We start from the raw sequence: 56867 nt of genomic DNA on the forward strand, positions 1-56867 counted from the left end.
GAGACAAGGACGCCCTCGTTGACGCCACGCTGCGCCGCTGCGTCCAGATCGGGCACGAGGCGTTGGAGCGCGTCGAGCACGAGGCGAGCCCGGCGCACCGTCAGTCGACGGCAGCTCGCGTCATGCTCGATGCCGCTCTGGATTGGCCCGGCTTCATCGCGCTCGCGCTGGCCTCCATCACCGTGCGTGAGCATGATGAGTTCGGCGGACGGCTCGACGAGCTCGGCGACGCGCTTCTGCGCATGTTCGATCTGCCGCCCCTGGATGAGATCGACGACGTCGCACCGCTGTTCCGCGCGCTCGCCGCACTGAGCTCCATCTCCGTGCTTAGCCTGTTCCACCGCGACATCACCGACACCGCCACCGCCAAGAAGGTGATTCTCGAGACTGCCGAGGCCGTCCTGCAAGCACACCCGGACGCTGCGACGGAGTGACCGACCGGGCAATGCCCACGCCGATCGCGTGGCCAGAGTGACGCCGTGAAGCCGACACCGATGACCCCCACCGCCGCGATCCGTCGCCCTTGCCTCCGCCGCCCTCCTAGTGCACCTCCTCCACGTCACGCGAGTCGGTGAGCGTCAGCGCCCCGAAGCCTGCGATCACGCCGACCACCACTGCGAGCACGGCGAAGACAACCGCCGCACCGTGCACGAACGTGGCGACGAGCGCGGCGCTCCACGCCCCGTCGGGCAGGACGGTGCCCACCAGGACTGCAAGCAGTGTTCCCACCAAGGCAGTTCCGACGCTGGAGCCGACCTCTTGGGCGGTGTCGTTGAGCGCAGCGCCGAGCGATGTCCGGTTCTGTGGCATGGCCCCGACGAGCGCGACAGCCCCGATGGTCATGACAGTGCGCAACCCGATCGCGAACACCATGAGAGACGCCGCGATCGCCGGGTAGCCGTGCTCCACTCCCCACGCGAGCGAGGCGAGCCCCGCCGTGAGCGCGCCCGCGCCGACGGCGCATGCGATCCGATGACCGAAGCGTCGGGCGAGGCCTTCTGACAGCGGCGACGCAAGCAGCATGGTCACGATGGCTGGCAGGTTCGCGAGTCCAGCCTTCATGGGGCTCCACCCGTAGGCGTACTGGAAGAGCAGGATCAGCCCGAACATGGAGCCGGCCATCGCGATCGACGTGCCTGCCTGGGCGATGGTGGCGCCGCGCACGGTGCGGTCGCGGAACACTGTGAGGTCGAGCATCGGCGAGGAGGCCCGACGCTCGTGGCGAACGAAGGCGACGACGGAGAGTGCTGCGCCCGCGACGCAGACCAGGGTGAGGATGTCCGTCCAGCCGCGCTCGACGCCGCTCGTGAAGGTGTAGCACGCGAGGCCGATCGCGGCGATGCTGAGCAGAGAGCCTCCGAGGTCGAGTCGGCCATGCGTGAGCCCGGTCGCGTCGTCGGCTGGCACTCCCGCGCGAACGCCGAGCCACGCGAGGAGCGCGATGGGCGCGTTGACGAGCAGCAGCCAGTGCCAGCTGGCGTGGGCGAGGGCTGTGCCGCCCAGCACGGGGCCGAGGATGAAGCCGCTCATACCGACGGTGATCATCAGCGCCATGGCCTTACGCCGCAGTTCCTCGGTCTCGAAGAGCCGGAAGACCAGGGAGTTCGTGATCGGCGCCATGGCGGCGGCTGCCACTCCGAGTGCAGCCCGTAGTGCGATCAGGCCGGTGGCGGTTTCGACAAGGAGTGCGCCGAGGCTCACGAGGCCGAAGGCGGCGAGACCGATCTCGAGCACGCGCCGTCGGCCGAAGCGGTCGGCGATGGACCCGGCGGTGAGCAGCAGTCCACCGAAGGTGAGCGAGTAGGCGCCGTTCACCCATTGGAGTGCGGTGGTGCTTGCCCCGAGGTCACGTCCGATGGTGGGGAGCGCGATCGAGAGGAGCGTGTTGTCGGTCATCTCGACGAAGAACGCGAGGCACAGCGCAGTGAGGGGGACGGCCGCCGCGCGTAGGGATGTGTAGGTGCGGGGACCTGAGGTCTGGATCGTGGTGGTGGAGCTCATGGGCACCTCCTAGTATCGAACGCCGTTCGTTTATCGAACAACGTTCGAGAGAATAGAACAGTGTTCGACTCACCGCAAGATGTGATGGAATGACGCCATGGCCGCCACCGACAAGCGCACCCGCACACGCGCCACGCACTCGATGGAGGCCGTCGTGACAGAGGCCGTCGCACTGCTCGACGCAGCAGGCGAATCCGCGCTCACCTTCCGCGCCCTCGCCGCACGACTCGGCGGCGGCGTCGGGAGCATCTACTGGTACGTCTCCAACAAGGACGAGCTTCTTGACCGCGCGAGCGACCACGTCCTCGCCGACGTGCTCGCGGCCACGGAGGACCTGCACGGCCCCGACCCCCTCGACGACGCGAGAACGATCGCCGTCACCCTCTTCGACACGATCGTCCAACGCTCGTGGCTCGCCGCCTACTTCATGCGCGATGGGGAGCAGCAACCGAACGCGCTGCGCCTCTACGACCGCCTTGGCAGACAGGTCATGCGACTCGGGTTGAGCGCGCGCGACACATTCAACGCAGTCTCAGCGATCGTCGGGTTCGTCATCGGTACGGCGGCCGACCTCAGCCAGCAGCACTCAGCGTCGGCGCCAGATGCCGGCGCCTCGGGCCAGGACCTCGAGGGCGCGGTCGCGCAGTGGCGCGCGCTCGACGGCGAGGCGTTCCCCTACCTCCACTTCATCCTGGACGAGTTCGCGGCACACGACGACGGCGTGCAGTTCCGCGCCGGGCTCGACCTCCTGCTCGCGGGAATCCGCCTCCAGGCTGCCGACAGCCACAAGCCCTGACGCCCCCTGTGTCGCACCCTTCAGCGGACCGTTAGCCCGCTCCCAGCGCCCTCTCAGCCTCGGCTGATGAACTGTCCACCATGAAGCGCCGTCCGCTGATCGTCACGTCTGCCGCCCTCATCGGGGTTCTCGCTCTCGCCGTCGCGGCCGAGTTCGTGGTCCGCCACAGCATCGACGCACGGCTGGCCGCCGCGCCAGTGCCGTTCTCGCTGAGACTCTCCAGCCCCTCCGCGTTGGTCGCTCTTGTCACAGGCCACGTCAGCGTCACCGCTTCGCTGACTCCCGACGATGCGTCCTCCCTGCTATCCGCGCGCCTTCCAGGCGCCGGGGACGTGGAGCTGGCGGAGGGAGCGGTAGGTATGGGCATGATGATCGGCGGACAGGAAGCGACAGCGTGGGTGTCGCTGACAGCCGTCGACGGCGCGATCACGGCTGACGTCGACACGTTGGAGGTTGCAGGCCTCAGAATCGATCCGGCGATGCTACTCGGGGAGGACGTCACTACGCTGACCCTGGCGAACCCTGTGAGCGAATGCCCCGGCGCAGCCGTGTCCGACATCCGCGTCACGCCGCCCCACGTGAACATCACGGTGGAGGCCAGCCGCGATGCGCTTGCCTGCCTCAGCCAGAGCACGTGACCCCCTTGGAACTTCATCGGGCGACGCACGACCCGAGTCGGCGAAGCATCGGCCTGGCTCTGTGCGCGCGTACGTCAGCCGCGCGAGCCAGCCGCCCTGGCACGCGCGACGGCGTCGGGAACGGCTGCAAGCGCCGCGTCCACGTCGGCATCGGTCGACGACCACCCCAGGCTGAACCGCACCGCCGACCGCGACTCTTCGGGCGTGTGCCCCATCGCCAGCAACACGTGGCTGCGTTCCACCACCCCTGCAGTGCAGGCCGACCCTGAGGACACGGCGACTCCAGCGGCGTCGAACAGCATCAGCATCGCCTCAGAGGAAGCGCCTGGGATCACGGCGTGGACGATGTGGGCGGCATAGCCGTCCTCTGAGCCGCGCACCACCGCATCGGGCACGGCCGCGCGAACGCCGACGACGAGGCGCGAGGCGAGCCTTGCGATTCGCTCACGCTCGGAGGCCCGTGCGGCCACCGCGTCCTCGAGAGCGGCTGCGAACGCTGCCGCACCGGCCGCATCGACGGTGCCTGAGCGCACCTTGCGTTCCTGACCGCCGCCGTGGAGGAGCGGGCTCAGTGGAGCGGCACGCCGCGCGAGCAGCGCACCGACACCCACCGGTCCGCCGATCTTGTGGGCACTGACCGCCATCGTCGTCACGCCAGACGCAGCGAAGTCCACGTTCTCGTAGCCGACGGCCTGCACCGCGTCGCAGTGGATCGGCACCCCCGCTGCGGTTGCAGCAGCGGCGAGCTCGCGCACCGGCTGGATCGCACCTACCTCGTTGTTGACCCACATCGCCGACGCGAGCGTCGCCCCTGGCAGGGACGCAGCGAACTCGTCGACGTCGACGCGACCCCACGCATCCACGCCTCTCTCGACCACCTCCGCGCCCTCGCGGTCGACAAGCCATCGCGCGGGATCCAGTGCTGCGTGATGCTCCACTGAGGTCGTCACGATCCGTCCGGTACCGCCGCGACCCCACCACAGGCCCTTGAGTGCCATGTTGTCCGCCTCCGTGCCGCCGCTCAGCAGGATCACTTCGGCGGCGTCGGCGCCGAGCGCGGCGGCGATTCGCTCGCGTGAGTCCTCCACGAGCGCACGGCGGCGACGCCCGTCGCCGTGCAAGGCGGACGGATTGCCTACCGCATCCGCAGCCGCGAGCCACGCCTCGCGTGCGGCGGGACGCAGCGGCGATGTGGCGGCGTGGTCGAGGTAGTGCACGGTTGCACCCTACGACCCCGCCCCCTGCGATGCCGCCGCAGGCCTCGCGTTCGCACGAGTCCTGGACCGTCAGCGAATCGTCAGGTTCATGAGCGGGGCGCGCTCAGGTGGGCGGGGTGAACTGGACGCCGTCACCCGCCCTCCACGGAACGGAATGCCCACCCATGTCGCTCGCACTGCACCGGCTCGGCCACCTCGTCGGCCGCCACCGCGGCACCTTCATCGCCGCCTGGATGCTGCTCCTGCTGCTCGTTGGCGGCGCCTCGCAGCTGCTCGGCTCGTCGTTCGCCGACGACTACACCATCTCGGGTACGGAGTCGCAGGAGGGCCAGGACGTGCTCGCGGCGCGCTTCGGCGACGCCGCCGCCGGGGCGACCGGGCAGGTGCTGTATCGCGTCGAGGCGGGATCGGACGTCACCAGCGATGAAACGATGGCGGTGATCGAGGAGAGCCTGGCCGCCATCTCCGGGATCGACGGTGTCGCGGGGGTTCCCGACGCCGAGGACCTGGGTATCGACGAGGCTGGCGATGCCGCGCTCGGCACAGTCCAGTTCGAGGACGCGAAGCCGAGCGCGGAGACGCTTGACGCGGTCACGGAGGCCGCGACGGTCGCTGCCTCGGGCGTGAGCTCCACGATCGGAGGTTCCGCATTCTCCGAGACGCCCGAGCCCGAGGGCCACACGTCGGAGATCATCGGCATCGTCGTGGCACTGCTGGTCATGGTCCTCACGTTCGGATCGCTGCTCGCCGCAGGAATGCCAATCCTGACTGCACTGCTGGGCGTCGGGACCACGCTGTCGGCGATCACGCTGCTCACCCACGTCACCTCGGTCTCGAACGCGTCACCCGCATTCGCCTCGATGCTCGGGCTCGCGGTCGCGATCGACTACTCGCTGTTCATCCTCTCCCGCCACCGCGCCGAGCTCGCGACGGGCGCCACGCCCCGCGAGGCCATGGCCCGCGCACTGGCCACGTCCGGCTCGGCCGTCGTCTTCGCGGGCCTCACGGTCATCGTGTCGCTCGTGGGCCTCGTGGTGGTGAACATTCCTCTGCTCACGGTGATGGCGCTCGCTGGCGCGATGGCCGTTGCGATGGCCGTGCTCGCCGCGCTCACGCTGCTTCCGGCGGTGGCGCTGCTCGCGGGCGCCCGTCTCACCCCGCGCACGCGCCGGGGGCCGAGCACGGGCGAGCGCGTCTCGTCACGTTGGATCGACACGGTCACCCGCAGGCCGCGCATCACGATCGCGGCCGTGGTGGCAGTCCTGGGGATCGTCGCGGTGCCAGCGTTCTCGCTGCAGCTCGCACTGCCCGACGCCGGCCACGAGCCCGAGGGGACCGCCGCGCGCGAGCACTTCGACGCGGTCGCGGAGACGTTCGGCCCCGGCTGGAACGCGCCGCTGCTCATCACCGCCGACATCCTCGCTTCCGACAACCCGCTGCGCGCGGTTGAGGACCTCGAGGAGGCGGTGGCGGCGCTTCCCGGGGTGGCGGCGGTGGACATGGCGACCCCGAATGCCGCGGCAGACACGGCGCTGCTGCGCGTCATCCCCGAAGGGGGGCAGTCGGATCCCGCCACGGAGGACCTGGTTCACACGATCCGCGAGCACGCGGACCAGGTGGAGACCGATCTCGGCATCGACGACATCCGCGTGACCGGCACCACTGCGATCAACATCGACGTCTCCGAGCGGCTTGAGGCGGCGCTGCTGCCGTTCGGGCTCACCGTCGTGGGCCTGTCGCTCGTGCTGCTGCTGATCGTGTTCCGCTCTGTCGCCGTCCCCGTCAAGGCCACGGCGGGCTACGTGCTTTCCGTCGGCGCGGCTTTCGGCGCGATCGTGGCAGTCTTCCAGTGGGGTTGGCTTCCCTTCATCCTGGGGGATACGGTCCCCGGCCCGCTCGTGAGCTTCCTGCCGATCCTCGTGATGGGCGTGCTGTTCGGGCTCGCGATGGACTACGAGATGTTCCTGGTGAGCCGCATGCGCGAGGAGTACGCCCACACCGGCGACCCGCACCGCGCGATCCGCGCAGGCTTCGCGCATTCAGCCCCGGTCGTGACTGCCGCCGCGATCATCATGGTCAGCGTCTTCGTGGCCTTCCTTCCCGGCGGCTCGGCGACTATCAAGCCCATCGCCTTCGGACTCGCCGTGGGCGTCGCGGTGGACGCATTCCTCATCCGCATGACTCTCGTGCCGGCCGTGCTCACCTTGCTCGAGGACCGCGCATGGTGGATCCCCGACTGGCTCGATCGACGCCTGCCGGTCGTCGACGTCGAGGGCGATGCGCTCGTGCGCCAGACGGCCGTCGACGGCTCCCCCGAGGCATCGTGTGCGGTCGCAGCCCGTGGCCTCGTGGCGCGGCGAGGAGACGTGCCGCTCGACATCGACGCCGCTCCTGGGGACATCGTGACGCTCCCAGTGCCCGACGCCGACGCCCAGATCGCCATCGCCGCAGTCCTCACGGGGCGCTCGCGATCGTATGCGGGCGAGCTCGTCGTGGACGGCATGATCCTGCCCGAGCGATCCGAGGAAGTGCGCTCCCGGTCCGCCGTCGCGTTGCCGGACGCCGCCGATGAACGGGTCTGCGCGATCGCGATGGTCGACGCCGAGCTGGGCCTCGCGGGCGTGCGAGGCCAGCGCCGTCGCGAGAACTTGGACCACGCCGCCGGTCTGCTCTCGGCGCTCGGCATCGCGCACGACGCCCCGGTGGCGACGCTCGGCGCAGCGGACCGGCGCGCGCTCGTCGCGGTGACCTCTCTCGCTGCCGGCGCACGCGTCATCGTGCTGCCCGGCGCCCCGGATGAGCGGCTGTGCGCACTGCTCACCGGTCATGGCGCCGCCGTCGTCGCGTTCCCCCCGTCCCGCGCCACCCTCGCACGAGCCGGCGCCACGCCGCTCGAGATCGGAGCCTGAGATGCGCATGCGCCTCACCCGCAGCACTGTCCTCGTCGCTCTCGCCGCCGTCGCACTGCCCGCCATCGGCGCGGCCGTCCTGTCGTGGAGCGTGTCTGACCGCACCGAGTCCCTCGCATCGGTCCCGGTCGCGATCGTCAACGACGATCAGATCGTCACCGGCGAGACTCCGATGGCGGCCGGCCGTGCGCTGAGCGACGCGCTCGTACACCCGGATGACGGCGAGGAGACGCTCGATTGGACCGTCACCAGTGCGTCCGCCGCCGAGCAGGGACTCGAGGATGGCACGTACCTCGCGGTGCTCACGATCCCCGAGGACTTCTCGGCCTCCGTGCTGTCGATCAGCTCGGAGGACCCGGAGCAGGCCGCGCTCACGCTCGAGACCGATCCCGCCGCCTCCGCCAGCACCGCGCTGATCTCGACGGCGTTGAGCACGGCCGCGGCGGACACGCTCGGCACGCAGATCGCCGAGACCGTGCTCACCGCCACGTACACGGGGCTTGGGGATCTCTCCCTCGCACTCACCCAGGCTGCTGACGGAGCGGACCAGCTCGCCGACGGAGCCGATGAGCTCGCCGAGGGCACCGCGCAGGTGGCCGATGGTGCCGACGCGCTTGCGGATGGCATCGCGACGCTCGCCGACGGAGCGGACCAGGTCTACGGCGGCGCCGCAGCTCTTGCGGACGGAGCCGCACAGGCGGCGACGGGAGTCGAGCAGCTCTCCGATGGCGCCGAGGCGCTGGCCACCGGGGCGACGTCGCTCGCGTCCGGATCGCGCGGCGTCTCGACGGGCGTCGCCGGTTCCGCCGACGGCGCCGGCACACTGGCACAGTCACTTGTGGACCTCGCAGCGACCTGCACCGCCTCGGGCGCTTCCGCCCAGTACTGCGCCTCCATCGCCGGTGTCGCGGCAGGGGCCTCCGAGCTCGCGGACGGCCTCGGCACGCTAGCGGGCGCGGCCGACGCGACGGCCAGCGGAGCCTCGGCGCTCGCCGCCTCGACGGTTCAGTACGCTGACGGTGCCGACGCAGCGGCGAGCGGTCTCGACGGTCTCGCCGACGGCGCGAGCCAGGTGGCGCAGGGCACCGCCAGCATCGCCGACGGCCTGGCAGCCTCGGCCGATGGCGCACGGCAGCTCACCGATGGCACTGCGGGGATCGCCGAAGGTGCGTCGTCGCTCGCCGAGGGAAGCGTCGCTCTGGCCGACGGGCTCGCGCAGGGCGCTTCCCAGGCGCCCTCGTACACCGAGGACCAGGCTGCCGAACTCGCGTCGGTGGTGGCCTCCCCGGTCGCGCTGAGCGCCTCGGCGGAGAGCAGCGGCTCGGGCTGGGCAGCCGCCGCCATCCTCGCCATCGTGCTGTGGCTCGCACCGCTCACCGTGTGGGCTCCGGGCCGCCGCGCGGATGGGGCCGCACTGCTCGCAGCGCCCGCCACGTCGCGCCGGGTGGCACGCGCCCTGGCACGACCCGTCGTGCTCCTGGCAGCAGGACAGGCCGTCGCGACGGTGCTCGTGCTCGCGCTGATGGGGATCTCGATGGACGCGATCGTGGGAGTCACCCTGCTGTCCGTCCTCGCGGGAGTGACGTTCGCGCTCTTCGCCGCCGGGCTGCGGGCGGCCCTCGGCCGATTCGCACTCGCGGCGTACGCGCTGCTGACGCTCGTGCAGGTGGGCACGCTCACCGGCGTGCTGCCGCTCGAGTCCGCTCCGGCGCCGTTGGCTGCCGTCTCGGGCCTCATGCCCGCGACCGCCTTCATGAACGCTGCCGCAACGTTGGCTGGCGATCCGACCGGCGCGTCCGTCGCGGGCGCCGCGGTGTGCCTTCTCGGCTGGGCGGTGGTGGGCATGGCACTCATCCGCCGCCGTGTGGCGCTGGTCCGGATGCCCCGCGCGCTCACGGCGCGCGGCCCCTTCACCGCGTTGACCTCCGATGGCAGGATGACGGCATGACCGCGCGCGTGCTCGTCGTCGATGACGACGAGGAGATCCGCACCATGCTCGCCTCGACCCTCACGTTCGCGGGTTTCGAGGTTGGCCTCGCCGACGGCGCGGCCGCCGCCCTCGATGCGATCGCCTCGGACCGCCCCGACGTCGTCGTGCTCGACGTGTCGATGCCGGGCGCGGACGGCTTCGAGGTGGTCCAGCTCATCCGTGGCCGCGACTCGGCGCTGCCCGTGCTGTTCCTGTCCGCACGCGACTCGGTCGAGGACCGCGTACGAGGGCTTCGGCTCGGCGGCGACGACTACGTCACGAAGCCGTTCAGCGCGGTCGAGGTGGCGGCTCGCATCGAGGCGCTGCTGCGTCGGGGGGCGCCCGCGACTGCGTCCGACGCCCATGAGGTGCTCCGATACGAGGACCTCACGATGGACCTCGCGGCGCACCGGGTGGAACGCGCAGGCAGCGAGGTCGCCCTCTCTCCCACCGAGTACCGTCTGCTCGAACTCCTGCTGATCAACGCGGGCCGCGTGCTCTCCAAGGGACAGATCCTGGAGAACATCTGGGTATACGACTTCGGCGGCGACACCAACGTCGTCGAGCGCTTCATCTCGAATATCCGCCGCAAGGTCGACGACGGCAGACCGCCGCTGATCCACACGGTCCGCGGCTTCGGCTACACCCTGCGCTCGGGCGATGGTTCCTGAATGAGGTCCATCCGTGCGCGGCTCACTCTTGCCCTGTCGGCCATCACCCTCGTGATCGTGCTCGGGGCCGCGGGCATCGGGTCCATCGCGATCCCTCGCGTGCTCGAACAGCGCGATACCGACAGGCTCACCACTGCAGCGGCGAGGTCCATCGCCAGCCTCGAGGCCACCGGGGGTGCGGTGCTGATCGAGGGGTCGCTCACCGGGGTGGCGGGCGATGCGCTCGGGGTGGTGCTCGTGGCCGACGATATGCCGATCGCGGCGGCTGGAGTTGCGAGCGAGGACAGCCCAGCACTGTCGAGCGTCACGTCGAGCGACCCGGTGAAGGTCGCCGAGCACTACCTCGCCGTCGGCATCGATGTCGCCGACCTCAACCTGGTGTTCAGCGACGGCGACGGCTCGGTGACCGTCGACCGCGCCGTTCTCGCTGTCCGCACCGCCGACCGTGAGGCGGCAGTGAGCGAGATCGCCACATGGCTGCTCCTCGGCGCTGTGGCGGTCACGTCGCTGCTGATCGGCGTCGCCACGGTGGTGGTCGCGCGCGGACTGCGGCCCCTGGATGACATGGCCGACCGCGCGCAGCGCATCGCGGACGGCGACCGGACCCTGCGCCTCGCCTCAGACGATGCAGCGGACCCGTCGATCGCGCGCACCGCGCGCACCGTCAATGCGGCGCTCGATGCTCAAGAACTCGCGGAGCGAAGACTGCGGTCGTTCCTCGCCGATGCCTCGCATGAGCTGCGCACACCGCTCACGACCGCGAGCGGCTGGGTCGATCTGTACCTGCGCGGCGGCCTCGACGACCGTGCGAGGCTCGACGACGCGATGACCCGGGTCGACGCCCAGCTCACACGGATGCGGCTCATGACCGACGAGATGCTTCAACTCGCGCGCACGGACGCAGGCCGCCCGCTCGAGCGCGAGGCCGTCGACCTTGCGCAGGTGGCGCGAGACGTCGTCGAGGACGCGCGCGTGGCGTCCCCAGAGCGTCGCATCGACATCGAGGCACGGGAACCTGCGATCGTGAGCGGGGATGAGCCTCGCCTCGCGCAGGTACTGCGCAACCTCGTCGGCAACGCGGCACAGCACACGGCTGCCGACGCGCGCATCGCCGTCATCGTCACTCCGGGCGCCGACCACCACACGGTGACGGTGGTCGACACCGGTGCAGGGATCCCCGCGACTGACCTCCCGCACCTCTTCGACCGCTTCTGGCGCGGCGGCAGCGCTCGCTCCGCGAAGGGCGGAGCCGGTCTGGGGCTCGCGATCGTGCGCTCGCTCGTCGAGGCGCATGAGGGGTCGGTCGTCGTCTCGAGCATCGTGGGCACCGGCACCGAGTTCACGGTGACCCTGCCCGCAGCACGCTAGAGCGCGAGCAGCCGCTGCTTGAGCGACGTCACGACGGCCGCATCGCCACCCGCCGAGACGAACCAGGCCTCCACGCCACCCGGATGCGCGTCCCACGTGTCGAGCACGAGCTCGATCGCGTGTGCAGGCGCCTCGAGGACCTCACGCGGGATGTCGGCGAGGTTGGCGGCACCGTCGCCGATGCCGAACTGACGCGCCATGCGCGCGAGCACCCCAGGCATCGACGCGGTCGTCAGCACGTAGTCCTCGACGATGTGCCGGCGCTCCACACCGATCAGCGCGAGCGCGAGCGCGACGGTCACGCCGGTGCGGTCCTTGCCCGCGGAGCAGTGCACGAGCGCCGACCCGTCGGCCTGCGCCACGATGGTGACGGCCTCGACGAACCTGGCCGCGGCGTCGGGCTGGAGCATGCGTCCGTAGAGCCCGGCGATCGTGCCGCCCGCGGCCTGCGACGCGAGCGCGGCATCCGCGAAGACCGGCACCTCGACCACCGTGGTGAGCGACGCGAGCGGGTGACCATGCGAGCGCTCCGCGTCGTCGCGCAGGTCGATCACGACGGACGGCGGCCATGGCTCATGGCCCGTGGGCACCTCATCGCCGACGTGCGGTGCATCCGACCGCCACAGGATCCCCGGCCGCAGACCGGGAGTGCGATGCGCCACGTCGCGCAGGTTGGCAAGGGAGTTCACGCACAGCAGTCCACCACACACCACCGACACTCACCAATGGCCCCAGGTCCCGGGCGCACCCGCCCGACGCGCGGGTAGCGTGGGACGGGCACGGCGCCGACGCTCGGGCCGGGAAGGAGCACCATGGCCACCTGGTTCATCACGGGCTGCTCGACGGGCATCGGCCGCGCCACAGCCGAAGCGGCAGCCGCGGCCGGGCACACGGTCGTCGCGACTGCGCGCCGCACCGAGACGCTCGACGACCTCGTCGCCCGCTTCCCCGACCTGGTGCACGTGGAACCGCTCGACGTCACCGACGACGCCTCGATCGCGGCCGCGGTGGACGCGGCGGTGCACCGCGTCGGCGAGATCGACGTGCTCGTCAACAACGCCGGCATCGGCTACTTCGCCGCCATCGAGGAGTCCGACCCTGCCGAGGCGCAGCGCGTCATGGATGTGAACTTCTGGGGCTCCGCCAAGGTGACGACAGCCCTGCTGCCGCATCTGCGCGCACAGCGCAACGGCCATATCTTCACGATCTCGTCGATCGCCGGAGTCCGCGGCTCGGCGGGGCTCGGCTACTACTGCGCGTCAAAGTTCGCCGTCTCCGGGTTCATGGAGGCGCTCGCCGCTGAGGTCGCCCACCTGGACATCACCGTCACCCTCGTGGAGCCCGGCCCCGTGCGATCCGAATGGATCCCCTCCGGCGCGAAGGTCGAGGACGGCCTCGCCGACTATCGCCCGGTGATGCGCCCCTTCTGGGAGCGCATCCACGCGCTGCCGGGCAACCAGCCGGGCTCACCCGCCGCACTTGCCGAGGCGATGCTCACGCTCGCCTCGTCCGCCGCTCCCCCGCTGCACTTCATCGCCGGTGGACACGCATTGACGCAGACGCGCGCCAAGCTCCAGCGACTCGCGGCGGACGTGGACGCGTGGGAGGACCTCACCCGGTCCGTCGACCGCGAGGACTAGGCACGTCTTCGCCCCCGGCCACGGCATCGGGCATGTGCCTTGCGCGACGGAGCCCGCGCCGCTCACCGAGGTGAGGGACGCGGGTTCCGTCTGCGTATGACGCCGTGCGTCAGGCGAACGAACCGCCCATGCGACGGCGGACGAGCGCCGCTCCGGCTGCCAGCAGCGACACGGTCAGCAGCACCATGATCGCCGGGTCGGCACCGGTCTGAGGCATCTCGGCCAGCACCTCGATCTCGGCCTCGGCGAGCACCTGGCCGTCCGCGGCGCGGACCTGGATGTGGTGCGTGCCAGGCTCCAGGCTCTCGGGCAGAGTCACCTGGACCGTGACCTCGCCCGAGCCGAGCGTGATGTCGGCCAGCTTCTGGTACGTGCTGGCCACGCCGACCTGGAACTTGCTCGCGAAGAGGTCGAGCAGCTTCTGAGGCACATTGCCGCTGATCTTGATCGGCAGAGACTGCCCGGGGAAGAAGGTGCCGGCGGGCGTCGTCACCGTGAGCGGAGCACCCACGAGCGACAGGCCCACGAGCACCGGATCGTGGTCGGACGACCGGTACGCCGTTCCCGCGGCGAGCTCCGGGAAGTCGCCGTAGTACTGCAGATCCGACGCCTCGTCGGCGTTGATATGCAGATGCGCTGCGCCCGTCACCGCCCCCACGAGCGAGTCCGAGGCGAACGCGTAGTCGAGCTGGCCCCACTCGGCGAAGTACACGTACGAGTAGTCGCCGCCTGCGACGAGGCTCGTGAAACCCGCTCCCGTGATGACGTCGATCGGGTTCTCCTGCTCGTAGGCGTTGTAGTCACCCAGCATCAGGACGCGGTCCTCGCCGGTACCCGTCGGGTCGTCGTTCGCCCAGTCGACCAGCGCCTCCGCGGCTGCGGTACGCGTCTGGTCGCAGTTGCCGGCGAGGGTGTCCTCGCCCGGCTCGTCGCATGCCGAGCCCTTGGACTTGAGGTGGTTGACGACGATCGTGAGGGACTCGCCCGTGGCGATCTCGGTGAACGTCTGCGCGAGCGCAGGGCGGTTGCGATCGTCGTCGAAGCGGGCGTCCACACTCGAGTCGAGGATTGCGAAGTCGCCGGTCGGCTCGACGGTGGTCTGGTCGTAGATCGCACCGACCTTGATGACGTCGGTGCCGATCACGCCGGTGTCGAGCACCGCGTAGCGGTCCTCGCCAAGGGCGTCGTTGACGGCATCGACGAGCCCGTCCAGCGCCTCGACGTCGACCGTGTTCTCGATCTCCATGACGCCGACGATGTCCGCGTCGAGCATCGTGATCGCCTCGACGTGCTTGGCGAGCTGGAGCGCATACTGCGCCTCATCGTCGGCGCCGCGGCAGTTCTCGTCTCCCTCGGGCCCGCACAGCGGAGCGTCGTAGCCCAGGGTGGCGAAGAAGTTGAGCATGTTGAAGCTGGCGACGGTGAGGTCACCGCCCACCTCGGGAGCCTCGGTGGGACGAGGGTTGGAGTCCACGAAGCTCGCAGTGTTGTCCTCGCCCTCGGCTGCGAGCGAGCCGTTGCTGTAGAGCCGCCAGTCGTTGAAGGCATAGCTCATGACGCCGGTGAGTCCGCTGACCGTGGCGCCTGCGCGCAGCGGGTTGTCCGCCGTGGTGGCGTCGCCGCCGATGCCGAACGGGATCTCGACGATGTCCTCCTTCGACTTCGCCGACGCGTCGTCGAGGACCAGCATGTTGAGCAGGTTCGCGGCGCGGACCTCGTCGGCGGGTGCGCCCGGGTCGGCGACCGACGTCGGATTCCAGAGGCGGCCGTTGGCGGACAAGGTGATCTCGCCGTAGTTGTACAGGTCGTACACGTCCGAGACGGTGAGAGTCTGCTCGAAGGTGACGAGCATGCCCTCGTAGCGCTCGAAGTAGTCCTCCGAGGGCTGCGGGAGGGTGACCTGGGTCGGCGCGACGGTCGCAGTGCCGTCGATGATCACGTCCTCGGAGTCGATCCACTTGATCTGCGTGAGGCCGTTGTACTCGTCGATGGTTCCGGTGATGGTGACGACGTCTCCCAGCTCGACGTCCGGCGAGTAGTCGTATACGAAGAGACCCTCCGACGTGGCGGGGTCGTCGTCCTCGTCCGCAGCCAGCGACTGAATGAAGTAGCCGGAGAGCTGGTAGTCGCCGCCCTGGCCCTGGTAGTCGCCCACGACCACGCCGGTGGTGGTGACGATCTCACCCTTGTAGGGCGAGTCCTCGCCCGAACCCTGAATCTCACTGATGAGCAGCTCCTCGGGGCCGGTCGGCTCGCCGCCATCGCCCGCGGGAGCCACGTAGGCGCCTGCCGCGCACGATGTCGAGTGCGAGCCGATGTAGTCGAACGTGTCCTGCGCATACACGGTCCAGTCATCCGTGCTGGGCGCGTACACGTCACTGGGATCGGTATCACCCGCACAGACCGATGCGTTGCGCACCATCGTGTGCTCGCCGGTGGCGCCGGTGGTGCCGGCCACGGCCCACGCCGCGCCCGGGTCGAAACCCACCTGGCCGATCGAGTCCACCACGATCGCGCTGCCGCCAGTGGGTGTGTAACTGAGGACGACGGCGTCGTCCCCGTTGTAGTACGTCACCGTGCTGTCAGTGCCGGGGGTGACCTTCAGCGCTGGGTCCGCGCTGGCGTTGTAGACGACATAGGTCCCGCCCGGCGCGATGCTGTCGCCCGACGTGAAGGTGATGCTGTTGGTCACGGAGGTGCCGCCGTTGTTGTACGCAGCGAGGGTGTAGCCCTCAAGGCTGACCGTGTCCGTGGTGCCGTTGTAGATCTCGATCGCCTTGTTGTTCGACGAACCCTCGATGTACTCCGAGATGAGTAGTCCTGTGATCTCCCCGTCGGCCGCGGTGGCGGGGGCTGCGACGGCGATCGCGCTCCCCATGCTCAGCAGGCCGATGGAGAGGAGTGCGCGCAGACGCATGGTTCCCCCATTGGGTTTGTTCTTCCGGGACCAGTCCAACCTAGGCACGCGAGGTGACGACCGAAATGTTCATCTCGTTAACAGTGTGTGAATTCTCCCTGGCAGTGGACGCCGGCGCCGCCCGACGCAGGGGTTGCGATTCGAATGGAAGAGACGCATACTTCACGCATGGTTGAATCAACTTCTATTGAACTGACAGCGCGAGCAGACGCGGATCCCCTCGCTGCCGAGAGCGCCGCGGTGCTCGCCGCAGTGGCGGATCCGCTGCGCTTCAGCATCCTGCGGTTCCTGGGCGCCGAGGGCGAGCAGTGCGTGTGCGACATTCAGGCTGTCTTCCCCGTCGCCGGGAATCGCATGAGCTACCACCTCAAGACGCTGCGCGAGGCCGGGCTCGTCGCCTCGGACAAGCGCGGGCGCTGGGTGCACTACCGCGTGGCAGACGGCGCCGCGCAACGGCTCCAGGCCTCGCTTCCGCTCACGCAGGGTTCGCTCGCATGACGACTGAGGCCGCCTGCTGCACCGGTCCGGCCGCGATCCCCGCCACCCCTGCCGAGACGACGTGCTGCCCCGCGACGCCTGCGGCATCCGCGCTCGCCGTCTCATCGACGCGCCTAAGGCTGGGCATCGTGCTGGGCGGCGCGGGCGCCGCCGCGCTGATCACCGTCGCTGACCCGATCTGGGCGCGGACGCTCACCGGCGTCGGCCTCGGTCTCGACTCCGCACTCGGCACCGCGGTCCACTTCGCGCTCTACGAGACGGGAAAGATCCTCGCGCTCATCGCCGTGCTGGTGTTCGCGATCGGCGTGCTCGGCACGTGGCTCACGCCCGCACGGCTCCAGCGCCTGCTCGCGGGACGGGGCCAGGTCGCCGGCCACGCGATCGCGGCGGGCTTCGGCGCGGTCACGCCCTTCTGCTCGTGCTCCTCGGTGCCGTTGTACGTGGGCATGACGCGCGCGGGCGTGCCGACGGGCGTCGGGCTCACGTTCCTCGTGGCGAGCCCACTCGTCAACGAGGTCGCGCTGGCCCTGCTCGCCTCCATGGCGGGCTGGGCCGTCGCGGCGGCCTACCTCGCGCTCGGACTCACGATCGCCGTCGCCACCGGCGCGACGGTCGGGGCGCTCGCCCGACGCCGTGAGGCCTCCGCGCCGAGCCTCCTGCCACTCGCCATGCCCGCGCCACGCCCGACGCTGGACGACCGCCTGCGCGCAGGCCTCGCCGAGGCGAAGGGCACACTGCGCAAGCTCTGGCCGTTCGTCGTCGGCGCGATCACGGTCGGCGCGGTGATCCACGGCTGGATCCCCACCGACGTCATCGCCCGCCTGGGCGACCAGTGGTGGGGCGTGCCCGCGGCGGTGCTGCTGGGGATCCCGCTGTACTCGGCGACCGCGACCGCGGTGCCGCTGATCGCACCGCTGTATGCCGCGGGCATTCCGCTCGGCACGCTGATCGCTCTCATGATGGCCGTGGTCGGCCTGTCCGCACCGGAACTGATCATGCTCCGCAAGGCGATGCCCGCGCGCGTGCTCGTCACCTTCGTCGGGGTGGTCGCCTCCGGCATCGTCGCGGCCGGCTACCTGCTCAACGCGTTGACCTGACGCAGTCCCCGGCACCGAGAGTCATTGCAGGAGCGCGAGCATCGGCGAGTCGCTCGGCACCACGATCGGCAACGCACTCCCGCCGGCACGGAACCGCACGCGCACAGCGTCCGGGTAGCGACCGTCGGGCTCGACCTCGATGCCGTCCACCGCAGCGAGCGGAAGCGTCAGGCGAGACGACGACAGCGTCGGCACGGACCCGCGCGTCAGCCACGCGTGACGGCCGAGCACCTCGAGCACCCGCTCGTCCCCCGCCAGGATCCCTCCCTGGAGCGTCACCGGCGCCACGACGTGCTGCGCACGCTCGACCATGCCGGACAGCCCGGACCCGCCCGGCCACACGCGGCGGCTGCGGTGGCACGCCCAGGGCGTCACTCCCCTGTGCTCGGCGCGCAGGTCATGCAGATCACCCACGAGGCCCAGGTCGCCCTTGCGCTCGAGCGGCGTGAGATCGGCCTCGACCCCCGCCGTCTTCGCGAGGATCCCCCGACCCCACGTGCTCGGCTCGCGCCGCTCGAAGACGTCGCGGACCGCATCGATGAGCTGGCCGACGCCTCCGCGCGGCGAGCCCGAGTGGCGCATCCTGATGGTCCGCCCATCTGCGGCGTACAGCGTGACGCGTCCATGCAAGAGGTTGACTGCGTCGTGCAGCGCGACCAGTTCGGCCAGACCGATCCGCTCGGTCTCGTATCCGCGCTCGCGATCCTCGACACGCGAGTCGGGACTGCCGTGCCGCGTGAGGACCTCGATCCCGTCGTCGTCGATCACGACGAGGTGGTCGTACAGATCCATGTCCGGCTTGGCGTCGCGGTGCGCGATGTCGCGTGGCACCTTGAGGACGAGCGATGCTCCGTCGAGATCGAGGTCAGCGCCGCGGAACAGCGGCGGCACGTCCTCGGGCCGCGTGACACGGTCGATCCACGGGCCGAATCGCGCCCACTCCTCCGTGGGCTCGAAGGGCTTGGTGTACTCCGCCTGCCTGGCCATGGCTACCTCGCCTCCCCCGGGTCTCGGCGCCATCGCCGCCCCGGTGCTCGCGGGGCCCGCTCGGTCCCCCGATGCAGGGCCCTCACCTTCGAGCGTACGCCGCGCGACGCGAGGTCTCACCTGGAGGAACGATGGTCGCGCTCACATCCTTCGGGCGAAGCGACCTGCCCCGCGATCAGGCCCCGCGCGCCTCCTTGAGCGCCGCGATGGCCTGCGGGAGCACATCGTTCAGGTCGCCCACCACGCCCAGGTCCGCGATCTCGAAGATCGGGGCGTCGGGGTCGATGTTGACGGCGACGATCGTGCCGGAGGCCTGCATGCCACCGCGGTGGTGCACCGCGCCGGAGATGCCGCACGCGACATAGAGCGCTGGCGTGACGGTCGTGCCCGTCTGGCCCACCATGTGCTCGTGCGAGATCCAGCCCTCGTCAGTGGCATCGCGCGAGGCGCCGACCGCCCCGCCCAGCACGTCCGCGAGCTCGCGCACCAGCGCGTAATCGCCGTTCGTGCCGCGACCTCCCGACACCACCACGGGAGCCTCCGCCAGCGGCACGCCTTCGGCCTGCGGCACGGGCTCCACGGACACGAGGGTCTCAGGCGTCTCGGGCGCTTCGAAGATCACCGTCTTGGGCGTGGCCGCCGCCGGCTCGTCGAGAGCCGCGGCCTGCGTGGTGTTGGGGCGCAGCCCCACGATCGCGCGCTCCGCGTTGATGCGCGTGCGCACGTTCCACGTCGCGGCGAACACTGTCTGCGTGGTCTCGACGCGGCCGTCCACGATCTCGGCGCCGGCGGCGTCGACGACGACGCCCGCACCGGTCTCGAGCGCGAGCAGCGTCGCGACCTCCTTGTTGAGGAAGGTCGACGTCACGAGGACCACGTCCGCGTCCGACGCGGCGGCGCCCAGCGCGGCGGCCCGCACCTTCGGGAGACGTCCGGCATCGCCTGCGTCGAGGTGGCGCACCTCGGTCGCGCCGTGGGCACCCAAGTGGGCGAGAGCCTCGGCGCCGGGTTCGGCGCCGATCCACACGGCGACCGGGGTCCCCAGCGAGCGTGCGAGCGTGAGCGTCTCCAGCGTCGGGCGGGCGACCGCGCCGTCCCGCTGCTCGACGAGAACTGCGACCGTGGTCATGCGAGCCCCCTCTCGATGAGGAAGTCGGCAAGCACCTTGCCGCCCTCCCCGGTGTCCGTGACGACGCGGCGATCCTCGCGCGGTGGTCGCGGCGCGGCCTCGACCACCGTGGTGCGCGCGGCGATCGCGCCGACGGATGCACCGTCGACGCCGATGTCGGCGAGCGACCACTGCGCCACGGGGGCCTTGCGCGCCGCCATGATCAGCTTGAAGTTGGGGTAGCGAGGCTTGTTCGCCTCGTCCGTGACCGAGACGAGCGCAGGCAGTGCTGCGGAGACGGTCTCGTGCGCGTCGGGCATGTGGCGCACGATGGTCGCGGTGCCGTCCGCCACCGTCAGCTCAGAGGCGAGCGTCAGCTGCGCCCAGCCCAGGTCAGCCGCGAGCGCGGTGGGGAGCATCGAGGTGAGGCCGTCGAGCGCCGCCATGCCCGTGATCACCAGGTCCAGAGGAGTCTCGTCGTGGACCTTACGGATCGCGGCGGCGAGCACCTTCGCGGTGCCGAACACGTCGGCGCCGGCGACCTCCTCGTCGGTGACGTGGATGGCGTGGTGTGCGCCCAACTGGAGGGCCTTGCGGACCGCGGCCACCGCGTCGGGCCCGCCGACGGTGAGTGCGTAGACCTCGCCCTCCCCCGCCGCCTCGACCAGCTGCAGGGCAGCCTCGACGGCGTTCTCGTCGAGCTCGTTCATCGAGCCGTCGTCAGCCGTGCGGGTGACGCTGCCGTCGGTGAAGGAACGCTGGGACTGAAGATCAGGCGTGAACTTGACCGTGACCAGGATGCGCATGGTTTCCAGCGTAGTCGCGCGCGGGGCACCTCGCCGCATGCCCGTGGGGGCGTCCGAGGCGCCGCGCCGTCGGGCACGCGCGACACGGGCCAGGGGCGATCACTGCGAACGCGACGATAATGGGCGCATGAGCATCGTCCCCCCGCCTCACACCGCGCCGTCCCCGACGCCGCACCGCCTGGGAGTCCACCTCGTGGACGGCGGCGTCACCGTCGGCGTGATGGCTGCGCACGCGACCGCGCTGCACTTCTGCGTCTTCAACGCCGACGGCTCCGAGACTCGGTATCCGCTGCACGGGCCTCACCACGGACTGTGGCACGCGTACGTGCCCGGCATCGAACAGGGCGCGCACTACGGCTTCCGCGCGACCGGGCCGTGGCAGCCGCGCAAGGGTCACCGGTACAACCCGCACAAACTGCTGCTCGATCCCTATGGGCGTGGGGTCGAGGGGCGCCTCGCGCGGGCGAACGAGCCGGGCGGCAAGGCGCTGCTGTCCAACCGCACCGACGTGGATACGGCGCCCTTCATGCCGCGCTCGGTGGTGACCGCGCCGCCCTCGGGCGAATGGCAGACCCCGCTCCCGCATGTGCCGTTCGAGGACTCCGTCATCTACGAGGTGCACGTCAAGGGCTTCACCCAGACGATGCCGGGCGTGCCGGAGGAGCTGCGCGGCACGTATGCCGGGCTCGCGCACCCCGCCGCGGTGCAGTACCTCAAGGATCTGGGCGTCACCAGCGTCGAGCTGCTGCCCGTGCACGCGTTCGCCGACGAGCCGCACCTCGAGCGCGAGGGCCTCAGCAACTACTGGGGCTACTCGACGATGAGCTTCTTCGCGCCGCACGCCGCATACGCGACGGCGGCCGCACGCGAGGCCGGCGCGCAGGCCGTGCAGGACGAGTTCTGCGGCATGGTCGACCTGCTGCACCAGGCGGGCCTCGAGGTCATCCTGGACGTGGTCTACAACCACACCGCGGAAGGCGGCTGGGGCGACCGCGTGCTGAGCTGGCGGGGGCTCGACAACCTCACGTACTACCGCAACCAGCCCCACGCACCCCAGCACTACGACGACGTGACAGGCACGGGGAACACGCTCGACTTCGGCCACCCGCGCGTCACGCAGATGGCGCTCGACTCGTTGCGCTACTGGGTCACGGAGATGGGCGTGGACGGCTTCCGCTTCGACCTCGCCGCGACGCTGGGCCGGAACAGCAGCGGCTTCTCCCCGGACCACCCGTTCCTGGTGGGCCTCATCACCGACCCCGTGCTCGGCGGGGTGAAGCTCATCGCGGAGCCGTGGGACGTGGGGCTCGGCGGCTGGCAAGTCGGCAACTTCCCGCAGCCCTTCTCCGAGTGGAACGATCGCTTCCGCGACTACGCGCGCGCCTTCTGGCTCACCTCGGGCGTGGGGGCCCAGGGCCGACGCCATCACCCCACCGCACCCGAGCTCGCCACACGCCTGGCCGGCTCCTCAGACCTCTTCTCCCGCTCCGAACCGTGGGGCATGCGCGGCTGCATCGCCTCGATCAACTTCGTGACGGCTCACGACGGCTTCACCGCTCACGACCTCACCGCGTACAACCACAAGCACAACGAGGCCAACGGCGAGGACAACCGCGACGGCACCGACAACAACCGGTCGTACAACCACGGCGTCGAGGGTGAGACCGACGACCCCGAGGTGCTCGCGCTGCGCCGTCGCTCGATCCGCAACCTGCTCGGCACGACGCTGCTCGCCGCGGGCACCCCGATGCTGCTGGGCGGCGACGAGATCGGGCGCACGCAGCGCGGCAACAACAACGCCTACTGCCAGGACAACACGCTCAGCTGGTTCGACTGGGACCTGGAGCCGTGGCAGGAGGAACTGCGCCGCTCGATCGCGCACCTCATCCGGCTGCGCCTGGAAAACAGGGTGCTGCGCCCCCGCGGGTTCTACGACGGCATCGACCGCGACCCGACCGACGCCCTGTTCCGCATCGACTCGGCCTGGTTCCAGGCCGACGGCAGCCACGAGAACGAGGACTGGTGGGAGGACCCAGGCACCCGCACCGTCCAGTTCATGCGCTCGCTGTCGCAGGAAGGCGAGGCCGACGCGCTTGTCATCGTCAACGGGTCCCGCGCCGACGCGGAGATCACGATCCCGCAGGATGAGGGCCGGCCGTGGGTGCTCGCGTGGGACAGCGCCGCCGAGAGCGTCGACGACCTCGAAGACGACCTCGTCGCACCGGGCACGACGCTCACCGTGGAGCCCATGTCGCTGCGGCTGTACCTCTCCCGGCAGGCCTGAGCGCGCCGCGCGAGCGTTACCCTCGCAACGCGATCAGCGGTAGGTTCGGAACATGCCAGCAACAGGCGACCCGTCCATCGGACGCATCCCCGTGGTGGATGTCAGTCCGTCGCTCGAGGAGGGGCGCTGGAGCGCCCGCGCGGTGGTCGGCGAGGCCGTCCCCATCACCGCGACCGTGTTCATCGAGGGCCACGACTCGGTCGGCGCCACCGCGGTCATCACGCCCGAGTCGGGCAGGTCCCAGCGCCTCCCCATGCGCGAGGTCAACCACGGACTGGCGATCTTTGAGGCGACGTGGCTGCCCAAGGCCGAGGGGCGCTACACGTTCCGCGTCGAGGGCTGGGCCGACCCGTTCGGCACGTGGGCCGACGCCGCCGGCAAGAAGATCCCGGCAGGCGTGGACGTCTCGCTCATGCTCGAGGAGGGCGCCGCACTGCTGACGCGTGCGATGGCGGACAAGGCGCTCACTACGCGCCAGCGCGACATCCTCGCCCGGGCCGCCACGGCGCTCGCGCCCGGCGACCTCACCCCCTCCGAGGCGTACGCGGCCGCCACGTCCGACGCGGTGCTCGCCGTGCTCGACGCGCACCCGATCCGGGACGGCGTCTCGCCGTCCCGCGAGTACCCCATCGTCGTGCAGCGCGAACGCGCCCTGTACAGCGCGTGGTACGAGATCTTCCCCCGGTCCGAGGGGGCGCGGCAGGACAAGCGCACAGGCGAGTGGACGTCGGGCACGTTCCTCACCGCGTCCAAGCGGCTGCCCGCGATCGCCGAGATGGGCTTCGACGTCGTCTACCTCACGCCGATCCACCCCATCGGCATGACGCATCGCAAGGGGCGCAACAACTCGCTCCAGGCGGAGCCGGGAGATCCCGGAAGCCCCTACGCGATCGGCAGCGAGGCCGGCGGGCACGATGCCATCCATCCCGACCTGGGCACGATGCGCCAGTTCAAGAACTTCGTGAAGAAGGCCAACGACCTGGGCCTGGAGGTCGCGCTCGACGTGGCGCTCCAGTGCTCGCCCGACCACCCGTGGGTCAAGGAGCACCCCGAGTGGTTCAAGGTGCGCGCCGACGGCTCGATCGCGTACGCCGAGAACCCGCCCAAGAAGTACGAGGACATCCACCCCCTGTACTTCGACAACGATCCCGACGGGCTGCGAGAGGCGATCCGCGAGGTGCTGCAGGTGTGGATCGACGCGGGCGTGACGCTCTTCCGCGTCGACAACCCGCACACCAAGCCCCTGCCGTTCTGGGAGCGGCTGCTCGGCGACATCGCGCAGGACCACCCCGAGGTGATCTTCCTCTCCGAGGCCTTCACGCGCCCGCCGATGATGCACACGCTCGCGAAGGTCGGCTTCCACCAGAGCTACACGTACTTCACGTGGAGGCAGACCGCCGAGGAGCTGGGCGAGTACCTCGAGGAGGTCTCCGGCAACGGCTCGTTCTACATGCGGCCCAACTTCTGGCCCACCACGCACGACATCCTCACCCCCGACATGCAGGCGGGCGGCGCGCCCCTGTACAAGGCACGCGCGGTGCTCGCGGCCACGGGGTCGCCCAGCTACGGCATCTACACGGGCTACGAGTTCGTCGAGAACGTGCCCCGGCCGGGAGTCGAGGAGCAGATCGACAACGAGAAGTACGAGTACAAGCCGCGCGACTGGCACCACGCGGATGTGCACGGAATCGCCTCGCTGCTGACGACCCTGAACCGCACGCGCGCGGCCCACCCGGCGCTGCAGCGACTGCGCGGACTCACCGTGCACCCCACGAGCAACGAGCGCATCCTGTGCTTCACGCGCCACCTCGACGCGCACGAGTCACCCACCGGCAAGCCAGATACCGTCATCGTGATCGCGTCGCTCAACGCCCATGCCATCGAGTCCGGCGTCGTGACGCTGGACCTGGAGAAGCTCGGGCTCGACCCCGATGCCCGCATTCTCGTCGACGACGCCATCACCGGCGCCACCTACACGTGGGGCCGCGACTTCTACGTCCGACTCGACCCGGCCACGTCGCTCACGCACGTGGCCGCGGTGAGGCACGCATGACCATCGTCCACACGTCGACCGCGGGGCGCCCACGCCCCGCGCCGAGGGGAGCGCACCATGCCTAAGGGCCACGACAAGGACCTGCTGCTCGCGATCGCGCACGGAAGCCACCACGACCCGCACGCGCTCCTGGGACCCCACGTCAGCGACGAGGGCGTCACCGTGCGCGTGCTGCGCCCGCTCGCGACGAGCGTGAGCGTCGAGACGCTCGAAGGCACGTTCGAGGCGGCGCATGAGCTGGAGGGCGTGTGGGTCGTGACGCTCCCCGGCACCGAGCCGCCCGACTACCGGGTGCACGTCGCGTACGACGGCGAACCCCAGCGCCAGGACGATCCCTACCGGTTCCTTCCCACGGTGGGCGAGCTCGACCAGCACCTCATCCGCGAGGGGCGCCACGAGCGCCTGTGGGACGTGCTCGGAGCGAACGTGCGCACGTTCCCCTCGGTGCTGGGCGACGTACACGGCACGTCGTTCGCGGTGTGGGCGCCCAATGCGCGCGCGGTGCGCGTCGTCGGCACCTTCAACCACTGGCAGGGACGCCACCACGCGATGCGCTCGCTCGGGTCCTCCGGCCTGTGGGAGCTGTTCATCCCCGACGTGGGCGACGGCGCGGCCTACAAGTTCGAGATCCTGGGCCGCGACGGCCAGTGGCGCCAGAAGGCCGATCCCATGGCACGCCGCACCGAGGTGCCGCCGCAGACCGCCTCCATCGTCACGTCGAGCGAGTACGCGTGGGACGACAGCACCTGGATGGCCGCACGCGCCTCCTCGGAGCCGCACCGCTCGGCCATGAGCGTGTACGAGGTGCACCTGGGCTCGTGGAAGCAGGGCCTCGGCTATCGCGAGCTCGCGGAGGAGCTCGTCGCGTACGTGACCGAGATGGGATTCACGCACGTCGAGATGATGCCCGTCATGGAGCACCCGTTCGGCGGCTCGTGGGGCTACCAGGTCTCCGGCTACTACGCGCCCTCGGCCAGGTTCGGCTCACCGGATGACCTCCGCTACCTCATCGACCGGCTGCACCAGGCCGGCATCGGCGTGCTGCTCGACTGGGTGCCCGGCCACTTCCCCAAGGACGAGTGGGCGCTCGGGCGCTTCGACGGCACTCCCCTGTACGAGCACCCTGACCCGCTGCGCGGCGAGCAGCCCGAGTGGGGCACGTACATCTTCGACTACGGCCGTGCCGAGGTGCGCAACTTCCTCGTCGCGAACGCGCTCTACTGGCTGACCGAGTTCCACGCCGACGGCCTGCGCGTCGATGCCGTCGCCTCGATGCTGTACCTCGACTACTCGCGCCAGGCGGGGCAATGGCGACCCAACGTCCACGGCGGGCGCGAGAACCTCGACGCGATCACATTCCTGCAGGAGACGAACGCCACCTGCTACAGGACCGCGCCCGGCATCGTCATGGTCGCCGAGGAGTCCACCGCATGGCCCGGCGTCACGGCCCCGACGAACCAGGGCGGGCTCGGCTTCGGGCTCAAATGGAACATGGGCTGGATGAACGACACCCTCCGCTACATCTCCGAGGCGCCGGTGCATCGCTCGTACCACCACCACACCCTCACGTTCTCACTCATGTACGCGTTCTCGGAGCACTTCACACTCCCCCTCAGCCACGACGAGGTCGTGCATGGCAAGGGATCGATCTACGGACGCATGCCCGGCGACCACTGGCAGCGCGCCGCGGGCGTGCGCGCCCTGTACGCATACCAGTGGACCCACCCCGGCAAGCAGCTGCTGTTCATGGGCCAGGAGTTCGGACAGTCCGCCGAGTGGTCAGAGGGACGCTCGCTCGACTGGTGGCACCTCGACGACGAGATGCACCGCGGCATCAAGGACATGCTGCGCGATCTCAACGCGCTGTACCGGGCCACCCCCGCGCTGTGGCAGCGCGACAGCGAGCCCGCGGGCTTCCAGTGGATCGACGCCGACGACGCCGATCACAACGTCCTGTCCTTCCTCCGCTTCGACGACGCGGGCTCACCGGTCGCGGTGATCATCAACTTCGCGGGCGTGCCGCACGAGGGCTACCGCCTCGGCCTGCCCCGCGGCGGCGCGTGGGACGAGGTCCTCAACACCGACGCCGAGGCTTACGGCGGTTCGGGCGTGGGCAACCTCGGACGCGTGGAGACGCAGAGCGTGAGCCACCGCGGCTGGCAGCATTGCGCGGACATCCGCGTGCCGCCTCTCGGCGCGGTGATCCTCAAGCCCGCGTCCTGACGGCAGCGCGCCCGACGCGGCGCGCGCGTCAGTACAGCAGCGCGGCGAGCGAGCGGCGCGCCTGGATTACTCGAGGATCCTCCGCGCCCACCACGTCGAACAGCTCGACCAGGCGCGTGCGCACGGCCTCGCGGTCGTCACCGAACACCGTCGCTCCCACCTCGACCAGGCGCGCGAACGCGTCCTCGATCTGGCCGCCCAACACATCCAGGTCCGCGACCGCAAGCTGTGCCGCGACGTCACCGGGCGCGTCGGCCGCGGCCGTGCGGACCGCCTGCGGGTCGACCGCGGCAGTGCGCCCCATCAGGAGCACTTGGGCGCGCCCAGCGCGCGCGTCGGCGTCTTTCGGGTTCTCCTTGAGCGCCTGCTCGTACGCCGCGACCGCGGCATCCATGTCCCCGCGCTCGATCGCGTCGTAGGCCTCCTGGTGCAGCGGCGGCAGCGGCTCGGGCGCCGGCTCGGCCTCCCCTTGCGCGCCATCTGCGGGAGCCGCGCCGGCGACGTCCAACCCTGCCTGGCGTGCGACGTCCGACACCTGCGTGAACACGTCGCGCAGCTGCTCCTCAGAGGCACTGCCCTGGAACAGCGGCGCAGGCCTCGCGCCGATCAGGGCCATCGCCGCGGGCACCGCCTGAATCTGGAACGCCTGCGCGATTCCCTGCTCGGCATCCACGTCGCACCGCGCGGCCACCAGGCCGAACTCCGGGGCGAGGCGTGCCACGAGGTCCGCAAGCGCGTCGCTCGCGGGCGCCTGCGCGGACGTGAAGACGATCACGATCGGCGTGCGCATCGACTGCTCCGCGAGCGACTGCAGGGACGCCTCCGTCACCTGGATCGACGCGGGAGCGCCGCTCGCAGCGCGCTCCTGCGCCGCCTTCTCGTTCTCACGGGCGCGCGCGAGCGCGCCCAGGTCGACGGCGCCGCGCAGCGCCGCATCGGGCAGATGGCCCTGTGTCATCTCTCCTCCGTGGGGATCGTCAGCGTCAGCCCGCGGACACCTTGACGAGGCGGTGGTCCGCAGCGACGACGGTCGGCAGCGCTTCGCTGCCGGTCGGTGGGATGTGCATCACAAGGAAGTCAGCGTAGGTGTGCGTGACCTTGTCGTCGAACTCGCCGCTCGCGAGCGGCTTGTCGCCGTCGGGCACCGACACCGTGGCGTCCTTTACGGTGAACGCCGAGCTCACCGTGAGCGGGGCGAACACGAGCGCACCGCCCTCGGCGGTGGCGATCGCGTACGTCGAATCGAAGCTCGGGTTGAACGTGTCGACGTACGAGCCGTCGGCCTCCTTGGCCTGCTTCGACAGCGCGTCGCGCGCAGCGAAGAGTCGGTCGCGGTACGTGTCCTCGCCGAAGTCGCCCGCGAACTCGTCCTCCGGTCCACCGCGGAGCAGCTCCAGGTAGTTCTCGATCGCGGTCTGCGGCGGCGGCTCGACCGCGTCCGAGTCGAGCGCGAGCGCGGTCACGCCCGTGGTCTCGCCCGGCATGGCCGGCAGCGTGGCGCCGGGCACCATGTGCGCCCATCCCCGCAGCTGGTAGTCCGCGAACACCGAATCCTGCACCCACATCAGCACGACCGGCGTGAGATCGTCCTCGGGCTGCGCGGTGACCATCACGAGCACGCGCGGCCAGTCGTCGCCGCCAGGGGCGTAGGTCGCCTGCATCTCGGAGGGGATGTCGGTGAGGGCGATCTCACCGTTCGCCTTCCTGAGCTTGTACTCAGCCTCTCGCGTGGCCTTGACCTGTCCACCGACGCGGTCGGTGAGGAGCGCGGCGTCAAGCGCCGCGTCGGCTGCGTCGAGCTCGGCGAACGTGTCCTCGATGATGAAGTCCGCCTGCGACTGGATCACGGCCGCCTGCAGTTCCATCTCGCCAGCGGTCACGGGCTCGGGAACCTCGGGGGTGCACGCCGCGAGCGCGAGCACCCCTGCCGCTGCCAGGGCGGCGCCGGTGAACATGCGTCTCATCGTCCGCCCTCCTCGTCCTCGGTGCGCGGTGCGTACGGGTCGACCGCCTCCCCGGCAGCGGCCTCGTCCTCGTCCGCGTCGGAGCCGTCCCCTGCGTCGGGCTCGTCCATGGCTTCGCCCTCCGGACCATCCTTGGCCGCCTCGGCGTCGGCGTCCGCGCCAGGAGCGACCGCTGCGTCGGGCTCGTCCGGGAGGTCCACGGCCGGCACGGCGGCGCCCTCCATGCGGCGCGCGCGGCGCGAGCCGGGCTTGGCGCCCGAGTCTCCCGTGCCGATGCGCTGGCGGTGCGCGAGCCACTCCTCGCCGCGCGCCTGCAGCGGGCGCACATCGATCAGCAGAAGCAGCAGCGCTACGAGGCCTACCGCGCTGAGGATCGCGCCCCACACGATGAGCGGCATCACCCACGCGTCGTTGATGTCCCGGTCGAGGCGCAGCTCAGCGGAGGTCAGGGGTGAACCGTCGGCGCTCACCACGACGAGGTCGAGGCCCACGGGCACCTGCGCGGCACCGACAGAGACGCGGCCGTGGCCCGTCCAGTTGTCGCGCCACAGGTCGTCCGACGTATCGAGCAGCTGCTCGAACTCCTCGCCCTCGGGCTCGGCTGACGCCGACGGCTCGGGCGAGGGATCCGCTGACGGTGACGGGGACGCGGTGGGAGACGGCTCCGGCGCGGGCTCCGCGACGTCCGTCGTCAGCTCCTCCCAGGTAGGCAGTCCCGTGAGGTACGTGGACTCCTTGTCGTCGAGCCACGCGTCGAGGTCGGAGGGTCGCGCGGTGAACGCCTCGAGGGTGCCCGAGCCGTCCACAGCGACTCGCCCGTCGGACTCCAGCGCGAAGGCGACCATATCCGCCGGGACCACCACCACAGCGGTGTCCACCTGCGCGACCGCCTCGACGGTGTCCTCCGGACGCTGCGCCTGCGCAACCAACCCGACGATCAGCACCACGATGCCGAGCGCCCCGGCGACGAGCGCCATCGTCCTCAATCTCACGTCTGTCCTCCCTGCAATCTGTAGAACACTGTAGGAGACAACGCGCGAGCGACGCACCTCGTCACTTTGTCCGCGATGTCGGAGCCCACTACCCTGGGGGTCGAGCCTCGATCCCACCCCCACGGTCGCGGGCTCGCCCGCACGCCTCGAAGGAGACCCCATGGCCGACGAAAACCTCCCCTTCCCGATCACGATGCGAGGCTTCGATCGCGAAGCGGTCGCCGCCCACATCGCTCGGCTCGAGGATGAGGTCGCGCAGGCACGCAAGCAGGCCGACGCGGCGAAGACCGAGGCGACGAGCGCGGCCAAGGCGGCAGAGGACGCCTCGCGCCAGCTCCGCGAGGCCGAGCAGCCGACCTACAAGGGGCTCGGCGCGCGCGTCGAGCAGTTGCTGCGCTCGGCCGAGGAGCAGTCTTCGGACGTCGTGGCGCGCGCGAACACGCACGCGCAGGACACCGTGGCACGCGCCACCGTCGCCGCTCAGCAGATCCGAGCGCGCGCAGACAATGAGGTCGCCGAGATCCTGGCCCAGAGCCGCCGCGAGGCCGACGAGGTCCGCACCCAGGCCGAGCACGACGCGGGAAGCACCCGCGAGGCCGCCGAACGCCACGCCGGGGAGATCGCCGAACGCGCCCGCCGCGAGGCCGAGCGCATCACGTCCGAGGCCGAGAGCCTCGCCGCCGAGCGCAAGGCCGGCGTGGACCGCGAGTTGCACACGCTCCGCGCCACCGTGGAGCGCGAGGTCACCGAGCTGCGCGTCACGAGCCAGCGCGAGGCGACCGAGCTCGTCGAGTCCGCCCGTGCCGAGGCCGAGACGACGCGCACCGAGGCCGCCGAGCAGTCGAAGGCGCTGCGCGACGAGGCCGAGTCCATCCTCGAGGCCGCGCGCGCCGAGCGAAGCCGCCACGAGACGGAGATCGCCGAACTGCGCGCGACCGCCGACGCTGAGATCGCCGACGTCCGCAACTCCGCCGACAACGAGGCCGCCGCGCTGCGCGCCGAGGGTCAGTCGACGCTGCGCGCCGCGAACGAGGAGGCGGCTCGCCTGCGCTCCACCGTGGAGGCGGAACTCGGAGCACAGCGCGAGGCCGCGGACCGCGAGATCGCTGCCGCCCGCACCGAGGCTGACGCGTACGGCAAGGAGACGCGGTCCGAGGCGGACGCCTACGCGCGTGAGTCCCGTGATGCCCTCAACGCGGAGATCGCGGCGGTGCGCGAGGAGGCGGACGCCTACGCCAAGGCGACGCGCTCCGAAGCGGACGTGTACGCCCGCGAGACGCGCGAGGAGCTCGAGGCGGAGCTCGCCTCGCGCCGCGCGGAGACCGACGAGTACGACCGCACCACGCGCGCCGAGGCCGACGAGTACCGCAAGGCGACGACGGCCGAGGCCGACGAGTACCGCGCGACGACGGCCGCCGAGGCCGACCGCTACAAGGCGGACACGCTCAGTGCCGCGAACGAGCAGGCCGCCGCGATCGCCAAGGAGGCGGACCAGTACCGCGCGACCACTGTCGCGGACGTGGACCGCTACGCCGAGGAGACCTCGGCCGCCGCAGACGCCTACATGCGCGACACCCGCGCAGGTGCCGACCGCTACTCGCAGCAGGCCCGCCAGGAGGCAGACGCCTACGCCGACCGCGTGCGCACTGAGGCTACCGCAGCGGCGAACGAGATCGCCGCGCAGGCGCAGACCTACGACCGCGAGACCCGTGCCGCAGCCGACCAGCACGACGTGCAGACGCGCGCGGCCGCAGACTCCGCTCTCGAGGCCGCCGAGGAGTCGGCAGCCCAGACCGTCGCCGCCGCAGAGGCACAGGCGCGCACGATCGTCACGTCCGCGACCAACGAGGCGAACACTCTCAAGGCCAAGAGCGAGGAGGAGTCGGCGGCGGCCCTCTCCGCCGCGCGCGCCGAGGCGAAGCGCCTGGTCGACGCCGCCACCGCCGAGACCTCGCAGCTGCGCTCCGAGGCGCACGCCGACGCCGAGTCGGCACGTGAAGAGGCACGCCGCACCCGCGAGGACCTGCAGCTCGAGATCGTCCAGCGTCGCGAGGCCAGCGAGCAGGAGCTCAACCGCCTCCACGAGGAGGCCAAGGCCGAGACCCAGGCGATGGTCAATGAGGCACGGGTCCGTGCGGACGAGGCTGAGCAGCGTCTCAGCGCCGCCATCGAGCGCGCCGAGGTTGTGCGACGCGAGGCCGAAGCGCACGCGCAGACGCTGCTCACCAACGCCCGCAACAACGCCGACGAGATCGTCACCGACGCGCGTGAGCACGCCGAGACGATCATCTCCGAGGCCGTCTCCGACTCCGAGCGCGAGCGCACCATGGCCGCACGTGAGGTCGAGGAGCTCAACCGTCAGCGCGAGTCGATCACCGGCTACCTCGACGACCTGCGCAACCTGCTCGGCGCCGACCCCGTGTCCAACCTCGCGGCCGCGCAGCGCCTCGCCGCCGAGCACGACGCCGAGGAGGCCGCTGCGGCCGCCGCCGCGTCCGAGGAGTCCTGACTCCCGCCGTGGACGAGGATCCCCGGCTCGCACGCGCCGCAGCGATGGACCGCGCTCGCGCGCACGAGTCAGCGCGTGCAGGCCGGATGATCCAGGACTTCGTGCGGGCGGCCGGCGAGGCCGGCATCCCCGCCGAGCCCCTCGTGGCGCGCGGCTACGACGGCCGCGGCCTGTACCGCACCAACGTCCAGGGGTGGTATCTCAAGCGCGACCGCAGCGTCGCCGCGGGCACCGACGGCGAGTTCTACGTGATGTCCGTCCAGGGGGGACTCACCGCGCGACTGCGTGGGGCGCAGCTCGAGCCGTCGGATCCGCCGCTCGAGCTCGGTCGCGGGGGACGCGACGGAGAATCGCTCCCCCTCGATGAGGCGATCGCGAAGCGGCTCGCAGGCGGAGCCACCTGGGGCTGACGTCCCTCGACCCTGCGCGTTCAGAGGTCGAACAGTGGGGCCAGCAGCCTCGCGACCTCGCCCGGCGCCTCGAACGCAGCGAGGTGGCCCACGCCGTCGAGGATGACGGGCTCGGTTCCCAACGCCTGCGCCATCGCGGCCAGGTCGCCTTCCGGGACGAGCGCGTCGAGCGCGCCCCCGATGACGACGGCGGGCACCTCGACGTTCGCGAGCGCGCCGGTGCGCTCGGGCCGCGCCGCCATCGCTCGCTGTCCCCAAGCAATTCCGTCGCCCGAGTGCTGCCCGATGTTGTCCGCGATGTCCTGCACGAGCGCCTCGCGTGCCTTGCCCTGCGTGCCGATCAGTCCCTCGGCCATTGCGCGCGGGTCCGGGGCACCGTCAGCGCCGTCGAGCGCGGCAGCCGTCTCCAGCCGCTTCGCGCGCGCCTCCTCGGCGTCTGCCGTCGCCCGCGTAGCGATGAGTCCGAGCCCCGCCACCGCGTCGGGCTGGCGCTCCACGACCGCCATCGCGACGTAGCCGCCCATCGAGCAGCCGATCCAGGCGGCGGCGTCGTGACCTGTCGCCTCCCGCATCGCGGCGACGGCCGCGTCGGCGATGAGCTCGAGCGAGGGCTCCTCGTCCGGTAGGGGCATCTCGCCGATGCCAGGCATGTCGAACGAGATGACATCGCCGTGCACCGCGCCTGCGTCGGCGAGAGCCGCGAGCAGCGGCTCCCACTGTGCGCGGTCCACGGGGAAGGCGTTGAGGAGCACCACGGGGGTGCCGTCGGGGATCGAGGTCACGACCGGTCCTCTCCTGACGTTGGTGCGGCTGCCCGTCGGCAGCCGCGTCTCTATTGCACCACGGACGCCGGCACGTGCGTGGGCAGCGGCGCTCGGCGCGGCGCGACCCTTGCGACGATCTCGTCCAGGACGAGACGCACGTGCTTCTCCCCCACCCACAGGTGCTTGGCGTCCTCGACGGCGACCAGCTCCAGCTGCGTGAGCGGCGTGAAACGGTCGCGGGCCTCGTCGGGCTTCAGGAAGTCGTCGTGCTCGGGCACGAGCGCCGTCACGGGCTTGCCGGAGGCCGCCCAGTTCTCGAGGTCCTGCTCCTTCGCCCGGTGCAGGGGCGGCGACAGCAGGATCGCGCCACGCACGTCCTCCTCGGCACCGTGCATGAGCGTGACCTCGGTGCCGAAGCTCCAGCCCACGAGCCACGGCGTCGGAAGCCCCCGCTCCTTGACGTAGGCGACGGCGGCGCGCAGGTCGTGCGCCTCCCCCACGCCTCCCTCGAACTCACCCTCGGAGGTGCCGCGCGGCGAGGCTGTGCCGCGAGTATTGAAGCGCAGCACCGCGACATCCGCCAGATAGGGCAGGCGCCACGCGGCCTTGCGGTACACGTGGGAATCCATGAAGCCGCCGTGCGTTGGCAGCGGGTGCAGGGTCACGAGCACCGCCTCGACATTGCCCGAGGCGGGCAGCGCGAGCTCACCGACGAGCGTGAGCCCGTCCTCGGTGCGCAGCTCGATGTCCTCCCGGACAGCCGGCAGGACCGTCATCGAGCGGATCTCCGCGAGCTCCTCGCCTGTGCCATCCGTGTCAGCCACGCGACCTCCCATAGGTGTTCCAGCAGTGCGTATGCCAGTGCCTGCGCGCCGCGGCTGCGGCCTCGGCTCCGAACAGGCCATCGGCGGCCCACGCCACGAGGTGCGGCGTGGAGCCGTCGATCTCCTGGCTGCAGGCAGGGCACACGTACGTCTTGTCCGTGGGTCGAGGCACCGCGACGCGGTACTCCTCGCCGCCCGGACCGATCTCGCGCCGCGCGCCCACCGAGCCCGCGAGGCGCTCGACGTCCAGCTCGGCGTGAGGCTGGCCGTACGGGCGCTTCGAGGAACGGCGCTTCGAGGGCATGGTGACCAGTCTACGAAAGGGGGCAGACGCGTCGGGCGTGCATCGTCTCGTGCCGTTGCGAGCCGGGCGACCCACGCCTCCTCAGCAGCGCCGAGCAGTCCAACCGGGGCGCTGACGCCTCCCGCGCGCTCAGTACGTGCGCGCCGGAGTCTCCACCTCGACGTCCGCAGGAGCGATCTCGCGCGTGCGCAGGGTCTCGCGGTACCAGTACGCCGAGTCCTTCCAGGTCCGCACGAGCGTGTCGTAGTCCACGTGAACCATGCCGAAGCGCTTGGCGTACCCCTGCGCCCACTCGAAGTTGTCCATGAGCGACCAGGCCATGTAGCCGCGGACGTCCGCGCCCTCGTCGATCGCGTTCAGCACTGCCTGAAGGTGGCCGCGGAAATAGTCGATGCGGTCCTCATCGCGCACGCGACCGTCCGGCTCGAGCATGTCGTCCCACGCCGAGCCGTTCTCCGTCACGTAGATCGGCACACCGGTCTCGCGGTGGATCTTCAGCAGGTGCGCGGTGAGCGCGCTCGGGTCCACGTTCCAGCCCATCGCCGTGCGCTTGCCCAGCGGCGGCATGAACTCGATCTCCTCATCGCCGGGCCACGGGGAGTTCGCCCCCGCCTTGTGGCCGTCCGCCAGGGTGGCCACGTCCGACGCAGCGGCAGCCTTATGCGGGTTGTGACGCACGAGATGGCTCGCGTAGTAGTTCACGCCGAACCAGTCCACGGCGCCGTGCATCTCCGCGAGGTCACCCTCGTGCACGAATGACCAGTCGGTCAGGTGCGCGGTATTGGGCTTCAGCACCTCGGGGTACGTGCCGTGCGTGAAGGGCTCGTGGAACATCGTGTTCGCGAGCGCATCGATGTGTGCCGCCGCCCAGCGGTCCTTGGGGTTCGAGGGGTCCCACGGGCGAGGTGTGTGGCAGTTGTTGACGAGACCGATCTGGATCCCGTCGTTCACGCGCTTCATCGCGCGGTACGCGCGAGCGTGAGCGAGGTTGAGGTGATGCGCGGCGACGAGAGCCTCGACGTCATCGGCATGACCCGGCGCGTGCGCGCCGGCGCCGTAGCCCACGAACGAGCTCACCCACGGCTCATTGAAGGTGGTCCAGAACTCGACGTCGGCGCCGAACTCCTCGACCATGCGCGTCGCGTACACCACGAACGCGTCCACCGTGTCGCGGCTCAGCCAGCCGCCCTCGTCCTCGAGGGGCTGGGGCAGGTCCCAGTGGTAGAGCGTCACGAGCGGACGGATGCCCTTGTCCTTGAGGCGCTCGATGATGCCACGGTAGAAGTCGATGCCCTCCTGGTTGAAGTCGCCGGTGCCGAGCGGCTGTACGCGCGGCCACGCGATCGAGAAGCGATACGCCTGGAGGCCGAGGTCGGCCATCATGTCGATGTCGCCCTCCCATCGGTGGAAGTGGTCGCAAGCGACGTCGCCAGTGTCACCGCCGACGACCTTGCCGGGGGTGTGCGAGAACGTGTCCCAGATGGAGACGCCGCGACCGCCCTCGGTCGCGCCGCCCTCGATCTGGTAGGACGCCGTGGCGGCGCCGAGCAGGAACGTGTCAGGGAAGCGTGAAGTCATGGGAACGAGTGTACCGAAACGTTTCGATACGCACGACCCCAAGGGCCGGCGCACGGACGTGCTGGAGTGTCAGAACAGGCGCGAGGAGAGGTCCTCGGACCCGCGCATCGCCTCGTAGTCGAGCACGACGCAGCGAATCCCGCGGTCCTCGGCGAGCACGCGCGCCTGCGGCTTGATCTCCTGCGCGGCGAAGACGCCCTGCACAGGAGCGAGCAGCGGGTCGCGGTTCAGGAGCTCGAGATACCGAGTGAGCTGCTCGACTCCGTCGATCTCTCCCCTGCGCTTGATCTCGACGGCGACGGAGCCGCCAGCGCCGTCGCGGGCCATGATGTCCACGGGACCGATCGCGGTCGGGAACTCACGGCGCACCAGCGTGTATCCCTGGCCCAGCAGCGACACCTGGTCGGCCAGGAGCTCCTGGAGGTGTGCCTCCACGCCGTCCTTGATCAGCCCGGGGTCGACGCCCAGCTCATGCTCGGTGTCGGAGATCACCTCGTGAAGGTCGATCTCGAGGCGGTCGTCCGACTTCTGGTGCTGCACGACCCAGACGGATGCGACGCCGCGCTCGACGGCCTCGGGCTCTGGCGGGAGCTCACGCATGGTGCACGGAGGGCTCATCCAGTTCAGCGGCTTGTACGAGCCTCCGTCGGAATGAAGCAGGACCGACCCATCGGCCTTCACCATAATCGCGCGCGTCGCGAGCGGCAGATGAGCGCTGAGCCTGCCCGTGTACCGGGCGGCGCAGCGGGCGATGACGACCCGCATCCGGGGCTACTCGTACGCAGCGAGGCCCGACCCGGCGTCGGCGACGATCGTCACCTTGTCCTGATCGAACGAAAGGAAGCCGCCCTCGATCGCGACCTCGGTGCGGGCACCGTCCTCGCCGACGACCGCGACCGAGCCCGCACGGAGCACTGCGAGCACCGGCTCATGCTGCGCGAGCAGGCCGATCGATCCCTCGACGGTGGGTGCGGACACCGACCGCGCCGTCCCGGACCAGAGAGTCTGGTCCGGGGCGACGATGTCGACCGTGATGGTGGCAGCCATGAGCTAGCCGATCTCCTTCTGGATCCGGGCCCATGCCTTCTCTAGGTCCTCGAGACCACCGATGTTGAAGAACGCCTGCTCCGAGATGTGGTCGTACTGACCCTCGACGATGCCCTTGAACGCCTCGATGGTCTCGCTCAGCGGCACGGTCGAGCCGGGCACGCCGGTGAACTGCGTCGCCATGTAGGTGTTCTGCGACAGGAACTGCTGGATCTTGCGCGCACGGGCGACGATGATCTTGTCCTCCTCGGACAGCTCGTCGACACCGAGGATCGCGATGATGTCCTGCAGTTCCTTGTTGCGCTGGAGGATCGACTTGACCGCGTTCGCCACCTCGTAGTGGTCCTTGCCCACGTAGCGCGGGTCCAGGATGCGCGAGGTCGACGTCAGCGGGTCGACCGCAGGGTACAGACCCTTCGACGCGATCTCACGGCTCAGCTCGGTCGTCGCATCGAGGTGCGCGAACGTCGTGGCCGGCGCCGGGTCGGTGTAGTCGTCCGCGGGCACGTAGATCGCCTGTAGCGAGGTGATCGAGTGGCCGCGAGTCGAGGTGATGCGCTCCTGCAGCTGACCCATCTCGTCCGCGAGGTTCGGCTGGTAGCCCACGGCCGAGGGCATGCGGCCCAGCAGCGTCGACACCTCGGAACCCGCCTGCGTGAAGCGGAAGATGTTGTCGATGAACAGCAGCACGTCCTGCTTCTGCACGTCGCGGAAGTACTCCGCCATCGTGAGCGCGGACAGAGCGACGCGCAGACGCGTGCCCGGCGGCTCGTCCATCTGGCCGAAGACCAGCGCGGTCTGGTTGATGACGCCCGACTCGGTCATCTCCTCGATGAGATCGTTGCCCTCACGCGTGCGCTCGCCGACGCCGGCGAAGACCGAGACACCGTTGTGGTTGTTGGCGACGCGGTAGATCATCTCCTGGATGAGGACGGTCTTGCCGACGCCCGCACCACCGAAGAGGCCGATCTTTCCACCCTGCACATAGGGGGTGAGGAGGTCGATGACCTTGATGCCCGTCTCGAACATCTGAGTCTTGGACTCGAGCTGGTCGAAGGCCGGGGGCTTGCGGTGGATGGGCCAGGTCTCGCCGACCTCGACCGTCTCGCCCTCCTTGGCGTTCAGCACCTCGCCGGTCACGTTGAACACGTGGCCCTTGGTGACGTCGCCCACGGGCACCGAGATCGGCGCACCGGTGTCGGTCACGGTCGCGCCGCGCACCAGGCCATCGGTCGGCTTCAGCGCGATGGCGCGCACCATGTTGTCGCCGAGGTGCTGCGCGACCTCGAGGGTCATGCGCAGCACGGTCTCCGACTCGCCCTGGGTGGTCAGGTCGATCTCGGTCGTGAGCGCGTTGTAGATGTCAGGGATCGCGTCCGCGGGGAACTCGATGTCGACGACCGGGCCGATCACGCGCGCCACGCGGCCCGTGACGGGTCCGTGCGCGGCGGGGGTCGCCTCGTCGACCTCGTCCCCGACGGTCGAGGCGGTCTTCGCAGTGGGAGTCATTGCTCTCTCGCTTCCGGTCACGAGCTCGCCGCCAGCGCATCCGCGCCGGAGACGATCTCGCTGATTTCCTGGGTGATCTCTGCCTGACGCGCCGAGTTGGCGAGTCGGGTGTACTGACGGATGATGTCCTCCGCGTTCGTCACGGCGGTGTTCATCGCACGCTGGCGGTTCGCGAGCTCGGAGGCCGCCGCCTGCAGAAGACAGGTGAAGATGCGCGCGCGGATGTAGCGCGGGTACAGGGCGTCGAGCACCTCGTCGGCGCTCGGCTCGAAGTCGTACAGGGGTTCGATCTCGCCGGTCGACTCCTCGACGCCCTCCACGACCTCGATCGGGAGCATGCGGATGACCCACGGCTCCTGCGTGACCATGGAACGGAATCGCGTGTAGACCACGTGGATCTCCGAGACGCCGCCCTCCGCTGCGCCCTTGAGGAACGCCTCCGAGAGCGCATCGGCGATCTCGACTGCGCGTGCGAACTCGGGAGCGTCCGAGCCGTCGTCCCACGAGCCCGCGAGCTCACGGTGGCGGAACCGGTAGTACGACACCGCACGGCGCCCGGAGGCGTACTGGACGACCTCCTTGCCCTCGGCCTCGAGCCTCTCGCGCAGGCGCTCGGCCTCGCGCAGGACGTTGGCCGAGTACGCGCCCGCCATGCCGCGGTCCGCCGTGACGACGAGCATCGCGACTCGGTTGGTGTCAGGGCGCTCGGACGTGAGCGGGTGATCCGTATCCGAGTGATAGGCCACCGAGCTGATCGAACGCTGGATCGCACGGGTGTACGGAGCGGCCATGCCCACGCGCTCTCGAGCCTTCCCGATGCGCGACGCAGCGATCAGCTCCATCGCGCGGAAGATCTTCTTCAGCGATTGCGTGGACCGGATCCGCCCCCGGTACTCGCGCTGCTTGCCGCTCATCGTCCCTACTTCTTCTTCTTCGCGACGATCTGCTCCTGCTCGACATCCACGTCGCCGCCGCCCTCGATCGAGGCGGTCGTGCTGAGCTCCGTGCCCTCGGACTCGAGGAACGTCGAGAGGTAGTCATCGACGGCCGCAGCCAGCGCGGACTCGGTCTCGTCGGACAGCTGTCCCGTCGACGCGATGTCATCCAGCACCGAGGTGTCGCGGCGCAGGTGGTCGATCAGCTCACGCTCGAAGCGCAGCACGTCAGCGAGCGGGATCTTGTCGAGCTTGCCCTTGGTGCCGGCCCAGATCGACACGACCTGCTCCTCGACCGGGTACGGCGAGTACTGGGGCTGCTTGAGCAGCTCCATGAGGCGCGCACCACGGGTGAGCTGCTGACGCGAGGCCGCGTCGAGGTCGGAGGCGAACATCGCGAACGCCTCGAGCGAGCGGTACTGCGCCAGGTCGATCTTCAGGGTTCCGGAGACCTTCTTCATCGCCTTGACCTGCGCGGATCCACCGACGCGGGAAACCGAGATGCCCACGTCGATCGCGGGACGCTGGTTCGCGTTGAAGAGGTCCGACTGGAGGAAGATCTGGCCGTCGGTGATCGAGATCACGTTCGTCGGAATGTACGCCGAGACGTCGTTCGCCTTGGTCTCGATCACGGGCAGACCCGTCATCGAGCCCGCGCCCATCTCGTCCGACAGCTTGGCGCAACGCTCGAGCAGGCGGGAGTGCAGGTAGAAGACGTCGCCCGGGTACGCCTCGCGGCCCGGCGGCCGGCGCAGCAGCAGCGACACGGCGCGGTAGGCCTCGGCCTGCTTCGACAAGTCATCGAAGATGATCAGGACGTGCTTGCCGTCGTACATCCAGTGCTGGCCGATGGCCGAGCCGGTGTAGGGCGCGAGGTACTTGAAGCCTGCGGGGTCCGACGCGGGCGCTGCGACGATCGTCGTGTACTCGAGCGCGCCTGCCTCCTCGAGCGCGCCGCGCACCGAGGCGATGGTCGAGCCCTTCTGGCCGATCGCCACGTAGATGCAGCGCACCTGCTTGCTCGGGTCGCCCGACTCCCAGTTGGCCTTCTGGTTGATGATCGTGTCGATCGCGATCGCGGTCTTGCCGGTCTGGCGGTCGCCGATGATCAGCTGACGCTGGCCGCGGCCGATCGGGATCATGGCGTCGATCGACTTCAGGCCCGTCTGGAGCGGCTCGTGAACGGACTTGCGCTGCATGACGTCGGGCGCCTGCAGCTCGAGGGCGCGACGGCCCTCCGTCTCGATCTCGCCCAGACCGTCGATCGGGGTGCCCAGGGGGTCGACCACACGGCCCAGGTAGCCGTCGCCGACGGCGACCGACAGCACCTCACCGGTGCGCTGGACTCGCTGGCCCTCCTCGATGCCGGTGAACTCACCGAGCACGACGACGCCGATCTCGCGGACGTCGAGGTTCAGCGCGAGGCCGAGAGTTCCGTCCTCGAACCGCAGCAGCTCGTTCGCCATGCAGCCGGGGAGGCCCTCGACCTGCGCGATGCCGTCGCCCGCGAGGGTGACCGTGCCGACCTCGTCGGCGACGGCGCCCGTGGGCTCATACGACTTCACGTAGCTGTCGAGAGCAGCCCGGATCTCCTCGGGGCTGATCGTCACGTCGGTCATGACCTGTCTCCTGTCGAATCCGCGTTCACTGCGGAGGTTGTCGTGTCAGCGCCTAGCTGACGAGTCGTCGTCGTGCCTGGTCGAGGCGGGCGAGGACGGTGCCGTCCACGACCTCCGTCCCGACCTGAACCTTGATACCGCCGAGGACCTCGGGGTCCACGGCCACGTTGAGCTGGATCTGATGCCCGTAGGCGCCTTCGAGGATCGACTGCAGACGCGCGCGCTGCGCGGCGCTCAGCTCGACCGCCGCGACGACGGACGCGAGCCACCGCCCGCGTCGTTCTGCCGCAGCCTCGACGAGGTGCTTGATCGTCGTGATGAGTCGCTGACCGCGCACCTTCTCGACTGCCCGTCGCAGCAGGGCTTCGGTGAGCGTGTCGAGGCGTCCCTTGAGCAGGGCCTCGAGGAGCTGCACGCGGGCCTCGCGTGTCACGGACCTGTTGGAGAGCGCCACCAGGAGGTCACGGTCCCCCTCGAGGATGCGCTGCACGCGGAAGAGCTCCTCCTCGACGGTCTCGAGTCGTCCCGCAGAGTCGGCCGCGGCGAGCAGCGCCGCGACCCCCGCGTCCTCGATCGCGACCGCGAGGTCCTCCTCCTCGGACCAGCGATGCCCCACGAAGACCGTCACCCCGTCGACGACTCGCGAGTCGAGCGCGCCGAAGAGCTGACGCACCAGGCCGGCCTTGGCCTGCGCGTCCCGCGCAGGGTCGGTCAGGGCACGTCGCAGCGAACCGGATCCGTCGAGCGCGTCGACCACCGTGAAGAGGTCGCGCGCAAGTGACGCACCCTCGTCCCCGGCTGCGACGAGGACCGGGTCGATCTCCCGCAGCGACGCGTCTCGTGATGCCTGGCTCGTGCCTCGCATGTGCTAGCCCTTCGCCTTCACGTTCGACTCGAGATCGTCGAGGAACGTGTCGATGACGCGCTGCTGACGAGCGTCGTCGGCGAGCGACTCGCCCACGATCTTGGACGCGAGCTCGACCGCCAGCGTGCCGACCTCGCCGCGCAGGGCGACGATGGTCTGCTGGCGCTCGGCCTCGATCTGCCGAGCCGCGGTGTCCACGATGCGCTCGGCGTCGTTCGACGCCTTGGCGCGGGTCTCGGACAGGATCTGAGCCGCCTCGGCGCGTGCGTCCTCGCGGATGCGGGCCGCTTCGGCACGGGCCTCGGTGAGCTGCGCGGTGTACTCCTCCAGCGCAGCTGCGGCCTCGGCCTGTGCCTTCTCCGCCTTGGAGATGCCGCCCTCGATCAGCTCGGCGCGCTCGTCCAGGACCTTCTGCAGCTTGGGCAGAAGGTAGCGCTGGAAGGCCACCGCGATGACGACGAAGATGACGAACGACCACAGGATGTCGTACGGCGGGGGGATCACCGGGTTGTGTGATGCCCCCTCCTCCGCTGCCAGGGTGACTGCGTTGAGAATGCTCATGGGGATCGCTTAGAAGACGAAGCCGGCCACGAAGCCCAGGAGCGCGAGCACCTCGACGAACGCGACACCGATGAACATGGTGGTGCGCAGCTGGCCGGCGACCTCGGGCTGGCGTGCCATGCCCTCGACGGTCTTGCCGATCAGGATGCCCAGACCGATGCCGGGGCCCAGCGTGGCGAGGCCGTAACCGATGGTCGCGAGACCTGCAATGTCCAGTTCCACGATATTTCCTTCCATAGGTTCTGCGAGGCGCGTCGGCCCCGCACGTTCTGTTTAGTGCTCTTCCTCGACAGCCATGTTGAGGTAGACAGCCGAGAGCATGGTGAAGACGTACGCCTGCAGGAGCGCCACGAAGATCTCGAAGAGCGTGAACGCGAATCCTCCCGCGAGGGTGAGCGCGCCGGCGGCCTTGATGGCGCCGGTGGCCTCGAAGAAGAGGTACTGCGTGCCGGCGAAGGCGACGACGAGCAGCAGGTGCCCCGCGATCATGTTCGCGGTGAGTCGCAGCGCCAGGGTGAACGGGCGCAGGAAGAACACCTGCAGGAACTCGATGGGCGTGAGCAGGATGTAGATCGGCCACGGCACGCCTGGCGGGAACAGCGAGTTCTTGAGGTACTTGCCGAGCCCGTGCTGCTTCACGCCGACGGTGAGGTACATGACGTACACCCACAGCGCCATGATCAGCGGCAGACCGATGACCGAGGTGCCCGCGATGTTCAGCAGCGGGATCACGCCGGTGATGTTGAAGAACACGATGGCGACGAAGAGAGTCGTGAGCATCGGCACGAAGCGACGCGCGTGCTGCTTGCCCATCACCTCTTCCGCGATCTGGATGCGGACGAAGTCGAGGACGAGCTCGATGGCCGACTGGAAGCGCCCCGGCACGACGCGGGCGCGCGCCGCGACGATCGCGAACACGAGGATCATCGCGACCATCGCGATCACGCGCACGAGCGTGATCCGGTTGAACTCGAAGATGGTGCCGCCCCACAGCAGCGCCTCGGGGTAGAACTCCGCGATGGTGGGCGCGTGGAACCCGTCGGAACCGAACAGCCACTGGAAGAAGTTCTGGGAGGAGCCGTGCTCGTCTCCCGCCGCTTCAGCGGCCGCGGCTACCACGATGTGTCGCATCAGACTCCAGCATTGGTTGTCCTCGGTCGGTGGTCACGCGGGCGCGCCGAGGGGGGACGGTGAATCGGGTGAAAGCCTAGCCTATTCGTCCCTATGGTTCGAACGTTTCGTGGTGTAGGGGACGCGTCCACGGCTGAGCACGGCGACGTCGACCGCGAGCGTCACCAGGACACCCAGAACCACGAAGATCCCGAACAGCGGCCGCGGGAAGTCCGGGACCATGCTCAGCAGCACGAGACCCACCACGACGACGATCATCTTGCCGAGCCACGTACCCAGCAGGATAGCGGCCATGATGTCCGACCTGCGCGTGTGAGCGAGCTGCATCGCCCACGGCGTCAAGAGTCCCGCGAGGGCCGCGAGCGCGACGCCCGCGGGTGCAGCCCAGGCTCCCATGGCGCCATCGACCAGCCAGCCGACCACTGCGGCGACGACCGCGAGCACGCCGAGGGCGATCGCGCCCCACGTGAGCGCCTTGCGATAGACGGCCGACTCTGCGGACGGCTCGAGCGGCTCGCGTGCGGTCACGATTCCTCCTCCTGGGGCGCCTCGCCGGATGCGCCCGACGCGGTGGTCACCGTACCAGCGCCCGACGCGGTCGCGACCAGGTCCTCGGGTGCACCTTCGGGCTCCCCTGAAGCAGCGTCGGGCGTGTCCCCTGTGCGCGGGGAGGCGCCCTCGTAGGGCGGGTAGACGTCGGGATGGCGCCCCTCAGGCGTGAAGCGGCGCTGAAGCGGCGCAGCGGCACGCCCTGCCGCTTCCCAGGCCCGGGTGACCCCGCGCCGGAGGCCAGGCGAGAACGTGATCATGCCTGCGACGAGCACGCCGATGCAGATCACGGCGATCGCGGCCGGCGTCGAGAGGAACACGGTGGAGACGGTGCCGAACGACAGCACGAATGTCCACAGATACAGCGCGCCGACGGCCCAGCGGTGGCTGTGGCCCGCCCGCAGGAGCAGGTGATGCAGGTGGTGAGCGTCGGGCGAGAACGGCGACTTGCCCTTGAGCGTGCGACGGATCACGGCGGCGGCCATGTCTACGAGCGGCACGGCGACCACCATGAGCGGGAGCACGATCGGAATGAATGCCGGGATGCGCTCACGCGCCGAGACGACCGTCGGGTCGATCTGGCCGGTCACGATGATCGCGGCGCCGGCGATCGTGAGGCCCAGCACCATCGACCCGGAATCTCCCATGAAGATGCGTGCCGGATGCACGTTGTGCGGCAGGAAGCCCACGCACGCGCCCACGAGCGCCGCGAGGATCAGCGTCGCGAGCGACGAGTAGTCGCCCGGGCTGGCCGAACGCGACAGCACATACGTGTAGGTGAAGAACGCCAGCCCGCCGATCGCGATCATGCCGGCGGCGAGACCGTCGAGTCCATCGACGAAGTTGACCGCATTGATCGCGACCACGACCACGATGACCGTCGCCGCAAGCGACAGATACGAGCTGCCGATCGTCACGCCAGCGATCGGCACCGTGACGAGCTGCACCCCGCCCCACGCCATGATCAGCGCCGCGAGCACCTGACCCGCGAGCTTCGCCATCCAGTCGAGGTCCCAGATGTCGTCCGCCATGCCCAGGGCGCACACCAGGCCCGCGCCCGCGAGCAAGGCCCACGGCGCGGCGGACGCCGCGTAGACCGGCTCCAGGAACGGCACGACCGAGCCCACGAGGACCGCACCTGCGAGCCCCAGGAAGATCGCGACGCCCCCCAGCCGAGGCGTCGGGCGCGAATGCACGTCGCGCGCACGCACGGCGGTGACCGCGCCGACCTTGTACGCCAGGTGACGCATCGCCGGGGTCGACGCGTACGCGAGCAGCGCGGCGACCGCCAGCAGGGTCAGATAGACCTTCACCCGGGCTGCTCCGCGGGCGCGAGGGCGTCCTCGCCGACGATCTCCACGATGCGCGCGCGGGAGATGCCGCCGTCGCGGACGACCCGCAGCCTCTCCCCCGTCGCATCGACGATGGTCGAGGCGACCCCCAGCGGCGCGTCTCCCCCATCGAGGTAGACCGCCACGGCGTCGCCCAGCTGCTCCAGCGCGCCCGACGCAGTGGTCGCGGCGGGCTCGCCCGTCCGGTTCGCGCTGGTCACGGCGAGCGGCCCCGTGCGCCTGAGCAGCGCGAGCGCGGCCTCGTGGTCGGGCACCCTCAGCGCAACTGTGCCGTGCGTCTCGCCCAGGTCCCATGCGAGGGACGGCTGCGCGAGCACGATCACCGTCAGCGGGCCGGGCCAGCAGGCCTCCATGAGCGCACGCGCGCTCGCCGGGACGTCACGTCCCAGGCCGTCCACCGTGCGAATCTCGGGGATCAGGACCGGCGGCGGCATGTGGCGCCCTCGCCCCTTGGCCGCGAGCACCGCCGCGACGGCCTTCGGCTGGAACGCGTCCGCGCCCACGCCATAGACGGTGTCGGTCGGCAGCACGATGACCTCGCCGCGCTCCACCGCGTGCACGGCGGCGTCGATCGAGGGGCCCCACGAGGACGGATCGAGGCAGGGGTGGATCATGCCGCCAAGTCTCTCAGACGCCGACGCGGCGCGCGACGAGCATCCGGTCGCGCCCGGTGAGGTCCTGTCGCGTGTGGATGTCGCCCCAGAACTCGCTGCGCGCGGCGTGCGCACGCAGCGCCTCACCCTGCAGCTCGCCGTGCTCCATCACGAGCCAGCCGCCCACGTCGAGCAGCCGCGCGGCCTCGTCGATGATCGCGCGCGGCACCGCGAGTCCGTCGTCGCCCAGCCCGTAGAGGGCCTCCGGCGGGTCGTACTCGCGCACCTCGACGTCGCGCGGCACCGCGTTCGAGGGGATGTACGGGGGGTTGGTGACGACAACCTGCGCGCAGCCCTCGAAATGGTGCAGACAGCCGCGTGCGTCGCCCAGGATGGGGCGCACACGCGAGCGGACCGACGCCGGGAGCATGCGCGCGTTGAGGCGCAGGTACACGTTCGCCTCGTCGCTCGCCTCGACGAGCGCGACGTGCGCATTGTCCATCTCCGCGGCGATCGACAGGCCGATCGCACCCGATCCCGCGCACAGGTCCGTCACGTGCACCATGCCGTCACGGGCCGGCTTCGCCGCACGGGCGAGCTCGAGCGCGACCTCGGTGACGATCTCGGTCTCCGGGCGGGGGACGAACACGCCCGCGCCCACCTGGAGCTCGAGCGTGCGGAACGGCGCCTTGCCCGTGATGTGCTGCAGCGGCTCGCGCGCGCATCGGCGTGCGACGCGGGCCTCGAGCAGATCGTGATCCAGCGGGTCCTCGGGCCAGTGATCGTCACGCGCAGCGGCGGTGCGGACGTCGGAGATCTCCCAGCCGAACGTGTGCGCCATGAGCGCCGCGGCGTCGTGCGCGGGCGAGGGCACCCCCGCGTCGGCGAGACGCCGGGTGATGTCGCGCAGGCGCGTGCCCACTGACGGCACGCGTCAGTCCTCGTGCGCGGCGAGGCGGGCAGCCTCGTCGGCGTCGATCGCGGACTGGATGACCGGACCGAGGTCGCCTCCGAGGACGTGGTCGAGGTTGTAGGCCTTGTAGCCGGTGCGGTGATCCGCGATCCGGTTCTCGGGGAAGTTGTAGGTGCGGATGCGCTCCGAGCGGTCCACGGTGCGCACCTGCGACTTGCGCATGTCCTGGGCCTCGGCCTCCGCCGCCTCCTTCTGGGCGGCGAGCAGGCGGGCACGCAGGATGCGCATGGCCGACTCCTTGTTCTGGAGCTGGCTCTTCTCGTTCTGGCAGCTCACCACGATGCCCGTGGGGATGTGGGTGAGGCGGACCGCGGAGTCGGTGGTGTTGACCGACTGACCGCCGGGGCCTGACGAGCGGTAGACGTCCACGCGGACGTCGTTCATGTCGAGCTCGACGTCCTCGACCTCCTCGGCCTCGGGATACACGAGCACTCCCGCGGCGGAGGTGTGGATGCGGCCCTGCGACTCGGTCGCAGGCACGCGCTGCACGCGGTGCACGCCGCCCTCGTACTTGAGGTGGGCCCACACGCCGTTCTCGGGGTCCACCGAGCCGGGTGCCTTGATCGCGACGGAGATGTCCTTGTAGCCGCCCATGTCCGTCTCGGTCGACTCGAGCACCTGGGCCTTCCAGCCCTGGGTCTCCGCGAACTTGAGGTACATCTTCAGCAGGTCGCCCGCGAAGAGCGCGGACTCCTCGCCTCCCTCGCCCGACTTGATCTCCATGATCACGTCGCGTGCGTCGTCGGGGTCGCGCGGGATCAGGATGCGGCGGAGCGTCTCCGTCGCGTCCTCAGCCGCCTGCTCGAGTCCGGGGATCTCGGCGGCGAACTCGGGATCGAGCTCAGCCATCTCGCGTGCGGCCTCGAGGTCATCGGTAGCCGATTTCCAGGCCCGATGCGCCGCGACGACGCGACCGAGCTCCGCGAACCGACGCCCGAGCGTGCGCGCACGTCCCGCGTCCGCATGCACGGAGGGGTCGGCGAGCTGACTCTCGATGTCGGCGTACTCGTCCAGTAGAGGCTGAACGGCCGCGAAGGCTTCGGCCACGTCGTCGCGTATCCGGCGTTACTTCTTGTTGCCGTAGCGCTTCTCGAAGCGGGCCACGCGGCCACCGGTGTCCATGATCTTCTGCTTGCCCGTGTAGAACGGGTGGCAGGCCGAGCAGACCTCGACGCTGATCGCGCCGGACTTCTCGGTGGACTTGGTCTCGAACGTGTTGCCGCAGGTGCACGTGACAGTGGTGGCCACGTACTCGGGGTGGATGTCCTTCTTCATGATCTCCCTTAGATGTGCGCCCGGGTCCTCGCGTACCTCGCTTCGGTGAACCGGATGCCATGGACCCGATCCGCAGACCGAGCCAACCGTCTATTCTGCCACGCCTGTCAAGGCCGGGCGACCCTCCCTGCCGGCCAACGCATCGGGCATCTCCAAGCCCCTCCCCTCCCTCCGCGCGCCAGTAGTCGTTGAAGGCCGGGATCGGGGCAGTTCGCAACACTGAATGACTACTGCGTGACTGGCGCGCTGGCGCCCCGCCGCGTCCACAGCCTCCTGCCGTGAAGTCTTCATGCACAGCACGGCACCCACCGGCGGCGGAGCCGCGTGCCGGGTGCTCAGATGCGACGATGCGCCTCCTGCCCGACCTGACCGAGCTCGATCGGCCGCTGACCCGGTTCCTCCACGCCAACGCACACTCTTTCACCCGGGCCGAGCTGTTGGAGCGATGGTCTCGCCACGCGCTCGAGTCGGGCCTGCGCGCAGGAACCGTGATCCGCCTGCTCCCCGACGTCTACAGCGCCGCAACCCATCGGAGCACTCCGGCAGTACGCGGTGAGGCCTTGAACCTGTGGGCGCCGCGGACTCTGGTCACAGGCTCGCTTGCGCTGCACCTGCGCGATCCGCGACTTCCGGAGCCGCCTCTCGCGGACCTCGTCTCCGCCAAGGGCGACACGCTGCATCCGCCATCGTGGATCCGTGTGCACCAGACCGGCGTGCCGCCGACGTCGTCACACTTCGGAGGTGTTCGATGCGTGACAGCCCCGCGCGCGCTGCTGGATGCGTGGCGGTACGCGGCACCGCACGAGAGGAGCGGCATCGTGTGGGAGGCGCTCTGGGCGCGCACCTGCACCTGGCGGGAGCTTCGCTCCGAGTTCGCTCATGTCCCGCGAGTCGCCGGGCGCAGGGAACTGGAGAAGCTGCTGGCCTGGTTCGAGGAGGGTGCCACGTCGCCTCTCGAGGTCAGAGCCCGGCGCGAGGTGTTTCACGGCACGCCCTTCGGGGAGTTCGAATGGCAGGCACCGTTGCAGCTCGGCGCGCGCTCGGTGAGGGTCGACATGCTTCATCGCAGCGCGAGACTCGTCGTGGAACTCGATGGCGATCGGTATCACGGCACCCGATCAGCGCGCGACGCCGATCGCGCGCGTCAGAACGACCTGATCGCGGCGGGGTACGCGGTGCTGCGCTTCGGCTGGCGCGACATCGTCGGCGCGCCTCAGTGGTGCCGGGACCAGGTGGCTGGCCTGCTCCGGGCACGTGCGCGCCGCGCACCCCAGTAGTCACTGACTGCGGTTGATCACCCGAATCTCAGCGCTGATCGACTACCAGCGCACTGGGCCCGAGAGCAGCTGGGGGCCGGAGAGCAGCAGGGGCCCGGTCCCGCCTCACGGCGACTCCGGGCCCCTGCTGGCTGCGACAGCTACTTGGTCGCGCTGTCCTCGTCCATGCCTGGTGTGGTCTTGGCGACCTGCATGAGGAACTCGGCGTTCGTCTTGTTCTCCTTGAGGCGGCCCAGGAGCAGCTCGATGGCCTGCTGCTGCTCGAGCGCGGTGAGCACGCGACGCAGCTTCCACATGATCTTGAGCTCCTCGCCGCTCATGAGGATCTCCTCGCGGCGCGTGCCAGACGCGTTGACGTCGACGGCCGGGAAGATGCGGCGGTCGGCCAGCGTGCGGGACAGCTTGAGCTCCATGTTTCCGGTGCCCTTGAACTCCTCGAAGATGACCTCGTCGGCCTTCGAGCCGGTCTCCACGAGGGCGGTCGCGAGGATTGTCAGCGAGCCGCCGTGCTCGATGTTGCGCGCGGCGCCGAAGAAGCGCTTGGGCGGGTACAGCGCGGACGAGTCGACACCACCGGAGAGGATGCGGCCCGACGCCGGGGCGGCGATGTTGTACGCGCGGCCCAGGCGGGTGATCGAGTCGAGAAGCACCACGACGTCCTGACCCATCTCGGTCAGTCGCTTGGCGCGCTCGATCGCGAGCTCGGCGACCGCGGTGTGGTCGGACGCGGGACGGTCGAACGTCGAGGCGATGACTTCGCCGCGGACCGTGCGCTGCATGTCCGTGACCTCCTCGGGGCGCTCATCGACGAGCACGACCATGAGGTGGACCTCGGGGTTGTTCTCCGCGATCGCGTTAGCGATCGACTGCAGCACGAGGGTCTTACCAGCCTTGGGGGGCGAGACGATGAGGCCTCGCTGGCCCTTCCCGATCGGGGCGACGAGGTCGATCACGCGGTTGGTCATGTTGCGCGGCTCGGTCTCGAGGTGCAGGCGCTGCTGCGGGTACAGGGGCGTCAGGTCGCCGAAGACGGGACGGCCCTTGGCGTCCTCGATCGTCTGACCGTTGACGGACGTGACCGAGTGCAGCGCTGAGAACTTCTGGCGCTGGCCGCGCTCGCCCGGGCGGGGCGGGCGGGCGGTGCCGCTGACGGCGTCGCCGCGGCGCAGCCCGTAGTTGCGGACCTGGTTGGTCGAGATGTAGACGTCGGCCTTGCCAGGCAGGTAGCCGCTGGTGCGAATGAAGCCGTAGTTGTCGACGATGTCGACGATGCCGCCGACGGGGGTGATTTCCTCGCCCTCGCGCGCCTCGTCCTCGTCCTGGCCCTGGCTCTGGTCGTTGCCGCCGCCCTCGCGCTCGCGGTTGCGGCCGCGTCCACGGCCACGGCCGCGGCGCCGGCGTCCGCCGCGCTCGTCGTCGTCCTGGTTGCGGTTGCTGTGGCGGTTGTCGCCGCGGTTGCCGCCGTCGCGGTTATCGCTCTTGCCCTCGCCGTCGGTGGATGCGGCGAGGCTCACGGCCTCCTTGGCGCGGCGCGCGCGCTCGTCGGCGGACTCGTTGCTCTCTGCGGCGTCGGCCTGCTGGCCGGACTGGCCCTGCTGGCGGTCCCCGCGCTGGCCGCGGTCGCCGCGCGAGCGGCGCTCGCCGCGCTGCTCGTCGCCGCCCCCGGCCGGCTGAGCGCCCTCGGAGGACTTCGCCTCGGGCAGCGTCACCGGCACGACGGGTGCCTCGGCCTGCGCCGATGCCTCGTCCTTGGGCTCGGGCTTCGTCTTCTTGGGCGCCTTGGGGGGCACCACTCCGCCGTTGCGGATGGCCTCGATCAGGTCGCCCTTGCGCATGCGCGCGGTGCCGGAGACCCCGAGCTCGGAGGCGAGGGCCTGCAGCTGGGGGAGCTTCATCGCGCTGAGTGCCGCGCCCTGGTTGGCGTCGGTCTGGGTGTCGGTCACGGATGTTCCTTCCCTCGCACGAGCACGGGTGGCTTCAACAGTGCGAGTCGATCCACGCGGGTACGTTCGCATGTGCGTCATCGAAAGGCTGGACGCCTCACACGTGGATTGCTGTCCGCCGGGGCGATACGCGCCGTTCCGGGGGAAGCGAAGCCAGGTTAGCACTCGCGTCCCGGGGCGCACAATCGTCCCGCCCGGCGGGTCGCATGCCCGACGCGGGGGCGAGGCGCGTGCAGGGGGTGCCGCTTCTCCTGTTGCTGGGCAGGCATCGCCGACATTGCCTCCCAAGCAGGGGCGGCGTCGCCGGCCCACGAGCCGGGGAGCGGGCATGGGACTGGGACCTATCGAGCTGGTGGTGGTCGGCTTCGAGCGCGGGACGTTCGACGGATCGATCGTGCCCGAACTGCAGCGACTCGTGGACGGCGGGACGATCCGCATCGTCGACGCGGTGCTGGCGCGCAAGAGTACTGAGGGCGTCGCCACCGTGCTCGAGCTCGAGGACGCCTCCGATCCGGGACTCGACTCGCTGCGCGAGGTCGTATCCGAGGTCGACGGGCTGATCTCGGACGAGGACGTCGAGGACCTCGTGGACGAACTGCTGCCTGGAGCCGCGGCCGCGATCCTGTGCTTCGAGCACACCTGGGTGGTCCCGCTGCGGGATGCGGTCGCCGCCGCGGGCGGACGACTCCTCGAGACAACCCGCATCCCAGGGCCTGTGGCGGACGAGGTGCTCGCCGTGGTCGCTGCCAAGGAGAAGGAGTAGAGATGCCGATCCGTGTAGGAAGGCCCGGACTGCTGAGCACGATGGCCAGGACCGCCGTCATCTCCGGCACCGCCACCGCCGTGTCGGGCAACGTGGCACGCCGCCAGGCGGCACGTGCGCAAGCGCGTTCCATGCCAGCGCAGCAGGCGCCCGTCTATGCCGAGCCCGCGCCGGCGCCGCCCGCTCAGGTGACGCCCGCGTCGGGCGGGGACGACTTCATGGCGAAGCTGACCCAGCTCGGCGAGATGCGCGCAGCCGGGCTGCTCGACGACGCGGAGTTCGCCGCGGCGAAAGCGAAGCTGATCGGCTGACCCTGCCCCAGCGTCGGGCATGCGCCGCGCGTGCCGCAGCGGCGTGGCGACCGGGACCGCGCGCGCGCCAGCTCTAGCCTGCGACTGAAGGCGGCCCTTCGTCCGCCCCTGAGCGGAGGAGCCGCCATGACGTCGTGGGCCGAGCAGGTGCGTGAGACACGGTGGGCTGGACGGCTCAACACCGTCCAGTACATGCGCGACGCGGTCTTCTTCGAGGGCGACCGCGTCCGCCCCATGCACACCAGGTTCTGGCTGCTGCTCCTGCTCGCGAGCGCGATCGCCACCGCTGGCATCGTCGCGGACTCCACCGCGACCGTGATCGGCGCCATGATCATCGCGCCGCTCATGCGCCCCATTCAGGGCACGATGCTCTCCACGGTGATCGGCGACCACCGCAACCTGGTGCGCTCGATCGTGATCATGCTCGCCGGCGCCACCGCCGCCGTGGCCGTCGGATTCGTCCTGGGCATGCTCGTCGTGCAGCCCATGACCGCCGAGACCAACGGCCAGATCGCCGGGCGCGTCTCCCCCGGACTGGTCGACCTGTTCGCCGCGCTCGCCGTGGGGATCGTCGGCTCGATCGCGCTGATCCGCTCGGACATCTCGGACACGCTCCCCGGCGTGGCCATCTCGATCTCGCTGGTACCGCCGCTGTGCGCCGCGGGGCTCGCGCTGGAGTCTGGTGAGCCCGCACAGGCACTCGGCGCGGTGCTCCTGTTCGGCACCAACGTCGCCGCAATCCTCGCGACTGGCGCGCTCGTCATGGGGATCTTCGGATACTCCCGTCTTCGGCTCGAGGCGTCTGAGGACAAGGAGGCGGAGCGCCGCCGACGCGCGCGCACCTACCTCACGATCGCCGTCCTGGTGCTCGCGGTGAGCGGTCCGCTCACGTGGTCGACCGCACAGGCGATCGCCAACAACTCGCGCATCGGCCAGATCCGCACGTACGTCGAAGACACGGCCGCAGACTCGAAGTGGACGATCGTGTCGGTCACCCCGCGCGAGAACGGCATGATCCACGTGCTCGTCAAGGGCACTCCCCCGCTGCCCGACGTCGCGCAGGTGTACGCCGACATGGAGGCAGCGGGTCTCGATGCGGACTCGGTGATCCTCGAGTTCGTGCCGTCCTACACGTTCGATTCCGAGGGCCCGCGCGACTCGTTCTAGCGCGCGGCGTCGACGCAGACGCCGGCTCGCACGCTGCCGCGAGTATCAGCGGAGATTCGTCGGAGATCGGGCCAGGTCGGCACACTTTTGGCGGCACGCCGCGATAAGATCGGCCCATGGCCGACGTAACCGCCCAGGACTCGCTCGGGACACCCGCTGCCACCGATCTCTTCCAGATACTCCGCGACGGCAGGCCGCGCACCCGCTCCGAGCTCTCCGGCATCACCGGACTCGCACGCTCGACCGTGGCCGCGCGGGTCGACTCGCTCGTCCGCCTCGGACTGGTCTCCCCGATCGGCAACGCCGTCTCCACCGGAGGCCGCCCGTCGAGCCAGTTCGCCATCAACACGGGCAGCCGCGTCGTCCTCGGCGTGGACATCGGCGCATCCCATGCGCGCATCGCGATCGCGGACCTCAGCGGGACTCTGCTCGATCAGCAGGCTGTCGAGATCGAGGTCTCGCAGGGGCCCGAGGCGGTACTCGGCTGGGTCGCGAGCGCGGGTCGCGCGATGCTGGAGAGCCATGGCACGGCCGACGGGCTGCTCGCGGTAGGCGTAGGGCTTCCCGGCCCCGTGGAGCACGCCACCGGCAGGCCGATCGATCCGCCGATCATGCCGGGGTGGGACCGCTACGACGTACCCGCACACCTGGCGAGCGAGTTCGACGTGCCGGTGCTCGTCGACAACGACGTCAACATCATGGCGCTCGGCGAGCGGGACATGTCGTGGCCCGGCGTCGACCACTTCATCTTCGTCAAGGTCGCGACAGGCATCGGCTCCGGAGTCATCTCGGGCGGCTACCTGCAACGCGGGGCCCAAGGCATCGCCGGCGACCTGGGGCACATCTACGTGCCCAGCGGCAAGGACATCGTGTGCCGCTGCGGCAACGCGGGATGCCTCGAGGCGATCGCCGCAGGTCCCGCCATCGCACGCGGGCTCCGCGAGCGCGGACACCACGTCGAGAGCAGCCGCGACGTGGCGGATCTGGTGCGCGCGGGCAACACCGACGCGGTGCAGGCAGTGCGCGAGGCCGGACGCACCATCGGCGAGGTGCTCACGGCCTGCGTGAGCCTCATCAACCCTGCGGTGATCGTGCTCGGAGGCACGCTCGCGCATGCGGGCGAGCACCTGCTCGCGGGCGTGCGCGAAGTCGTGTATCGGCGCTCGATGCCGCTGGCGACAAGCGATCTGCAGATCGTGCAGGCACGCTCGGGGGCGAACGCCGCGATCCAGGGCGCGACCATGCTCGCGATCCACCATGCCCTCTCCCCCGCGCGCGTCGACGCGATGCTCCAGGCGCAGAGCTGAGCCGGAGCTCCCAGCGCGAGACGCACGAAGGCTCCTGCGCCGCGCGGGCGCAGGAGCCTTCGTGGGGACGCCGTCAGTCCTTGGTGCTGAAGGCCGCGTCGAACGCCGCGTCGGGCGCGTCGAAGGCCAGCCTGCGGACGAACTCGAGCCCCTCGGGAGCGCCCACGAGGCGATCCATGCCAGCGTCCTCCCACTCGACTGACAAGGGGCCGTCGTAGCCGATCGCGTTGAGCATGCGGAACGCGTCCTCCCACGGCACGTCGCCGTGGCCGGTCGAGATGAAGTCCCAGCCACGGCGGGGGTCCGCCCACGCGAGGTGCGAGGACAGTCGACCGTTGCGCCCATTGAGGCGCCTCTTCGTGTCCTTGCAATGCACGTGGTAGATGCGGTCCTGGAAGTCCCACAGGAACCCGACGGGGTCGAGGTCCTGCCACACCATGTGCGACGGGTCCCAGTTGAGCCCGAACGACTCGCGGTGGCCGATCGCTTCGAGCGTGCGCTTGGCCGTCCAGTAGTCGTAGGCGATCTCACTGGGGTGCACCTCGAGAGCGAAGCGCACTCCCACCTCCTCGAACACGTCCATGATCGGGTTCCAGCGGTCGGCGAAGTCCTGGTAGCCGTCCTCGATCATGTCCGCCGGCACCGGCGGGAACATCGCGAGCGTCTTCCAGATGGACGAGCCCGTGAAGCCGACGACGGTCTTCACGCCCAGCTTGGCGGCCATGCGCGCGGTGTCCTTGATCGCCTCCGCGGCGCGCTGACGCACGCCCTCCGGGTCGCCGTCCCCCCACACCGCGGGCGGCAGCATCTCCTGGTGCCGCCGATCGATCGGGTCGTCGCATACGGCCTGGCCGGTGAGGTGGTTCGAGATCGCCACGATCGCGAGACCGTGACGAGCCATGAGGTCGAGCCGGCCCTGCACGTACTCGTCGTCGTCCCACCGGGTCACGTCGAGATGATCGCCCCAGCAGGCCAGCTCGAGCCCGTCGTAGCCCCAGCCTGCGGCGAGCGTCGCCACCTCCTCGAGCGGAAGATCGGCCCACTGGCCGGTGAACAGCGAGATCTGTCGCGTCATTGCTGCAGTCCTTTCGTCTGTCTTCAGGCGTGCGTGGAGGTCCACGCGCTCCCGTCGCCCGCGCTGCGCTCGACCGCGTCGAGCACCC

Annotated in this window: 52 protein-coding genes (2 of these 52 cut by a window edge); 20 read left to right on the top strand and 32 right to left on the bottom strand. The window is 70.2% G+C overall.

Features of this window, described 5'->3' with window-relative positions; genetic code table 11:
* On the top strand, positions 1-434 hold the 3' portion of the coding sequence (locus B7K21_RS03870) for a TetR/AcrR family transcriptional regulator (protein ID WP_084073897.1). It extends 160 nt beyond the left edge of the window; 434 of the gene's 594 nt are visible here — the last part of the coding sequence; its start codon lies beyond the left edge, outside the window; it ends in the stop codon at positions 432-434.
* A gap of 106 nt (positions 435-540) precedes the next feature.
* On the opposite strand, the gene B7K21_RS03875 is transcribed toward B7K21_RS03870, so the two are convergent.
* Positions 541-2001, bottom strand: a complete 1461-nt coding sequence (locus B7K21_RS03875; RefSeq protein WP_084073898.1) for an MFS transporter — start codon at positions 1999-2001, stop codon at positions 541-543.
* A gap of 97 nt (positions 2002-2098) precedes the next feature.
* Here B7K21_RS03875 and B7K21_RS03880 point away from each other — a divergent pair, with 97 nt between their 5' ends.
* Complete coding sequence (locus B7K21_RS03880) at positions 2099-2797, top strand: TetR/AcrR family transcriptional regulator (RefSeq protein ID WP_084073899.1); 699 nt, start codon at positions 2099-2101, stop codon at positions 2795-2797.
* A gap of 80 nt (positions 2798-2877) precedes the next feature.
* Entirely contained in the window at positions 2878-3435 is a 558-nt protein-coding gene (locus tag B7K21_RS03885; protein WP_084073900.1) for a hypothetical protein, read from the top strand.
* Positions 3436-3509: 74 nt separating this feature from the next.
* Here the strand turns inward: B7K21_RS03885 and B7K21_RS03890 are convergent, their stop codons facing one another.
* The gene (locus tag B7K21_RS03890; protein ID WP_084073901.1) at positions 3510-4652 is read right to left on the bottom strand and encodes a cysteine desulfurase family protein; all 1143 of its coding nucleotides are present in this window, start codon (positions 4650-4652) and stop codon (positions 3510-3512) included.
* Between the two features lie 164 nt (positions 4653-4816).
* Between B7K21_RS03890 and B7K21_RS03895 the strand changes: the two genes are divergently transcribed.
* From B7K21_RS03895 to B7K21_RS03910, 4 genes are read left to right on the top strand one after another with little or no spacing between them, the layout of a single operon-like run.
* The gene (locus B7K21_RS03895) at positions 4817-7561 is read left to right on the top strand and encodes an MMPL family transporter (RefSeq protein ID WP_084073902.1); all 2745 of its coding nucleotides are present in this window, start codon (positions 4817-4819) and stop codon (positions 7559-7561) included.
* Between the two features lie 7 nt (positions 7562-7568).
* Complete coding sequence (locus tag B7K21_RS03900; protein WP_159448403.1) at positions 7569-9509, top strand: YhgE/Pip family protein; 1941 nt, start codon at positions 7569-7571, stop codon at positions 9507-9509.
* A complete protein-coding gene (locus B7K21_RS03905) occupies positions 9506-10201 on the top strand; it encodes a response regulator transcription factor (protein WP_084073904.1) in 696 nt (231 codons plus the stop codon). Before B7K21_RS03900 ends, B7K21_RS03905 begins: the two co-directional genes overlap by 4 nt.
* Entirely contained in the window at positions 10202-11569 is a 1368-nt protein-coding gene (locus B7K21_RS03910) for a cell wall metabolism sensor histidine kinase WalK (protein ID WP_084073905.1), read from the top strand.
* Here the strand turns inward: B7K21_RS03910 and B7K21_RS03915 are convergent.
* Positions 11566-12258 (bottom strand): tyrosine-protein phosphatase, encoded by a 693-nt coding sequence (locus tag B7K21_RS03915; protein WP_159448404.1) that lies wholly within the window; start codon positions 12256-12258, stop codon positions 11566-11568. The two genes, B7K21_RS03910 and B7K21_RS03915, sit on opposite strands and share 4 nt — an antisense overlap.
* A gap of 123 nt (positions 12259-12381) precedes the next feature.
* On the opposite strand from B7K21_RS03915, the gene B7K21_RS03920 reads away from it, so the two are divergent.
* Positions 12382-13209: an oxidoreductase gene (locus B7K21_RS03920; protein ID WP_084073907.1), complete on the top strand. Its 828-nt coding sequence runs from the start codon at positions 12382-12384 to the stop codon at positions 13207-13209.
* Positions 13210-13318: 109 nt separating this feature from the next.
* On the opposite strand, the gene B7K21_RS03925 is transcribed toward B7K21_RS03920, so the two are convergent.
* Complete coding sequence (locus tag B7K21_RS03925; RefSeq protein ID WP_084073908.1) at positions 13319-16126, bottom strand: ExeM/NucH family extracellular endonuclease; 2808 nt, start codon at positions 16124-16126, stop codon at positions 13319-13321.
* Between the two features lie 168 nt (positions 16127-16294).
* Here B7K21_RS03925 and B7K21_RS03930 point away from each other — a divergent pair, with 168 nt between their 5' ends.
* Both B7K21_RS03930 and B7K21_RS03935 read left to right on the top strand, forming a co-directional pair.
* Positions 16295-16624 carry a helix-turn-helix transcriptional regulator gene (locus B7K21_RS03930; protein ID WP_084073909.1) on the top strand — a complete coding sequence of 110 codons (330 nt, stop codon included), beginning with the start codon at positions 16295-16297 and terminating at the stop codon, positions 16622-16624.
* Positions 16621-17721 carry a permease gene (locus B7K21_RS03935; RefSeq protein ID WP_084073910.1) on the top strand — a complete coding sequence of 367 codons (1101 nt, stop codon included), beginning with the start codon at positions 16621-16623 and terminating at the stop codon, positions 17719-17721. The genes B7K21_RS03930 and B7K21_RS03935 overlap by 4 nt, the downstream gene beginning before the upstream one ends.
* 21 nt (positions 17722-17742) lie before the next feature.
* Here the strand turns inward: B7K21_RS03935 and B7K21_RS03940 are convergent, their stop codons facing one another.
* The 3 genes from B7K21_RS03940 to B7K21_RS03950 form a co-directional block, all read right to left on the bottom strand.
* On the bottom strand, positions 17743-18708 hold the full coding sequence (locus tag B7K21_RS03940; RefSeq protein WP_084073911.1) for a hypothetical protein: 966 nt from the start codon (positions 18706-18708) through the stop codon (positions 17743-17745).
* A gap of 175 nt (positions 18709-18883) precedes the next feature.
* Positions 18884-19837, bottom strand: coding sequence for an electron transfer flavoprotein subunit alpha/FixB family protein (locus tag B7K21_RS03945; RefSeq protein ID WP_084073912.1), 954 nt, complete (start codon positions 19835-19837; stop codon positions 18884-18886).
* Positions 19834-20622 carry an electron transfer flavoprotein subunit beta/FixA family protein gene (locus B7K21_RS03950; RefSeq protein ID WP_084073913.1) on the bottom strand — a complete coding sequence of 263 codons (789 nt, stop codon included), beginning with the start codon at positions 20620-20622 and terminating at the stop codon, positions 19834-19836. Before B7K21_RS03950 ends, B7K21_RS03945 begins: the two co-directional genes overlap by 4 nt.
* Before the next feature lie 127 nt (positions 20623-20749).
* Between B7K21_RS03950 and glgX the strand changes: the two genes are divergently transcribed.
* Genes glgX through glgB form a run of 3 tightly spaced genes read left to right on the top strand, consistent with a single transcriptional unit; the run spans position 20750 to position 27182 of the window.
* Entirely contained in the window at positions 20750-22906 is a 2157-nt protein-coding gene (glgX, locus tag B7K21_RS03955; protein WP_084073914.1) for a glycogen debranching protein GlgX, read from the top strand.
* A gap of 52 nt (positions 22907-22958) precedes the next feature.
* Positions 22959-24959: an alpha-1,4-glucan--maltose-1-phosphate maltosyltransferase gene (locus B7K21_RS03960; protein ID WP_084073915.1), complete on the top strand. Its 2001-nt coding sequence runs from the start codon at positions 22959-22961 to the stop codon at positions 24957-24959.
* A gap of 57 nt (positions 24960-25016) precedes the next feature.
* Positions 25017-27182 carry a 1,4-alpha-glucan branching protein GlgB gene (gene glgB / locus B7K21_RS03965; protein ID WP_084073916.1) on the top strand — a complete coding sequence of 722 codons (2166 nt, stop codon included), beginning with the start codon at positions 25017-25019 and terminating at the stop codon, positions 27180-27182.
* 28 nt (positions 27183-27210) lie between these two features.
* Here the strand turns inward: glgB and B7K21_RS03970 are convergent, their stop codons facing one another.
* The 3 genes from B7K21_RS03970 to B7K21_RS03980 are packed head-to-tail and all read right to left on the bottom strand — an operon-like array spanning position 27211 to position 30138.
* Positions 27211-28140, bottom strand: a complete 930-nt coding sequence (locus tag B7K21_RS03970) for a tetratricopeptide repeat protein (protein ID WP_084073917.1) — start codon at positions 28138-28140, stop codon at positions 27211-27213.
* A gap of 25 nt (positions 28141-28165) precedes the next feature.
* On the bottom strand, positions 28166-29146 hold the full coding sequence (locus B7K21_RS03975) for a hypothetical protein (protein ID WP_144016050.1): 981 nt from the start codon (positions 29144-29146) through the stop codon (positions 28166-28168).
* The gene (locus B7K21_RS03980; RefSeq protein ID WP_144016051.1) at positions 29143-30138 is read right to left on the bottom strand and encodes a hypothetical protein; all 996 of its coding nucleotides are present in this window, start codon (positions 30136-30138) and stop codon (positions 29143-29145) included. The genes B7K21_RS03975 and B7K21_RS03980 overlap by 4 nt, the downstream gene beginning before the upstream one ends.
* Before the next feature lie 160 nt (positions 30139-30298).
* On the opposite strand from B7K21_RS03980, the gene B7K21_RS03985 reads away from it, so the two are divergent.
* Both B7K21_RS03985 and B7K21_RS03990 read left to right on the top strand, forming a co-directional pair.
* Positions 30299-32647: a hypothetical protein gene (locus B7K21_RS03985; RefSeq protein WP_084073920.1), complete on the top strand. Its 2349-nt coding sequence runs from the start codon at positions 30299-30301 to the stop codon at positions 32645-32647.
* An 8-nt stretch (positions 32648-32655) separates the two neighbouring features.
* The gene (locus B7K21_RS03990; protein ID WP_200806234.1) at positions 32656-33057 is read left to right on the top strand and encodes a hypothetical protein; all 402 of its coding nucleotides are present in this window, start codon (positions 32656-32658) and stop codon (positions 33055-33057) included.
* Positions 33058-33077: 20 nt separating this feature from the next.
* On the opposite strand, the gene B7K21_RS03995 is transcribed toward B7K21_RS03990, so the two are convergent.
* The 19 genes from B7K21_RS03995 to rpmE form a co-directional block, all read right to left on the bottom strand.
* Positions 33078-33839 carry an alpha/beta fold hydrolase gene (locus tag B7K21_RS03995; RefSeq protein ID WP_159448405.1) on the bottom strand — a complete coding sequence of 254 codons (762 nt, stop codon included), beginning with the start codon at positions 33837-33839 and terminating at the stop codon, positions 33078-33080.
* A gap of 50 nt (positions 33840-33889) precedes the next feature.
* Positions 33890-34657, bottom strand: a complete 768-nt coding sequence (locus B7K21_RS04000; RefSeq protein WP_084073923.1) for an alpha/beta fold hydrolase — start codon at positions 34655-34657, stop codon at positions 33890-33892.
* On the bottom strand, positions 34638-34949 hold the full coding sequence (locus B7K21_RS04005; RefSeq protein ID WP_084073924.1) for a hypothetical protein: 312 nt from the start codon (positions 34947-34949) through the stop codon (positions 34638-34640). The genes B7K21_RS04000 and B7K21_RS04005 overlap by 20 nt, the downstream gene beginning before the upstream one ends.
* A 129-nt stretch (positions 34950-35078) precedes the next feature.
* Complete coding sequence (locus B7K21_RS04010) at positions 35079-36527, bottom strand: glycoside hydrolase family 1 protein (RefSeq protein ID WP_084073925.1); 1449 nt, start codon at positions 36525-36527, stop codon at positions 35079-35081.
* Between the two features lie 69 nt (positions 36528-36596).
* A complete protein-coding gene (gene nucS, locus B7K21_RS04015) occupies positions 36597-37292 on the bottom strand; it encodes an endonuclease NucS (RefSeq protein ID WP_084073926.1) in 696 nt (231 codons plus the stop codon).
* Positions 37293-37298: 6 nt separating this feature from the next.
* Positions 37299-37574 (bottom strand): F0F1 ATP synthase subunit epsilon, encoded by a 276-nt coding sequence (locus B7K21_RS04020; protein WP_084073927.1) that lies wholly within the window; start codon positions 37572-37574, stop codon positions 37299-37301.
* 3 nt (positions 37575-37577) lie between these two features.
* The gene (atpD, locus tag B7K21_RS04025; protein ID WP_084073928.1) at positions 37578-39083 is read right to left on the bottom strand and encodes a F0F1 ATP synthase subunit beta; all 1506 of its coding nucleotides are present in this window, start codon (positions 39081-39083) and stop codon (positions 37578-37580) included.
* 17 nt (positions 39084-39100) lie between these two features.
* Complete coding sequence (locus B7K21_RS04030) at positions 39101-39997, bottom strand: F0F1 ATP synthase subunit gamma (protein WP_084073929.1); 897 nt, start codon at positions 39995-39997, stop codon at positions 39101-39103.
* A 5-nt stretch (positions 39998-40002) separates the two neighbouring features.
* Positions 40003-41637, bottom strand: coding sequence for a F0F1 ATP synthase subunit alpha (gene atpA / locus B7K21_RS04035; protein ID WP_084073930.1), 1635 nt, complete (start codon positions 41635-41637; stop codon positions 40003-40005).
* A 52-nt stretch (positions 41638-41689) separates the two neighbouring features.
* Positions 41690-42502: a F0F1 ATP synthase subunit delta gene (locus tag B7K21_RS04040; RefSeq protein WP_084073931.1), complete on the bottom strand. Its 813-nt coding sequence runs from the start codon at positions 42500-42502 to the stop codon at positions 41690-41692.
* 3 nt (positions 42503-42505) lie between these two features.
* Complete coding sequence (locus tag B7K21_RS04045; RefSeq protein ID WP_200806235.1) at positions 42506-43063, bottom strand: F0F1 ATP synthase subunit B; 558 nt, start codon at positions 43061-43063, stop codon at positions 42506-42508.
* Between the two features lie 9 nt (positions 43064-43072).
* The gene (locus tag B7K21_RS04050) at positions 43073-43300 is read right to left on the bottom strand and encodes an ATP synthase F0 subunit C (RefSeq protein WP_084073932.1); all 228 of its coding nucleotides are present in this window, start codon (positions 43298-43300) and stop codon (positions 43073-43075) included.
* A 36-nt stretch (positions 43301-43336) separates the two neighbouring features.
* The gene (atpB, locus tag B7K21_RS04055; RefSeq protein WP_084073933.1) at positions 43337-44194 is read right to left on the bottom strand and encodes a F0F1 ATP synthase subunit A; all 858 of its coding nucleotides are present in this window, start codon (positions 44192-44194) and stop codon (positions 43337-43339) included.
* A gap of 81 nt (positions 44195-44275) precedes the next feature.
* On the bottom strand, positions 44276-44722 hold the full coding sequence (locus tag B7K21_RS04060) for a hypothetical protein (protein ID WP_084073934.1): 447 nt from the start codon (positions 44720-44722) through the stop codon (positions 44276-44278).
* On the bottom strand, positions 44719-46056 hold the full coding sequence (locus B7K21_RS04065) for an MraY family glycosyltransferase (RefSeq protein ID WP_084073935.1): 1338 nt from the start codon (positions 46054-46056) through the stop codon (positions 44719-44721). The genes B7K21_RS04060 and B7K21_RS04065 overlap by 4 nt, the downstream gene beginning before the upstream one ends.
* Complete coding sequence (locus tag B7K21_RS04070) at positions 46053-46709, bottom strand: L-threonylcarbamoyladenylate synthase (RefSeq protein ID WP_084073936.1); 657 nt, start codon at positions 46707-46709, stop codon at positions 46053-46055. Before B7K21_RS04070 ends, B7K21_RS04065 begins: the two co-directional genes overlap by 4 nt.
* Positions 46710-46722: 13 nt before the next feature.
* Entirely contained in the window at positions 46723-47619 is an 897-nt protein-coding gene (gene prmC, locus B7K21_RS04075; RefSeq protein WP_200806236.1) for a peptide chain release factor N(5)-glutamine methyltransferase, read from the bottom strand.
* Positions 47620-47622: 3 nt separating this feature from the next.
* Entirely contained in the window at positions 47623-48708 is a 1086-nt protein-coding gene (gene prfA / locus B7K21_RS04080) for a peptide chain release factor 1 (protein ID WP_084073937.1), read from the bottom strand.
* A gap of 18 nt (positions 48709-48726) precedes the next feature.
* Complete coding sequence (rpmE, locus tag B7K21_RS04085; RefSeq protein ID WP_084073938.1) at positions 48727-48936, bottom strand: 50S ribosomal protein L31; 210 nt, start codon at positions 48934-48936, stop codon at positions 48727-48729.
* Positions 48937-49283: 347 nt separating this feature from the next.
* Here rpmE and B7K21_RS04090 point away from each other — a divergent pair, with 347 nt between their 5' ends.
* Positions 49284-50213 carry an endonuclease domain-containing protein gene (locus B7K21_RS04090; RefSeq protein WP_084073939.1) on the top strand — a complete coding sequence of 310 codons (930 nt, stop codon included), beginning with the start codon at positions 49284-49286 and terminating at the stop codon, positions 50211-50213.
* Positions 50214-50353: 140 nt separating this feature from the next.
* Here B7K21_RS04090 and rho read toward each other — a convergent pair whose 3' ends face one another.
* Positions 50354-52228: a transcription termination factor Rho gene (rho, locus tag B7K21_RS04095; protein WP_200806237.1), complete on the bottom strand. Its 1875-nt coding sequence runs from the start codon at positions 52226-52228 to the stop codon at positions 50354-50356.
* Between the two features lie 256 nt (positions 52229-52484).
* Between rho and B7K21_RS04100 the strand changes: the two genes are divergently transcribed.
* The 4 genes from B7K21_RS04100 (at position 52485) to B7K21_RS04115 (ending at position 55704) form a co-directional block, all read left to right on the top strand.
* Positions 52485-52919 (top strand): DUF6325 family protein, encoded by a 435-nt coding sequence (locus B7K21_RS04100; protein WP_084073941.1) that lies wholly within the window; start codon positions 52485-52487, stop codon positions 52917-52919.
* Positions 52920-52921: 2 nt separating this feature from the next.
* Entirely contained in the window at positions 52922-53230 is a 309-nt protein-coding gene (locus B7K21_RS04105; RefSeq protein WP_084073942.1) for an SHOCT domain-containing protein, read from the top strand.
* Positions 53231-53356: 126 nt separating this feature from the next.
* Entirely contained in the window at positions 53357-54397 is a 1041-nt protein-coding gene (locus tag B7K21_RS04110) for a TIGR00341 family protein (protein WP_084073943.1), read from the top strand.
* A gap of 116 nt (positions 54398-54513) precedes the next feature.
* Positions 54514-55704, top strand: a complete 1191-nt coding sequence (locus B7K21_RS04115) for an ROK family transcriptional regulator (RefSeq protein WP_084073944.1) — start codon at positions 54514-54516, stop codon at positions 55702-55704.
* A gap of 73 nt (positions 55705-55777) precedes the next feature.
* On the opposite strand, the gene B7K21_RS04120 is transcribed toward B7K21_RS04115, so the two are convergent.
* Positions 55778-56779, bottom strand: a complete 1002-nt coding sequence (locus tag B7K21_RS04120) for a sugar phosphate isomerase/epimerase (RefSeq protein ID WP_084073945.1) — start codon at positions 56777-56779, stop codon at positions 55778-55780.
* A gap of 23 nt (positions 56780-56802) precedes the next feature.
* Positions 56803-56867, bottom strand: partial view of a Gfo/Idh/MocA family protein gene (locus B7K21_RS04125; protein WP_234989172.1) — the final stretch only. Its footprint extends 1105 nt past the window's final position; only the last 65 of its 1170 coding nucleotides appear in the window; its start codon lies off the right edge, out of view; it ends in the stop codon at positions 56803-56805.

Origin of the sequence: Demequina sp. NBRC 110052, from assembly GCF_002090075.1 — a bacterium.
Lineage (GTDB): Bacteria > Actinomycetota > Actinomycetes > Actinomycetales > Demequinaceae > Demequina.

Excerpts from the sequence above, each read along its gene's own strand:
- B7K21_RS03875 (WP_084073898.1), bottom strand. The coding sequence starts at position 2,001 with ATGAGCTCCACCACCACGATCCAGACCTCAGGTCCCCGCACCTACACA.
- B7K21_RS03880 (WP_084073899.1), top strand. The coding sequence starts at position 2,099 with ATGGCCGCCACCGACAAGCGCACCCGCACACGCGCCACGCACTCGATG.
- B7K21_RS03885 (WP_084073900.1), top strand. The coding sequence starts at position 2,878 with ATGAAGCGCCGTCCGCTGATCGTCACGTCTGCCGCCCTCATCGGGGTT.
- B7K21_RS03895 (WP_084073902.1), top strand. The coding sequence starts at position 4,817 with ATGTCGCTCGCACTGCACCGGCTCGGCCACCTCGTCGGCCGCCACCGC.
- B7K21_RS03900 (WP_159448403.1), top strand. The coding sequence starts at position 7,569 with ATGCGCCTCACCCGCAGCACTGTCCTCGTCGCTCTCGCCGCCGTCGCA.
- B7K21_RS03905 (WP_084073904.1), top strand. The coding sequence starts at position 9,506 with ATGACCGCGCGCGTGCTCGTCGTCGATGACGACGAGGAGATCCGCACC.
- B7K21_RS03910 (WP_084073905.1), top strand. The coding sequence starts at position 10,202 with ATGAGGTCCATCCGTGCGCGGCTCACTCTTGCCCTGTCGGCCATCACC.
- B7K21_RS03920 (WP_084073907.1), top strand. The coding sequence starts at position 12,382 with ATGGCCACCTGGTTCATCACGGGCTGCTCGACGGGCATCGGCCGCGCC.
- B7K21_RS03925 (WP_084073908.1), bottom strand. The coding sequence starts at position 16,126 with ATGCGTCTGCGCGCACTCCTCTCCATCGGCCTGCTGAGCATGGGGAGC.
- B7K21_RS03930 (WP_084073909.1), top strand. The coding sequence starts at position 16,295 with ATGGTTGAATCAACTTCTATTGAACTGACAGCGCGAGCAGACGCGGAT.
- B7K21_RS03935 (WP_084073910.1), top strand. The coding sequence starts at position 16,621 with ATGACGACTGAGGCCGCCTGCTGCACCGGTCCGGCCGCGATCCCCGCC.
- B7K21_RS03940 (WP_084073911.1), bottom strand. The coding sequence starts at position 18,708 with ATGGCCAGGCAGGCGGAGTACACCAAGCCCTTCGAGCCCACGGAGGAG.
- B7K21_RS03945 (WP_084073912.1), bottom strand. The coding sequence starts at position 19,837 with ATGACCACGGTCGCAGTTCTCGTCGAGCAGCGGGACGGCGCGGTCGCC.
- B7K21_RS03950 (WP_084073913.1), bottom strand. The coding sequence starts at position 20,622 with ATGCGCATCCTGGTCACGGTCAAGTTCACGCCTGATCTTCAGTCCCAG.
- glgX (WP_084073914.1), top strand. The coding sequence starts at position 20,750 with ATGAGCATCGTCCCCCCGCCTCACACCGCGCCGTCCCCGACGCCGCAC.
- B7K21_RS03960 (WP_084073915.1), top strand. The coding sequence starts at position 22,959 with ATGCCAGCAACAGGCGACCCGTCCATCGGACGCATCCCCGTGGTGGAT.
- glgB (WP_084073916.1), top strand. The coding sequence starts at position 25,017 with ATGCCTAAGGGCCACGACAAGGACCTGCTGCTCGCGATCGCGCACGGA.
- B7K21_RS03970 (WP_084073917.1), bottom strand. The coding sequence starts at position 28,140 with ATGACACAGGGCCATCTGCCCGATGCGGCGCTGCGCGGCGCCGTCGAC.
- B7K21_RS03975 (WP_144016050.1), bottom strand. The coding sequence starts at position 29,146 with ATGAGACGCATGTTCACCGGCGCCGCCCTGGCAGCGGCAGGGGTGCTC.
- B7K21_RS03985 (WP_084073920.1), top strand. The coding sequence starts at position 30,299 with ATGGCCGACGAAAACCTCCCCTTCCCGATCACGATGCGAGGCTTCGAT.
- B7K21_RS04000 (WP_084073923.1), bottom strand. The coding sequence starts at position 34,657 with ATGGGAGGTCGCGTGGCTGACACGGATGGCACAGGCGAGGAGCTCGCG.
- B7K21_RS04005 (WP_084073924.1), bottom strand. The coding sequence starts at position 34,949 with ATGCCCTCGAAGCGCCGTTCCTCGAAGCGCCCGTACGGCCAGCCTCAC.
- B7K21_RS04010 (WP_084073925.1), bottom strand. The coding sequence starts at position 36,527 with ATGACTTCACGCTTCCCTGACACGTTCCTGCTCGGCGCCGCCACGGCG.
- nucS (WP_084073926.1), bottom strand. The coding sequence starts at position 37,292 with ATGCGGGTCGTCATCGCCCGCTGCGCCGCCCGGTACACGGGCAGGCTC.
- B7K21_RS04020 (WP_084073927.1), bottom strand. The coding sequence starts at position 37,574 with ATGGCTGCCACCATCACGGTCGACATCGTCGCCCCGGACCAGACTCTC.
- atpD (WP_084073928.1), bottom strand. The coding sequence starts at position 39,083 with ATGACTCCCACTGCGAAGACCGCCTCGACCGTCGGGGACGAGGTCGAC.
- B7K21_RS04030 (WP_084073929.1), bottom strand. The coding sequence starts at position 39,997 with ATGAGCGGCAAGCAGCGCGAGTACCGGGGGCGGATCCGGTCCACGCAA.
- atpA (WP_084073930.1), bottom strand. The coding sequence starts at position 41,637 with ATGACCGACGTGACGATCAGCCCCGAGGAGATCCGGGCTGCTCTCGAC.
- B7K21_RS04040 (WP_084073931.1), bottom strand. The coding sequence starts at position 42,502 with ATGCGAGGCACGAGCCAGGCATCACGAGACGCGTCGCTGCGGGAGATC.
- B7K21_RS04045 (WP_200806235.1), bottom strand. The coding sequence starts at position 43,063 with ATGAGCATTCTCAACGCAGTCACCCTGGCAGCGGAGGAGGGGGCATCA.
- B7K21_RS04050 (WP_084073932.1), bottom strand. The coding sequence starts at position 43,300 with ATGGAAGGAAATATCGTGGAACTGGACATTGCAGGTCTCGCGACCATC.
- atpB (WP_084073933.1), bottom strand. The coding sequence starts at position 44,194 with ATGCGACACATCGTGGTAGCCGCGGCCGCTGAAGCGGCGGGAGACGAG.
- B7K21_RS04070 (WP_084073936.1), bottom strand. The coding sequence starts at position 46,709 with ATGATCCACCCCTGCCTCGATCCGTCCTCGTGGGGCCCCTCGATCGAC.
- rpmE (WP_084073938.1), bottom strand. The coding sequence starts at position 48,936 with ATGAAGAAGGACATCCACCCCGAGTACGTGGCCACCACTGTCACGTGC.
- B7K21_RS04090 (WP_084073939.1), top strand. The coding sequence starts at position 49,284 with ATGCGCCTCCTGCCCGACCTGACCGAGCTCGATCGGCCGCTGACCCGG.
- rho (WP_200806237.1), bottom strand. The coding sequence starts at position 52,228 with ATGCGAACGTACCCGCGTGGATCGACTCGCACTGTTGAAGCCACCCGT.
- B7K21_RS04100 (WP_084073941.1), top strand. The coding sequence starts at position 52,485 with ATGGGACTGGGACCTATCGAGCTGGTGGTGGTCGGCTTCGAGCGCGGG.
- B7K21_RS04105 (WP_084073942.1), top strand. The coding sequence starts at position 52,922 with ATGCCGATCCGTGTAGGAAGGCCCGGACTGCTGAGCACGATGGCCAGG.
- B7K21_RS04110 (WP_084073943.1), top strand. The coding sequence starts at position 53,357 with ATGACGTCGTGGGCCGAGCAGGTGCGTGAGACACGGTGGGCTGGACGG.
- B7K21_RS04115 (WP_084073944.1), top strand. The coding sequence starts at position 54,514 with ATGGCCGACGTAACCGCCCAGGACTCGCTCGGGACACCCGCTGCCACC.
- B7K21_RS04120 (WP_084073945.1), bottom strand. The coding sequence starts at position 56,779 with ATGACGCGACAGATCTCGCTGTTCACCGGCCAGTGGGCCGATCTTCCG.